Origin of the sequence: Streptomyces sp. NPDC006655 (assembly GCF_040703965.1) — a bacterium.
In the GTDB taxonomy this organism is placed as follows: domain Bacteria; phylum Actinomycetota; class Actinomycetes; order Streptomycetales; family Streptomycetaceae; genus Streptomyces.
The window spans coordinates 166,647-223,587 of record NZ_JBEYJU010000001.1; the positions used below are offsets into that span (position 1 = coordinate 166,647).

Below are 56,941 nucleotides of genomic sequence, written 5' to 3' on the forward strand. Positions count from 1 at the left end.
CGGGCGGCGGGGATCTGCTGACCCGGGTGGTGGCGCGGGACAACGCGCATCTGGAGGACGTGATCCAGAAGCTGATCAGCCTGCCGGGCGTGGTGCGCACCCGGACCGAGGTGGCGCTGCGCGAACGCGTCCCGCACCGGCTGCTGCCCCTGGTGGAGTCGATCGGCCGGGCGGCGCGGGGATGACGGCATCCTGACCCCATGAGCGACCTCGGCACCCTCTCGGTCATCTTCGATCTCGACGGCACACTCGTGGACAGCGAGCCGAACTACTTCGAGGCGACCCGGCAGACGCTGGCCGCGCACGGCGTCCTGGACTTCACCTGGGCCGAGCACGAGAAGCTCGTGGGCATCAGCACGCTGGAGACGGTGGACCTGCTGCGGGAACGCCACGGGCTGCGGCCTCCGGTGTCCGAGTTGCTCGCGGAGACGAACCGGCGCTACCTGGAGCTGGCCAGGACCCGCACCCGCGCGTACCCGCAGATGCGGCGGTTGGTGGAGCTGCTGGCGGCCGCGGGCGTCCCGCTGGCGGTGGCCTCGGGCTCCTCCCCCGAGGCGATCGGGGCGATCCTGGCCGGCACCGGTCTGGACGCCCATCTGCGTACGGCCGTCTCGGCCGACGAGGTCCCGCGCGGCAAACCGGCCCCGGACGTCTTCCTGGAGGCGGCCCGCCGGCTCGGGGCCGCCCCGGCCGACTGCGTGGTCCTGGAGGACGCGGCCCCGGGCGCGGCGGCGGCCCACGCCGCCGGGATGCGCTGCATCGCGATCCCGTACGTCGCCGCCCACGCCGACCGGTTCACAACGGCCGACCTGCTGCTGCGCGGCGGGCAGGCGGACTTCACGGCCGACGCGGTCTACGACTGGCTGACCACGCCCTCGACGCGCCTCCCCGGCGCGTCCGCCTGAGCCGTCCCCCTGACGCCTCCCGGCTGGGGCGAGCCGACGGACGGTCACCCGGAAGGATCCATACCGCCCCCGTTCGCTCCGCCGGTCGTGCGATGACCCGAATGACTGCATAGCGTGTCCGCATGACCACGACCTGGGCAGAACCACAGCCGCCGGCCACCGAAGACCGGCGCTGGAAGGCGCTCGGGGTCTGTCTGACGGCGGGCTTCATCTCGCTGCTCGACACCTCGATCGTGAACGTCGCGCTGCCCTCCATGGAACACGGGCTGGGTGCCACGGAGGCCGCCCAGGCCTGGGTGGTCTCCGGATACTCCCTCACCTTCGGGCTGGCCCTCGTCCCGGCGGGCCGGCTCGGTGACATGCGCGGCCGCCGCCAGGCGTTCCTCGTCGGCCTCGCGGTCTTCACCGTGGCGTCGGCGGCCTGCGGACTCGCGGCGAGCCCGGACTGGCTGGTGGTGTTCCGGCTGATCCAGGGCGCGGCGGCGGGTATGGTCGCCCCGCAGACCTCGGGGCTGATCCAGCAGATGTTCCAGGGCGGCGAAAGGGCCAGGGCCTTCGGGCTGCTCGGCAGTGTCATCGGGGTGTCGACGGCGGTGGGCCCGCTGGCCGGCGGTGTGATCATCAACGCTGTCGGCACCGGCGACGGCTGGCGCTGGGTGTTCTTCGTCAACCTGCCCATCGGGGTGGTCGCGCTGGTCGCGGGGCTGCGGCTGCTGCCGCGGTTCCCCGCCGTCGGCAAGCAGGAGGAGTTCGACCCGGTCGGGGTGCTGCTCCTCGGCTCCGGAGTACTCGCCCTGATGCTGCCGCTGGTGCAGGAGCAGCAGTGGACCGGGCGGCAGAAGTGGGCGCTGCTGCCGCTGGGCGCGCTGCTGCTGGGCCTGTTCTGGACGTGGGAGCGGCGACAGGGCCGGTTCGGCCGGGCACCGCTGGTCGATCTGAACCTGTTCTCGTTGCGGTCCTTCACCCTCGGCGCGCTGGTCAGCCTGACCTACTTCGCGGGCTTCACCACCGTCTTCTTCGTGCTCGCCCTGTACCTGCAGAACGCGGCGGGATACAGCGCGCTGGCCGCCGGCGTCACGGTGCTGCCGTTCGCGGCGTCCTCGGCGGTCGGTGCCGCGCTCGGCGGCCGGATGGTGGTACGGCACGGGCGCAAGCTGGTCGTCCTCGGCCTCACCGGGGTGGCGCTGGGGCTGCTCGGTATTCTCGCGGTGGTGCGGACCGTGCCGTCGGACAGCCTGGGGTGGGCGGCCGTGCTGCCGATGATCGTCGGCGGGATCGGCTCCGGCATCACGGTCTCCCCCAACACCACGCTCACGCTCATGCGGGTCCCGGTGCGGCGGGCCGGCGCCGCCGGCGGGGTGCTGCAGACCGGCCAGCGCGTCGGCTCGGCGGCCGGGATCGCCGTCGTGGGCTCCGTGTACTTCGCGCATCTGGCCAACCACGGGTCGGCCGTCGAGGCGCTCCAGTACGGCCTGCTGACGTCCGTGGGACTCATCCTGCTGGCGCTCTGCCTGGCGGCCGCCGACCTGCGGGAACGGACGAAGGCACCGCAGGGCCCGGAACCGCGAGACGTGGCACCGCAGAACCTGGCACCGCAGGACCTGGCACCGGTGGACCTGGGACCGGTGGAACGGACCGGGCGTGGGCCCGAGGCCCGACCCTCGTCATGACCGGCGGCGGGGCTTGGCGCGTTTCGCGGGCTTGGCGGACTGGGCGCGCTTGGCTCCGGTGCCCCGCGACCGCGGCGTACCACGGCCGGCCTGCGCCGCCTTGGCCTGCGCGGGCTTCTGCGACCGCTCGGCCCGCTCCGGCTTCTGCTGCTTCTCCGGCGCCTGCTGCCGGCCGCGGCTGCTGTTGACCGTGCGGCCGCGGACGATGCCGATGAAGTCCTCGACCAGGTCGGTGGTGGCCTCCTCCGGCCAGGACAGCGCCACGGTCGACCGGGGGCCGTCGGTGAGCGGCCGGTAGGTGAGGTCCCGGCGGTGGTACAGCCGGGCCAGGGACTGGGGTACCACGAGCAGGCCCACACCGGCGGCGACCAGTTCGACGGCGTCCTCGGTGGTCGCGGGGCGCTCGAAGGCGGGCTCCCCGGGCGGGGCGTCCCAGTCGAACACGTCGTCCAGGGGGTGGCAGAGGACCTCGTCGGCGAGGTCGGCGACGGTGACCTCCTCGGCCGCGGTGATCACGTGGTCCCTGGGGGCGACGACGACGGTGGTCTCGGTGTAGAGGGGGATCGCGCTGAAGAACGTACGGTCCACGGGGAGCCGTACGAAACCGGCGTCCGCGTCGCCCGCGCGCAGCAGGCCGGCCACCTCGGCGGCCGGGGCCTGGTGGAGCGTGAGGGGGACGTCGGGCAGGCGCTCGCTCCAGATCCGTACCCATTTGGCGGGCGTCACGCCGGGGACGTACGCGAGCCGGAACGACGGTGTTTCCTCCGAGCCTGTCACCAGGCAAGGTTAACCGGCCGCGGTCGGGGGCGGTGGACGGCCCGGCACCGGAGCGGCCGGCCACGCGTGGGCGCACTCGGGTCGGCACGCGTGGTCGGCGCTCGCATCCCCGGCCGATACCCTTGACCTCATGAGTTCGCACCAGACCGCCCAGACGATGAAGCCCGCGACCGCGGCGAAGAAGCTGGGCGTGTACCTGCCCGCCACGCCCGCCGCCTTCCAGGAGGGCGTCGTCTCGCGCGCCGAGCTGGACGAGCTCCAGGCGAACCCGCCGCAGTGGCTGCTCGACCTGCGGGCGGACGGGCCGCACCCGCGTCCGGTGGTCGCGGCCAAGCTGGGCGTGTCCATCGCGGGTCTGGCGCGCGGCGGGGTGACGGAGGCGCTGACCACCGAGCAGATCGAGGAGCTCAAGCGCGAGCTGCCCGAGTGGCTGCGCAAGGAGCGCGCCACGCAGGCCGAGGTCCGCAAGGAGGGCGCCCGGCTGAAGAACCTGAAGCGCGAGAAGGAGGCGGGGCGGGGCTGACCTCGGCCGCCCGTTCGGCTCTTCCACGGCCCCGTCCGAGGCGCACCCGCCTCGGACGGGGCCGTTGCCGTGCGGACCTGCGTTTTCCGGTCCGTCGTGGACCGCGGAGCGCGTTGTCAGTGGTGCCCTTTACAGTTCCCAGCACTTGATCACTGCGGTGCGGGGAGGCACGCATGGGGTGGGTGACGGCCGGGGACTACGAGGTGGCCCTGGACGACGGGAAGGTGGTCTGCCGCAACGCGGCGGGGCGGCGGCTGAAGTCCGTGCCGGCGAAGCTGGCGGACGATCCGGCCGTCCTGGGGCTGCGGCAGCTCGCCGAGTGGCTGGAGCGGCACGAACGGCAGTGCCTGGCCGACGTGGAGCGGTGGATGATCCGCTCGCTGCCGGTGCCGTCGGCCGTTCTGACCCGGGTCTGGCCGGACCCCGCCTGGCGGGCGGCGCTGCGGGACCTGGTCGTCACGGGCGCCGACGGCGAGGTGGCCGGATTCCTGCGGGACGCCGACGCCGAGCGCGGGCTCGGCCTGGTCGACCTCGACGGCGACACCGTGCGCATCACCCCCGAGCTGGTGCGGCTGCCGCACCCGGTGCTGCTCGAAGACCTCGCGGAGTTGCGGGAGTTCGCCGTGGAGCTGGGCGTCGAGCAGCGGGCGCAGCAGCTGTTCCGGGAGGTCTGGCACCGCCCGGCGACGCTGGACGCGCAGGGCACCCAGGTCGAGGAGTACGCGGGCGGGGTCTTCAAGGAACTGCGGTTCCTGCACGGCAGGGCCACCCAGCTGGGGTACCGCGTGCGCGGCGGATACGCGGTGTGCTCGGTGCTGGAGGCGGGCCGCGGGGTGGAGGCCCGGGTCTGGGTCGGTGACTTCGACGGCTACTACGAGACCGAGACCGGCCCGCTGGCGTGGACGGATCCGGCGGGCCGGGCGCTGAAGCTGGGTCAGGTCGGCCCGGTCGCCTGGTCGGAGGGCATGCGGATGGCGGCGGCGCTGTACGCGGGACGGGACGTCGAGGACGAGGAGCGGGCGGCATGAGCACGTACGACGACACCACCACGGCCGCGTTGCTCGACGCCGGCGCGATCCTGCCCGCGGGCACGACCCGGCGCGAGGACGCCGACGTCCTGACCGCCCGCACGTACACCCATCCCGCGCTGGACGACCGCGCGGTGGTGCGGCTGGTGCCGGGCACCCTCGGCGAGGCCGAGGACCTGGCCCTGGAGTTCCTCGGGCTGGCCCGGGAGCCGGAGGCGCCCGAGGTGGGCCAGGTGCGCCGGGAGACCCTCGGCTTCCCGGCCTGGGCGCTGGTCCACGACCCCGCCAACGGCCATCACGCCCTCGCCCTCGTCAAGGACGTGGAGCGGCTGGCCCGGCAGGCCAAGTCCAAGCCGGGCAACGCGAAGGAGGGCTTCGAGGCGCTCGGCGAGCGCCTGGGCCGTGCGGTCCCGCACTTCCTGCCCACGTTCTACGAGCAGGCCGCGCGGGTCTTCCTCCAGCACGAGAACACCACCTACGCGGCCGCCTTCTTCGGCAAGGCCCGGGAGGCGGAGCGGGTGCACGCCCTCGCGGTGGACGAGGAGCGGCAGCGGGCGGTGTTCCTGGAGTTCGCGTTCGCCGGGGCGCTCACCGTGAAGGCCCTCAAGGAGTACGTGCGGGACCTGGCCCGGCGGCTCGAACCGGCCGTCGCCTGGGCCCAGTTCCGGCAGCTGACGGTGGAGCGCTGCGCGGCCGGGATGCCGCCGTACGCCTCGCTGCCGCAGGACGCGCGGGGGCTGATCAGGGCGGCCGGGCTGGACCGGGTCACCGAGGAGTGCGCGCTCGTCGCCGACCTGCTGGTGTCCCCGGCCGCCGTGCGGGCGCCCGCCTCGTTCTGGAACGCCTACCGCGCCGTGCTGCCGGTCCTGGCGGAGCGGCGGCCCGAGATCCGGGTACGGCTGCTGGAGATCATGCCGGCCGGGCTGGGCGGCGAGGTGGCGGACGACGAGTTCTGGCTGGCGCTGCTCGCGGAGTGCGGGGCCGACCTGCTGCTCACCGAGGAGGGCGGGGAAGCCGACGCGGCGGACTGGCTGACCCGGTGGGCGCAGCACCGCAAGCACGGGGCGGCGTACGCGCACCGCTCCCCGGCGACACTGGCGCTGGTCGAGCGGATGGCGCCGCGACTGCGTGCGGCCGGCCGGCCCGTCGACCTGTTCACCGGGCGCTGGCGGGCCGGCGCCGACCTCGATCTGCTGGACCTGTGCGTGGCGGAGGGCATCGCGCTGACCGTGCCCGACGCCGGCGAGGAGGTGTACCTGCCGCTCGGCTTCTGGCTGGGCGACGAGCGGCCCGGCCGGCGCGACCTGAAGGCCGTCGCGGCCGAACCCGGGCTTCGCCTGTTGCTGGCCGGGGCCGTCGAGGGGCTCAGCCGCGGCCAGGGCAAGGACCTGGCCAAGGCCGCCGCGCATCCGGTGCTCGGCGGCATACTGCGCCAGTGGCTGCACGAGGCCACCGCGGAGTTCGCCTCCTCGGCCGGACTGCCGGCCGTCGAGACCAGGCTGGAGCGACTGCGCCCCTTCCGGACCGTGATGCAGGAGAGCCCGCCCGCCGTCCGCCTGCTCACCGGGTACGACATCGTCCCGGTCCTCGGCCGCACGCTGCGCGCCGGCATCCTGGACGAGCTGGGCTGGTCCGCCCTGGACGAGGCGCTGGAGCTGCTGGACGCCGAGATCCGCAAGGACCGGGACAACTCCCTGGCGGTGACCGAGGCCTGGCCCGCGCTGATCCTGGCGCGCGGGCACCGGGCGGTCGTGGTCGGGCCCGAGGGGGTGCTGCTCACCCACGAACTGCGGCTGCCCACCGACCTGGACCGCTGGCAGCGGCCCCGGTTCCGGTACGCCGACGGCGAGTTGCTGGTGCTGTGGCGCGACGGCTCGAAGCAGTACGGCTACTGGTCGAACCGCCCGGCCGACGTGTTCCCGGTCGGCGGCGAGCAGCTCCCCGGCTGGTGGTCCGGCATGGACGCGGCCAACGCGTCGATCCCGCTGCCCGGAGGCGGCCGGGCGACGGGCGGCCGGACCCTGCACGCCGGGGACACCGTCCTGCCGCCGGGCCGCCCGGTGATCGGCGACGGCGTCACCTACTGGCGCCAGGGCCGGCAGGGCCGGCAGTCGGTGTGGCTGGAATACGACCCGGCGACCGGCGAGCACGGCCGGGCCTCGCTGCCCGCGCTGCTGGCGTCCGCAGTCCGGGAGGACGCCTCGCTGCGACACGGCTCCTGCGAGGTGCTGCCGCTGCAACCCGGCCTCGAGCACAGCCCGTTCGGCACCGACGGCACGGTGCTCGGGCGGTGGGTGCGCACCCAGGGCGAGGGCGCCGAGGCCCGCACGACCGCCGGTACGCCGGACGGGCGAACGGCGACCCTGCGCGCGGGGCGCGACGGCCGGGTGCCGTTGGGGGCGCTGCGACTGCCGGGCGGGGCGGAGCCGATCGCCGCGCAGACGTACCAGAGCGTCTCCCTGCACGCGGACGACGGCACCGAGCTGGGCCGGGTGTCCTTCGGGGAGTCCGGCGGGGCGTACGCGGCCGGGAGCCGGCTGGTGCCGCCGGTCCCGTTCTGGCACGCGCTGCGTCCCCGCGACGAACGCGGCTCCGCCGTGCTGCGCGCCCTGTCCGACGACTCGGCGGGCGAGCTGATGCGGACGACGGCGACCGCACTGGCCGAACGGCAGGAGGCGCTGACCCGGGCCGGCCAGGACGAGAAGGCCAGGGCCGCGGTGCCCGCCGCCGACGAGGTCGCCCTGACCGCGGTGGCGGCGGCACTGCCCGAACTGACCGACCGGCGGCTGCTGACCGGGGTCGCCTCCCTCGTCCGAACGGCACTGCGGGCCCGCGAGACGGCCACGAAGCTCGCCACGCCGCCGCAGGAGGTGGCGAGGCAGCCGCGGCAGCGGACCGAGGGCATGTTCGCCGACTACAGCCCCGAGCACGGCGGGGACCGCGCGCTGCACGACGCCGCCGCCGGACTCGTGACCCTGCAGAACGCGTGGTACGCCGGTTTCGCCACGCTGCGCCAGATCCGCTCGGTGAACCACGTGCTGTCCGGGAAGCCCGCCGACGGCACACCGCTCGCGCACCGCGACCGGCACGCCGTCGGGGACGGCTGGCGGAGCGACGAGCACACCGTCCCCCGCATCGGCGCGGTGTGGCCGCCGGTCCTGGGCGCCCTGCGGCCGCTCGCCTACCGGGCCGCCTCGCCCGCGCTCTCCGACGTCCAGCGCGAGCCGCTGCTCCTGCTGTTCGAGGCGCTGACCGAGGGGCCGCTCGCCGGGCTCGGGACCACACTGCGCGAGGTCGTGCTGGGCGAACCGCACGACGAGCAGCAGCGGGCGGGCCAGGTGCTGCGCCGGGACGGCCGTACGGTGGTCGTGCTCGGCTGCCAGAGCGTGGACCCGCAGCTGGGCCGGGTCGAGTGGCTGGCCCTCGACCACGACCCGTCCGGGGTGTTCGGCGCCGTGGGTCACTTCACCCTGGTCGAGGAGACCCGGTACACCACCGGGATAGCGGCTGTGCGGCTCGCCGAACTCACCCGGCTGGTCCGGGACAAGGGCTCCGCGCCCTGGCGGCCAGAGGCTCCGGGGGAACTGGTGGCCGCGACGGACGGCGGCCTCGGGCCCCTCCAGGCCACCGTGCTGGTGGCCGGCCAGCCGCAGGCGCCCGCCGCCGAGGAGCTCGCCGTCATCGGCCTCAAGCCCCGGCAACGGGCCTTCGGCGCCGAACTGCTCAACTCGCTGGGCCAGGACGAACAGCGGGCATTGCTCGGCGCACTGCTTCCCGAGGACCCCGCCGAACTGTGGACGACCGGCCCGTCCACGGCTGTCGCGGGCCGGCTGTGGGCCGAGCGGCTCGGCACCCTGGTCCGCCTGCCGGAGGACCTCAGCACCGGTCTCGCCGGTATGGGAATCGCTCACGCGGAGACCGTGCTCAACCCCTCGCGGGTACCCTGGCTGGCCCGCACCACGGTGTTCCGGCCCGGCGCGGACGGCGACCTGACGCCCGCCGACCCGTCGGCGGTGCCCAGCTCGTACGCGCTGACGGGAGCCGTGGAGAGCCTGGCGGCGCTCGCGTACGTGCTGCCGTACGGACATCCGCTGCGGGCCGGGCTGCCGGCCGGGCTGGCCGCGCTGCGCCGTCGCCTGTCCGACCCCGAGCTGCTGCTCGACCTGGGCCTGGACTGGACCGAGAAGGGCGGGCCGGCCTCCGTGCAGCTGCGCAAGGTCTACGGCCTGCCCGAGACCGGCGGCGGCGACGCGCACGGGGTGACGCGGGCCGGCGAGGCGCTGGTGCTGCGCCCCTGGTACGCGCAGACGGAGCACGTACAGCTCCGGCCGGCCGCGCTGAGCGGCCCGGACGACGCCGTCCTCGGGCTCCTGGAGGGCCTGGTCGGCGCCGGGCGCGGGTCCGGCCTGCGGGCCGTCCGCATGCTCCTCGGCGGCGAACTCGCCCGTGCCGTCGCGGCGGAGGGGACCGCGGGACACCCGCAGGACCCCACGGTCAGTGTGCCCGCGCTGGTGGCCGAGGTCGCCGCGGCCCACGGCCTGGGCGAGGACGCGGCGGCGCTCTACCTCCAACTGCTGGCGCTGCCCGACCCGACCGACCGCAACTGCGTGCGCTGGAGCGGCTGGCGGCCCGCGCGGGCGAAGAAGGCACGGGCCGAGCTCGCGACGACCGATCTGGTGGTCGAGGCGAAGCGGCCCCGCGCCGGCCGCACCCTGTTCCTGCCCTGCGGCTGGCGTGACCTCAGAGCCCCGGCCCTGCCGGTGGAGACCTGGAAGGAGGCCCTCTACCCGGTCTCCGACGGCCACCGCACCCTGCCGCTGGTCCCGGTGCCGGAGCTGTTCGCCCACGCCTGGGAACGCGTACGGGCCGGGGACGCGCCCGCGTACGAGCAGCTGACGACCCGGGCGCCCCGCAGAGGCCGCCGCCGATGACCACGATCCGCTCCACCGCCGAGGACGCCCCGCAGATGACCGCCACCACCGCTCCCCTCCGCCAGATCGTCCCGCCCGAGGACCGGTACGCCACCGAACTGGCCTTCCTCGCCGCGTACGACTCCGGGCCGCGCCCGCCCGCGTGGCGGCTCACGCCCCGGGCCGTCGTCACCTTCGTCATGGGCAGCGACGGCCGGGCGCTGCAGCTGCCCGACGACGCCGAGGTGCCGCAGGGGGTGCCGCGCCGACTGGTCGTGGCGGACAAGTTCGTCGGCGACCGCGCCCTCGTCGAACGTTGTGTGGTGACCCTCGCCGGTGAGCGGGGGCTGCTGCTGGTCGGCGAGCCGGGCACCGCCAAGTCGATGCTGTCCGAGCTGCTGTCGGCCGCGGTGTGCGGCACCAGCGGTCTGGTCGTGCAGGGCACCGCGGGCACGACCGAGGACCAGCTCAAGTACGGCTGGAACTACGCCCTGCTGCTCGCGCAGGGGCCCAGCAGGCAAGCCCTCGTCCCGTCCCCGGTGCTCACCGCGATGTCCAGGGGTGCCGTCGCGCGCGTGGAGGAGGTCACGCGGTGTCTGCCGGAAGTCCAGGACTCCCTGGTGTCGTTGCTGTCCGAACGGCGCATCGCGATACCCGAACTCGCCGGCACGGAGGACGCGTTGGCGCACGCGGCACCGGGCTTCACCCTCATCGCCACGGCCAACCTGCGGGACCGGGGCGTCTCGGAGATGTCGGCCGCGCTCAAGCGGCGCTTCAACTTCGAGACCGTGGGCCCCATCCCGGACCTGGACGCCGAGACCGCGCTGGTGCGCGGTCAGGCCAAGGCGTCCGTGGAGCGGGCCGGGGCACCCTTCCAGGTCGACGACGCGGTCCTGGAGGCCCTGGTCACCGCGTTCCGTGACCTGCGCGAGGGACGGTCGGCCGAGGGGTGGGAGGTGGAACGCCCGTCCACGGTGATGAGCACGGCGGAGGCGGTGTCGGTGGCGGGCGCGCTGGCCCTGGCCGCGGCCTACTTCCCCGGCGACCGGGACGTCCTCGGCCTGCTGCCGGGTCATCTCCTGGGCGTCGTGCGCAAGGACGACCCCGCCGACGCGGCCCGGCTGCGCGGCTACTGGGACGGCCCGGTCCGACGACGCGCGGAACAGGGCTCGGCGACCTGGCGCACCCTGTGGGACCTGCGCACGGTCCTGGAGGCGTGACGCCGTGTCCGAATCGCCCGAGGACGTCGCGTCCGGCTCACACGAGGACGTCGTGCCCGGCTCACACGAGGACATCGTGCCCGGCTCACACGAGGACATCGTGCCCGGCTCACACGAGGACGTCATGTCCGGCTCCCCGGAAAGGGCCCTCGCGGCCCTCACCGATCCCGCGGGGCCCTACCTGATCGGTGTACGGCACCACGCGCCGTCGCTGGCCGCGGCCGTACCGGCGCTGCTGGGCGACGCGAAGCCGGACGTCCTGCTCGTGGAGCTGCCCGCCGAGTTGCAGGACTGGCTGCACTGGCTCGCCCACGAGGAGACCCGGGCCCCGGTGGCGCTCGCCGCGGCACCGGCCGACGGCAGCGGCGGCCCGGCCTTCTACCCGTTCGCGGACTTCTCTCCGGAGCTGGTGGCGGTGCGGTGGGCCGCGCGGAACGCGGTACCGGTGGTGGCCTGCGACCTTCCGCTGGCGGACCGCGGTTGGCTGGGAGGGGGGTCCGCGGCGGCGCAGGGGCCGGGGGGCCTGTCGGCCGCCCTGCGTTCGAGGCTCACGGGCCGCGCGGGGGACGACCTCTGGGACCGGCTGGTGGAGACGTCCGCGCCCGGTTCGACACCGGAGGCACTGCGCAGGGCGGCGCTGCTGACGGGGTGGGCGCTGCGCGCGGAGTCGGCCGTGTCGGAGGTGGACCTGCGGCGGGAGGAGTGGATGCGCGCACGGCTGGCGGAGGCGACGAAGGACGGCGAGCGGGCAGCTCTGGTGGTCGGCGCCTTCCATACTCCGGCACTTGCGTGCCCCCGAAGGGGCGCGGGGAACGGCGCGACCAGCCCCCACTCACCCGCACGCGAATGGACCACCTCTCTCATCCCCTACACCTACGCCCTCCTGGACGAACGCTCCGGCTACCCCGCCGGTATCCGCGACCCGGAGTGGCAGCACATGGTCCTCCGAGCGGGCGGTGAACCGGCCCTGCTGGAGGACGCGTTGACCCGCGCCGCGGTCCAGATCTGCGCCGCCCTCCGCGACCAGGGCCACCCCTCGGGCCCAGCGGACGCGAGAGAGATCACCCGTCTTGCCGGAGACCTCGCCCGCCTGCGCAACCTCCCCGCCGCGGGCCGCGGCGAGCTGGTCGAGGCGGTCCAGACGGTGCTGGCCCAGGGCGAACCGTACGGCCGGGGCCGAGCCGTCGCGCGAGCGATGGAGGCGATACTGATCGGCGACCGCGCCGGCCGCCCCGCGCCCGCCGCGCCGCGCAGCGGCCTCGTCCCGGCGGTGGAGGCCGAGATCGACGTCCTCGGTCTGCCCGGCCCGGCCGACGGCGCCCCCGGATCACCCCGGGACCTCCGCCTCGACCCGCTCCGCTCGGACCTCGACCGCCGCCGTGAACTGCTCCTGCGCCGAATGACGTTGTGCTCCGTGCCGTACGCCGAGCAACGGTCGGTGACCGGTACCGGCGGCGCCGACGCCCTGACCTCCCGCTGGGAGGTCCGCTGGACGCCGGCCACTGCCGCGATGCTGGCCGCCGCCGGGACCCGCGGGGTCACCCTCGCCCAGGCCGCCGAGGGCCTGTTGCGCGAGCGCGCCCGCACGGAGCGGGACGCCGGCGGGCCCACGGCGGCACAGGTGCTGGACGGTCTGGAGCAGGCGGCGCACTGCGGTCTTCCCGGCCTCGTGGCGGAGCGGCTCGGTGACACCGCCGACGTGCTGCCCGGCTCCGGTACCCTCCCCGAACTCCTCACCGGGCTGGCCCTGCTGGACCGGCTGCGGACCGGCCACGTCGCCGGTCTCGACGCGGACCGGGACCGTGCGGAAAGGGCCGCCGCGGTGGCCGACCTGCTGACCGCCGCGGCGGTGCGCCAGGTGGACGGACTCACCGGTTCCGAGGATCCGGCCGACGCCCACGCCCTGCTCGAACTCGCGCAGCGCGCCGACGCGTTCGGCGGCGTCCGGCTCACCGATGCGCTGGCCCGGCTGGCCGCCGACGGTTCCCCGTTGATGCGGGGCGCCGCCGGGGCCGTCCGGGTACTGCTCGGCCAGGAGGAGCCGCAGGCGTTCGGCGGTCGGGTCGCCTCCTGGGTCGACGGCGCGGTCGACACCGGCTCCCGGGCCGCGCTCACCGCCCGGTTGACAGGGCTGCTGACGGCGGCCGGGCGGCTGCTGGAGGCGGCGGCACCGACTTTGGAGCCCCTGGTCGACCGGGTGTCCCAGCTGTCCGACCGGGACTTCCTCGACCGGCTTCCGGCGCTGCGCGGCGGTTTTGACACCCTGAGCCCGGCCGACCGGGAGCGCCTGCTGAGCGGTGTGGAGGAGCGCCTCGGCACCGACCGCGTCGCCGACACCGGGGCGCTCGATCCCGTCGCCCTGGCCACCTGGACCCGCGCTGACCTCGCGGCCCGCGACACCCTGCGGGTGCTCGGCCTGCTCCCCTCGCCCCGGGGTCACGCGGAGCCGGCGGCCGACGGCTCCACCACCCCCCTGGTCACGGCGGACCACCGGCTGTCTCCCGCCGATCGCTGGCGCCTGCTCCTGGGCCGCCGAACCGATCGACTTGCCCCGTCGGCCGGGGCGCTGGCCACCGCACTCGACGAGCTGTACGGCAACGGGCGCGGGGAGGGCAGCCGGGGTGGGCTCGGCGGCGGGGGCGGTGGGCGTGAGGCGCCGTATCCCAGGGTGCGGGAGTGGTCGCAGGAGCTGGCGGCGCTGTTCGGGCCCGGCATCAGGGAGGAGGTGCTGGCCGCGGCCGCGGCGACGGGACGTCAGGACGTGCTGGCCGAGCTGGATCCGGACACCGTGCGGCCCTCCGTGGACCTGCTCCGCTCCGTGCTGCGGCATGCCGGCGGGCTGCCCGAGGCCCGGCTCGCGGCACTGCGTCCGCTGGTGCGGCGGCTGGTGGACGCGCTGACCCAGGAACTGGCGACGCGCCTGCGCCCGGCGTTGCACGGCACCGCCCTGCCGCGTCCCAGCCGGCGCCCAGGCGGGGGCCTCGACCTGCCGCGCACCCTGCGCGCCAACCTGGCCACCGCCCGCCGGGCCCCGGACGGCACGGTCCGGGTGATCCCGGAGCACCCCGTGTTCAGGACCCGGGCCCGACGGGCCGCCGACTGGCGGCTGATCCTGGTCACCGATGTGTCGGGGTCCATGGAGGCCTCGACGGTCTGGGCCGCGCTCACCGCCTCGGTGCTGGCCGGTGTGCCGACGCTGTCCACCCACTTCCTGGCGTTCTCCACGGAGGTCGTCGACCTCACCGACCATGTCGCCGACCCGCTGTCGCTGCTGCTGGAGGTCAGCGTCGGCGGCGGCACCCACATCGCGGCCGGTCTGCGGCACGCGCGGGAGCTGGTGACGGTGCCGTCCCGCACGCTCGTGGTCGTGGTCAGCGACTTCGAGGAGGGCCATCCGGTCGGTGGACTGCTCGCGGAGGTGCGGGCGCTGGTCGGCGCGGGCTGTCAGGTGCTGGGGTGCGCGAGCCTCGACGACTCGGGCCGTCCGCGCTACTCCACCGGGGTCGCGGGGCAGCTGGTCGCCGCGGGGATGCCGGTGGCCGCTCTCAGCCCGCTCGAACTCGCCCGCTGGGTAGGGGAGAAGATCGCATGACTACCGAACTGCCTGCGGTGGCGCCGGTCGTGACCGCGGAACTGGTCGCGGCCCTTTCGCCCCGGCTGCGCAAGCGGCTGGACGCGGGCGTCGCCAAGCTGGCGGGCCGCCCCGTGGTCCGGGACGGCGACACCGTGCGCATCACCGTCGACGACGAGGGCTCCGTGCTCGAACTGCACGCACCGGGTGGTGTCGTGACCGACGCGGCGGCCGTGCGTTGCGGCTGTCTGCTGGCCCCGGACTGCCTGCACCGGGCGGCGGCGGCCTCCGCGGCACCGGTGGGCGATGCGGCCGGGCCCGTGGAGACGTCGGCCGACGAGTCCGGTGGGAGACAGGCATCCGGGCCGACCGCTTCGGAGGCTCCCGATCCGGCTCCCGATCCGGCTCCCGATCCGGCTCCCGATCCGGCTCCCGATCCTGTCCCGGAAGACTTCGCCCTGGAAGAAGCCGCCACCCCGTCTCAACTCACCGCCGTCCAGGCCCTTCTCTCCGCCGCCGCTGCCGTGCTCGACGCCGGTACGGACGGTTCCGGTGCCGTGGTGCAGGCGGAGTTGTTGCGTGCCGCCCACACCGCGCGGCTCGCCGGTCTGCCTCGGGCGGCCTCGGCCGCGGTCTTCGTGGTCACCGCGTTGCGCGCCGCGCGGGCGGCCGACCCGGCGTTTCGGCTCGCCGACCTGGTCACCGCCCTGTCGGAGACCCTGTACGTGGCCCACCGGGTGCCGTCCGCGACCGGCGCGGAACTGACGGAACTGCGCGGCACCGTACGCCTGCCGTACACCCCGGAAGGTTCGCTGCGCCTGTTCGGCCTGTTCTCCGAACCGGTGCTGACCGCGAGCGGTTACGCCGGGGCCGTGACCTGGACCGCGGACGCCGAGGGCCGGCTGTGCAGCGTCTCGGACGTGGCACCGGGCGGCGCGGGGCGGGCGGTGGGCGCCGCCGACCGTACCGTGCGGGTCGGTGACACGGCGTTGACGCACCGCGCGTTGTCACGGGCGGGACTCGCGGTCTCCGGGGCGACCCTGTCACCGACCGGTCGGCTGGGCACGGGCAAGGGGGTTCGGGCCGTGCGTGCGTCCGGCGTGGGCTGGCGGGCCGAGCCGCTGGACCGGTTGTGGGCGGTACCGGTGGCCGAGCAGGTCGGGCACGCCCTCGGCGGCGGGCACGATCTGCTGTTCCTGGAGGTGACACTGGTCGGTCCGGTGCGGGAGAGCACGGGTGACTGTCTGCTGGCGGACTGCGGCGGGGTGCCGCTGCGGCTGACGGTGGCACACGACCATCCGGCGCTCCCGTACCGCGACAACCTGCGGTTGCTGGCCGCCGCCCGCGGCAGCCGGCTCCGGGTGATCGCACGGCTCGCACCGGCTCCGCACGCCCGCGCCCAGTTGCTCGCGTGCGAACACCCCACGCTCGCCGGACAGCGGGTCGACCTGGGTCTTGACCGGCTCCAACAGGCGGACGTGCCCGCTCCGGTACCGGCCGGCACCGCGTCCCCGCCCGAGGAGGCGCCCCTCCATCTGCTGCGCCGCAGGGTCGAGCAGGCGGCCTCGGGAGGCCGGCGCGTGCTGGCCTTCCCCGGGAACTCCGCGGCGGACTCCCGCCGTCTGCGGCGGCACGGGCTCGCCACGGCCGGCGACGTCCTCGACGAACTGCTCGCATCGGCGGCGGAACGCTCGCGTGATGTCTTCGGCCGCCTGCTTCCGGCGGACACCGGCCGCTTCGGGCGGACCTGGCTCGCCGCGGCGCGCTACACCGACGAGGTGGAGCGTGTGCTGTGCGCCGCCGCCTGGGGCGGTTGACCGGGCGCTGCGACCGGCCACGGACCGCCGCTCCCCCGTGCCGACGGCCCGCTCGACCGGAGTCGCCGCTCCGGCGTCGGCGTCGCCGTCGGCGACCGTAGGAGGGGTCAGGTTCCGGACCGCACCGGCCGGAAGTCCGACAGGAGGCCGGTGATCACCACGACGGAGACGAGCGCGCCGGAGGCGGCCCGGCCCAGCCAGACCGGCCAGGCGCCGTCGCCGTCGGTGTGGAAGCTCACCAGGTCGCCGCCCGTCATGTCGTCCGCGATGCGCAGGCTGCCGGTCCTGACGTCCTGTACTCCGTCGTCCGTTCCCTCGTCGAAGCAGCGGCGGAACGCGTCGGCCAGTGTCTTCCAGGCGGTGGCGTCGGCGAAGGCGCCCTGGGCCGCGTCGGTCGGGAAGCCGTAGGCCTGCCGGTCCGGCAACAGCCGGGGATCCTCCTTCTCACCCAGCCCCAACTCCCAGGTGGCCGCGGGCACTTCGGAGATCAGCAGCCGTACCAGGGGTTCTTCCGTCACCGGGAAGCGTTCGCCGTCGTACTCTCCCTCACCGACGAGCACGGCCGTCTGGAGGGGGTACTCGCCGGGCGGGATCCGCTCGGTGAGTTCCCTGGGGACGCCCTGGTACAGGGGATCGGCGACCACCAGCCGACCGCTGGGCACCCGGACCGTGTGGATGTCCTCGACCCGGTCGACGGTCAGCTCGCCCCAGTTGTCGGTGTCGAACCGGTTGCCCGGCCGGAGGAGTTCCTGGACGTCGAACTCCGGGTGGTACGGCCGGGGCGGACGCCACAGGGCGGCCGGCGGTGCCTGTCCTTCCCCGGACGCGGCCGGTTCGGGCTCCACGGCGTCGTACCGGTCGTGCTGATCGCCGGACTCGTCGACGCCGAAGGCCTCCCGGGGTATCCACCACTGTGCCTCCGGCAGGTCGGACCGCCCGCGCCGGGCGGGACCGGCCGCACCCCGTTCCTCGACGATGTGCTCGGCGCGGCCGCCGGGGGTCAGGATCAGCGTGGTCCGCCAGGCGTCACGGGCCCGGTCCGGCTGGTCCGGCGAGGCGTATCGCCGCTCCACGACCTGCCGTACGAACAGGCGGTCGGGTTCGAGCAGCCGCAGGTCGAACTCGCGGGTGCGGCGCCCCGACTCGTCGTACATCCAGTGCCCGACATGGTGGTCGGCCCAGGCGACGAGGTACACCGAGACGGGCTCGGCGCGGCCCGGTTCCCGGTGGATCACCACGTACGGCTCCCCCGCGTCGTCCCGCAGCCGGGCCGCCGCCGCCGACAACGGCCGGTACGCGCGACGCGTCTCGGCGTCCCAGCCCTGCGCGTACGAGATGTCCACCGTGCTCATGTCCCCCACCTGATCCGCCCCGGTCCGCCCGCACGGCCGCGACCGCGCTGAAGGAAATCGGCCTCGAACCGCCTTGGAAAAACCGTACCGACCACCACTGACAACCGGCGCGGGCGGCGGATCTGCGCGACGCGCGGGCGGCGGATCTGCGCGACGGGGGTCACCGGGAATAGCCTGGAGGAGCGGCACCGGGACGGACGGGGCCTCCCGATGCCTTCCCTATGCCGAGGGGGACGTGGACGAGGGAGGCCGAGAGCCATGCCCTGGAATCTGAACGGCACCTACCTGGAGAGCTGCAACTGCGACACGGTGTGCCCCTGCACCACCTCGGGCCTCACCGCCCCGGCCGACCACGAGCGCTGCCAGGTGACCTTCGCGTTCCACGTGGACCGCGGGAACGTGGACGGTGTGGACGTCGCCGACCGCAGTGTGGCCGTCTTCATCGACGCGCCGCGGGTGATGGCCGAGGGCGGCTGGCAGGTGGCGCTGTACCTCGACGCCGCGGCCGACGAGGCTCAGGCGGAGGCGCTGGGCAAGGTCTTCTCCGGTCGGGCCGGCGGCCCGATGGCGGCGCTCACTCCGCTGATCGGCGAGGTCCTCGGCGTGGAGCGGGCGCCCATCGACTACCGCGACGACGGCCGCCGCCACGCCGCGCGGGTGGGTGACGTCATCGACATCGAGATCGAGGACCAGGTCGCCCCGCAGTTCGGCGAGGACGGGCCGGTCATGGGGCTGACCGGCGTCTTCCACCCGGTGAGCAGCACGCTGACCGTCGCCCGGTCCACCCGGGCCACGGGTGACGGCGTGTTCGGCCGCTCCTGGGACTTCTCCGGCGGGAACGGACACTCGGCGCCCTTCACGTGGTCCGCGTGACCGGCCGGCCGGCCGCCGTCCGCCCGAGGGCGAGCCCCGCCGCACTGCTGCTGGTCGCCGCGGCGGCCGCCTGGCTCTGGATGGTGGCCCGCTGGGGCGGCGGGCCGGCGATGCCCGGCACCATGGGTCTGGGCCTGCCCGCGTTCCTGGCCGTGTGGACGCTGATGACGGCCGCCATGATGCTGCCCGCCACGGCTCCCGTCGCCGCGCTGTACGCACGCACCGTCGCCGGGTACCGGGCACCGCGGATGGCCGTCTTCACGATCGCCTACCTGCTCGTCTGGGCCGCGGCCGGACTGCCGGCGTACGGGCTGGCCGCCGGCCTGGGCCGGGCGGCCGCGCTTCCCGCCGTGGCGGGGACGGCGGTGGCCGCGGCCGTGTTCGCGGTCAACGGCGTCTACCAGCTCACGCCGCTCAAGGACCGCTGCCTGGCGAAGTGCCGGTCGCCGGTCGGGCTGATGCTGCGCTACGCCTCGTACCCGGGGCGCTCACGCGATCTGCGTGCCGGAGTCCATCACGGGGCGTTCTGCCTGGGCTGCTGCTGGTCGCTGATGGTGCTGCTGGCGGCGTTCGGCGCGATGAACCTGTGGGCCATGGCGGTGCTCACCGCTGTGATCACCGCTGAGAAGCTGGCTCCGGCAGGCCACCTGGTGGCCCGTGCCGTGGGCATCGCCTCGCTCGCCCTGTCCGGCGCCGTGTTCTGGGTTCCGGCCCTGGCTCCGGGCCTCACCGGTGGCGGTACGGCCGGGATGTAGGACGCCCCTCAGCCGCTCGCCGGCGTCCACCGGATCCGCGTACTGCACAGGGAGACGAGGACGGCGGCCGTCGCGACGACCCCGAGGCCCCACACCAGGCTGCTCGAACTCGCCACGAAGCCGATGAGCGGTGGGCCGGCCAGCAGTCCCGTCGTGCCCATGGCGGCGACCAGCGACAGCGCCTCCGAACCCTGCTTCGCCGCGGCCACGTAGACGCACGGGGTCACGGCCGCGCACCCCAGTCCCACGCAGGCGAAACCGACGAGGGCGGCCGCCGCTCCCCCGGTCACCAGGGCGAAGGCGAGCCCGGCGGCGGCCAGGGCGCTGCCGACCAGCACGACGCGGCCGTCGCCCCAGCGGCTGCGCCAGCCGTCCGCGAAGAGGCGGGCCAGCACCATCATCCCGGAGAACACGGCGATGCCCATCGGCGCCAGTTCCGCCGACGCCTTGGCGACTTCTCGCAGGTAGAGGGCGGACCAGTCGTTCATGGCGCCCTCGGTCACCGTGCCGAAGGCCATGGCGCAGCACATCCAGAGCGTCATGCGGGACGGCAGGCTCCATCCGGCCCGGCTGCCGCGCGGCTTCTCCGGTGCGGGAGTCTCGTCCGGGAGCAGACCGGGCCGTGCCAGGGCCGCGAGCAGGACGAGCAGCACGGCCGCCACCGCGAAGTGCGCCATGACGGAGGAGGTGGCCGCGTTCATGCCGGAGGCGAGCAGCGCGGCGAGCAGGGAGCCGGCGCTGAAGGTCGCGTGCAGCCACGCCATGGCGTTGCGTTCGTAGCGGGTCTCCAGTGCCGTTCCCTGCGCGTTCATGGCCACGTTCAGGCATCCGACGCACACCCCGTCGGCCACCATGACCAGCAGGGCGGCCGGGTAGTCCGGCGCGAGGGCGAGTCCCAGGAGCAGCAGGGTCAGGCACAGGGCCGACAGCAGGGCCAGCCGGGCCGAGCCCAGCCGCCGCATCAGCACCGGCACCAGGGGGAAGGACGCCACGGCGCCGATGCCGGCGGCCATCAGCAGCACCCCCACCTCGGCCGCGGTCAGCCCGAGGTCCGCCTTGACCGCGGGGATCCGCGAGGCCCAGGTGGCGTACTGGAAGCCGAGGGAACAGAACAGTGCGGCGATGGCGAACCGGCTGCGCCGGAAGGGATCCTGGACAGGGAACACGCGCTTCAACTCGTTTCGTCAACTCGGGACATGTACGCGGGACATGTACACGGCGTCCGCGCCGTATCCGCCCGGAGCGATCCCCGGGTGGGCGGTGAAGCCGCGTGCCGACCAGAACCGCTCGCTGCGGCCCACGGCGATCAGCGAGATCCGCTCGAATCCGTGGGTACGGGCGGTCAGCAGCAGGTGGTCGAGGAGCCGCTGTCCCAGTCCCCTGCCGCGCAGCCGCTCCGCGACGACGATGTCGTGCAGGTGCAGGTTGGTGCCGTGCAGGTCGGTGCCATGCAGGTCGGTGGGATGCGGGTCGGTGGGATGCGGGTCGGTGCGATGCCGGTGCGCGGGGGTCGCGGGCTCTTCGGTCCGTTCGAGGTGCGGGTACGCGAAGGGCGGGTACGGCAGGGCCAGCAGGTAGCCGGCCGGCCGCGCGCGGACGTCCAGGACGAAACAGGTGTCCGGTGACGCATCCGCCCTGGACCGCAGGGCCGCGCGCCCCTCCGTGAGGCCGAGTCGCGTGTAGGCCCGGGCTTCCAGCGCGGCGATGACGTCCCAGTCGGCGTCCGCGATGGGGCGGATGCGTACGCCGTCGGCGCTCACGCGCGCGCTCCGCCGACGCAGGTGTACGGGAGGGGGGCGAAGCCGTTGAAGCCCTGGGTCGTGTAGCTGATCGCGTAGGCGCCGCTGGAGAGCACCCAGACGGGGTCGCCGGACGCCAGTTCCCGGGGGACGCGGACGAGGGCGTGTCCCTGGGGGTAGGCGTCGTCGCTGTCGCAGGTGGGGCCCGCCACCACGGCGGGGACGTATGCGCCGCCGTGGTGGGTCGGGAAGAGGAGCGGGTACTGCAGCGCGTCCATCTCGTAGAGGCCGTTGAACTTGCCGCAGCTCAGGTAGAGCCAGTACTGCTGCTCGCCGTCCGGGCCGCGCCGCTCGGCCAGGCGGGCCACGTGGGCCCGGACGGCCCCGTGGTCGGCGACGAGGTGGCGCCCCGGCTCCATCACGAACGCTAGGTGCTCGCCGTGGACCTTCCTGAGGTGCCGCATTCCCTCGCGGACGACGGCGAAGATCTTGTCCAGCGGCGGGTCCAGGGGGCGCCCGTACCGGTCGAGGTATCCCGTGGCCGGCAGACCGCCGCCGAGGTTGACGTGGTCCAGGACGATCCCGCGCCGGGCCAGGGCGGTCAGGACGTCCGCGAGACACTCGACGGCGTGGTGCCAGGCGTCCGCCGTCATCTGCTGGGAGCCGACGTGCACGGACAGTCCGGAGGGGGTCAGGCCCATCCCGCGGGCGGCCTGCAGGATCCGCACCGCGTCCGCGGGCGAGCAGCCGAACTTGTGGCTCAGTCCCCACAGGGCCCCCTCCCCGCTCGTCGCCAGCCTGCAGAACACGCGGGCGCCGGGGGCGTGGGCCGCGACGGCCGCCAGGTCCTCGAGGCTGTCGGTCACGAAGTCCCGGACGCCGAGGCGATGGGCTTCGGCGATGTCCCGGTCGGACTTGACGGTGTTGCCGTAGTGCGTCCTTTCGACCGGTACCCCGGCGCGCAGCGCCTGGCGCAGTTCGCGGGGGCTCGCCCCGTCGACCCCGGCGCCCTTCCGGGCGAGGCGGGTGAGCACCTCGTCCACCGGGCAGGTCTTCATGGCGAACCGGACGGCGACGCCGGGTAGTTCGGCCCGGAGCGTGTCGTAGCGGCTCTCGATGCCGGTCAGGTCGAAGAAGATCCGGTCCTCGGTGGCGCCCGCCAGCGCGGCGAGCAGCGGTGCGGACTCGTACGTCATCGTCGCCCTCACCGCCGCCGCGGTACGGGCGTGAGCGCGGCCGCCCGTACCAGCGACTCCCACGCCTCCGTCAGCAGGGCGAAGTCCTCGATGTCACCGCGCGCCTCGTCGAGGAGGCGTTCGCGGCGCTGCGCCAGGAGGTCGGCGAACTCGGCGTAGCGGCCGCCCAGTGCCCGGTAGGAGGCGTCGAGGACGTCGAGCCGTCGGACGTTCTCGCTCCGGTCGAGCCCCGCGCTGCGCCTGGCGAGTGCGGCCACCGCGGACGGGCGGACCTGCCCCGCACCGTCGAGCAGCGACTCGCCGGCCCTCGCCATGTGGTCGTAGACGTGGTGGAAGTAGAGCATCGAGAGCAGGAACTTGACGAAGCGCAGCTGGTACGCGGTGAACCCGGGGCCGGTGCGGCGTTCGCCGGTGTAGAAGTTGACGATGTTCCGGTTGTGCAGGACGCCCGGCAGGGCGGCGTCGTGGACCAGGTGGATCAGGAAGTAGTCGCTGCCGATCGTGTCGGTGGCGGGCGGCAGGGGCACCCGTTCGTGCACGCCGTGGAAGGCGATGTTGCACATGTCCACGCGCATGGGGTCGACCAGGGTGAGGGTGGAGTGGTCCGTGGTGAAGGCGTCCGGGCCGGCGCCCCGGAAGGACTCGTCGACGAGTCGTCCCTTCTGTTCGTCGGACCAGTGCGGCGGCGCCCACAGACCGACCATGTCGTGGTAGACGGCGGGGTCGGTGCGGAGTATCTCGCCGATGTCCACGGACAGTTCGCCGACGAACGAGCTACCGACCATCGCGACCCGCCGGTCCATGTGGTCGGCGGCCAGTGCGGTTTCGGTGACGTGGCGGGCGGCGTCGGCGGCGCGCCTGCCGAGTGTCAGCAGTTCGTGGTGGACGGGGTGGACGGTCTCGCCGTCCACCACCTGGTAGCGGCTGTCGGAGTCCCTGCGGTGGACGGACTCGCAGCCGAGCGCGGCGGCCAGGAGAAAGGCGCGGTTGGTGCAGGCGCCGTAGGAGAGGCCGGCCGGGAGCATCAGGTCCAGCAGGAGGTCGGGCTTCATGGCCCCGGACCGCTCGATCGCGCGCCGCAGGAAGTCCCGCTGCCCCGCCTCGTCGAGGTGGTGCACGACGATCCGCGGATCGGCCGGTATCCGGCGCACGGCTTCGGCGTGCCGCGCGTGAGCCGGTCCGGCGCAGGAGTCCAGGATCAGGAGGTGCACCTCGGTGTCGAAGTGCCGGACGGCGTAGGCAGCTTCACCGGCGACGGCGGTGATCGTGGCCGCGCAGGGCCTGTTGGTCGGCAGGGTCAGGCAGATGCGGCGCATGTCTCTTCTCCGGCCGGCGGTGTCGTCGCGTCGAGGTCCGCCCCGGTCCAGGACGTGAGGCCCAGCAGCCTGGCGCCGAGTTCGTCGAGCGTGGCGCGCCCGTACCGCAGGGACTCGTGCCGGGTGGCGTCGCCCAGCAGCGTCCCGTTCCAGTCGGGCGTGGCGAGGGTGCGCCAGGACTCGACGCGGGAACGCCTGAGCGTCTCGTGGGACTCCAGGGCGGGCATCATCGACAGGTACTGGACCGCGCGTACCTCCTGGTCGGCGGTGTTCGGTGCCACCCCGTGCGCCAGCAGGCCGTTGAAGATCAGCAGGTCGCCGGCCGCCATCTCCGGGCGCACCACGGGGAACTCGGAGCGGTCGATCCTGGGCCGGATCGGGTCACGGTCGGCCGGCTGGAACACCTTCCACTGGTCGAACCGCTTGAAAAGCTCCGGGCAACACTGGAAGCCGCCGAGTTCCGGCTTGGTGTCGGTGAGGGCGATGATCCCCTGGACCCGCTGCGGCAGCACGGCGAGCGTGGTGTCGACGTCCCAGTGGAGTTCGATGTCGAAGCCCTCGTCCGTGTGCGGGATCAGGGCGCGGTCACGGTTCTTGATGTTGGGCGGGTTGAGGTTGAGCCGGTCGAGGGTCACCCACAGCTCTTCGCAGTCCCAGACGTCGACGAACGCGTCGTAGACCCGCCGGGTCTGGCGGCTGTCCCAGATGAGCTGGTGGTGGTAGGCCTCGACGAAGCCGTAGATGTGCAGTTCCCGGTCGAGGTCGGAGCGGTAGGCGCGCTCCTCGTACCAGGTCTCGGGGCGCTCGGGGTCGAGTCCCTGGAACTCCCAGGCGAAGTCCAGCAGTCGGCGGGCCGCCGTGGCGGGGACGGCCTGCTTGACCACCACGTAGCCATAGGTCTGCCAGAAGGCGAAGTCCTCCTCGGACAGGACGCGCAGGGGGCGGGTCTTCTTCAGGTCCCGCAGGGGTGTCGGGGCGAGATAGGTCTCGCCGTCCGAGCTGAAGTAGGGGGTGTCCGAGGGGGCTCGATGGAGATAACGGTCAGTCGTGGACATACGGTGCTCCACACCTCGTTCTCGGGGACCGGCGACCCCAAGCGGGTCGCCGACTGCGCGGCGTGAGGGGCGGACACCGTTCCGGCAGGGTCACTGCACCACGGGCCACACCAGCCCCTCTTCGAACTCGCGTGCAACCAACTTGGACTAGACCAACTGGCCGTGTCAAACACCCCAGTTGAGGGCGCCTTTTCGCCAACACGGCGCGATGTGGGCCCACTTGACACGTGCGGCTAGCCTGAGCGGGAACCCATTGGTCTGTACCAACAGAAGGGGCATGCTCGATGGTCTCCAGCAAGCACAGCCAGGAGTTGCGCCGGCTGGCACACTCCGTCCTCCAGCCGGGCTTCGTGGGCACCGAGGCCCCGGACTGGGTGCTGCGCGAGATCGGCGACGGGCTCGCGTCGGTCGTGCTCTTCTCCCGCAACATCGTCACGCCCGAGCAGGTGGCGCGGCTCACCGGACGACTCCGCGCGGAGAACCCCGAGTTGATCATCGCCATCGACGAGGAGGCCGGCGACGTCACCCGAATCGAGTCGGCCACCGGCTCCACCCGGCCGGGCAACTTCGCACTCGGAACCGTCGACGACACCGAGTTGACCGAGGCGGTCGCCGCCGACCTGGGACGGCAGCTGCACACGGCCGGTGTCAGCCTCGACTACGCCCCCAGTGCGGACGTGAACTCCAACCCCGACAACCCGATCATCGGGGTCAGGTCCTTCGGCGTCGACGCCAAGGTGGTGGCACGGCACACCGGGGCGTGGATCCGGGGACTCCAGTCGGCCGGTGTCGCCGCCTGTGCGAAGCACTTCCCCGGCCACGGCGACGTGGCCGTCGACTCCCACCACGGCCTGCCCGTCTACGACGCCGACCGCGCGCGGATCGCCGAGCAGGCCCTGCCGCCGTTCCGCGCCGCACTCGACGCGGGCGTCCGCGCGGTGATGAGCGGCCACCTGCTGGTCCCCGCCTACGACCCCGAACTGCCCGCCACCCTGAGCCGGCGCATCCTGGACGAACTGCTGCGTCAGGAGCTCGGGTTCGACGGAGTCGTCGTCACCGACGCCATCGAGATGGGCGCCGTGGCGGGCACCTACGGGATCGGCGGAGCCACGGTCAGGGCCGTCGCCGCAGGTGCCGACGCCGTCTGCGTCGGCGGCGAGAACGCCCAGGAGGCCACCGCGGTCCAGCTCGTGGACGCCCTGGTGGACGCCGTCCGCTCGGGCGAGCTTCCGGCGGAGCGACTCGCGGAGGCGAGCGCGCGGGTCCGGGAGTTCGCGGCCTGGTCGGCGGCGCTCAGTCCGGCCGGCGCCACCGCCTGGGACGCCGATGGCATCGGCTTCACCGCGGCCCGCCGCGCCCTCCGCCTGACCGGGGCCGTGCGCCACGTCCTGCCCCTGGTCACCGCGCCGCACGTGGTGGAACTCGCCCCCAGCACCAACCTGGCCATCGGCGCGGAAACCCCGTGGGGCGTGGCCGCCCCGCTGGGCGAACGGCTGCCCGGGACCACGTCCGCCCGGGTGTGCCACGAGGACCTGCGCACCGGCGCCACCGCGCTGGAGGCGCGGGCGCTGGCACCCGCGTCGGGACGGCCGCTGGTCGTCGTGGTCCGCGACGCCGCCCGGCACGCCTGGATGGCGCGGGCCCTCACGGAGCTGGTCGCCGCCCGGCCGGACGCGATCGTGGTGGAGATGGGCCTGCCGGGCACCGTGGTCCCCTCGGCCGCCCAGATCTTCACCCATGGCGCCACGGCCGCCTCCGGGATCGCCGCCGCCGAGGTGCTGGCGGGTGCCCTTTAGTGCAGACCTGAGTGCAACTTCCCTACCCCCGAGCCGCGTTGACGCCTCCCCGGCACTTCCCTACGTTCCGAGAGCGCTCTCACCCCGCCCCTCGAAGCAGCGAGGTTCCATGCCCCCCGTACCGAGGCCGCGAGGCCGTCTCCCGCGCCGGCCGGCCGCGGCACTCGCCCTGGCGCTGTTCACCGTCCTCGTCCCGCTCACGCCCCCCGCGGCCGCCACCGGCACCTCGGCGTCGGCCACCGTCTGCAACAGGTACTGCGACGCGCGGGACCCCGCGCTCTCCCCGGACGACCGGGCACCGGTCACGGCGGACGTCTACTCGCGGTCGGTCGTCCTGCACTTCGACGACACCGACGCCATGGGCTGGGCCTCCATCGACAACGGCGACCCCGGTGACGAGGTCTGGCTCGACCGCTCCTTCGACGGCGGCCGCACCTGGAGTTCGGGCAGCAGACTGGGCGACACCGTCGTGCCCGCCGGTCGGCGCGGCCGGCGCACGCTGATGTACAACGTGGACGACTGGAACAACCTCGGCGTGGGCGCCCTGCGCGCCTGCGGAAAGGCCGGGGACCGCGCCGAGATCGCCTGCACCCCCTGGGCGCGCGCCACGTGGAACGCGGGCGAGCCGCGCACCGCCGCGGCCACCGCCCTGATGGCCTTCTACGACTACGGAACCGGCCTGTTCGACACCACCGGCTGGTGGAACTCCGCGAACGCCCTGACCGCCGTCATCGACAATATCCGTGTGACGGGCATGGACAGTTACCGCTACGCGATCGCCCGCACCTACGCCCTGAACGTCAACGCCCAGGGCGGGCGGTTCCGCAACGACTACCTCGACGACACCGGCTGGTGGGGACTGGCCTGGGTCGCCGCGTACGACCTGACCGGTGACAGCCGCTATCTGGACACGGCCCGCGCGGACGCCGATCACATGGCGGCCTACTGGGACGGCACCTGCGGCGGCGGAGTGTGGTGGAGCACGGCGAGGACGTACAAGAACGCGATCGCCAACTCCCTCTACATCCAGCTCAACGCCGCGCTGCACAACAGGATCGCGGGCGACTCCGCGTACCTCGACCGGGCCCGCAGCGGCTGGAGCTGGTTCCAGGGCACCGGCATGATCAACGGCTCGCACCTGGTCAACGACGGTGTCGACCTGTCCACCTGCGGCAACAACGGGGGCACCGTCTGGTCGTACAACCAGGGCGTCCTGCTCGGCGCGCTCGCCGAGCTGTACCGGGCCACCGGCGACGGCGGACTGCTCACCGGCGCACGGGAGATCGCCGACGCCGCCACCACGACCTCGCTGCTGAACACCTCCGGCGGCATCCTGCGGGACCCGTGCGAGAGCGCTGACTGCGGAGCCGACGGGCCGTCCTTCAAGGGCGCCGACGTGCGCGGCCTCGGCAGGCTCGACTCGGTGCTGCCGGACCATCCGTACACCGCGTACCTCGAACGCCAGGCGGCCGGCGCCCACGCGAACGACCGCAACGCCCTCGACCAGTACGGTCTGCGCTGGTACGGACCGCTCGACCAGGTGGACGCCGCACGCCAGCAGAGCGCCCTCGACCTGCTCGACGCGGCACCCTGACGGAGTCAGGAACCCGCCAGGAAGGAGATCCTCACCTTCCGCTCGGGATTGTCCTTGTTCGTGTCGACCAGGCACACCGACTGCCAGGTGCCCAGTTCCAGACGGCCGTCGATCACCGGGAGGGTGGCGTGCGGGGGCACGATCGCCGGGAGGACGTGGTCGCGGCCGTGGCCCGGACTGCCGTGCCGGTGCTGCCAGCGGTCGTCGGCGGGAAGCAGGGTGTGGAGCGCGGCCAGCAGGTCGTCGTCACTGCCGGCGCCGGTCTCCAGGACCGCGATGCCGGCCGTGGCGTGCGGGACGAAGATGTTCAGCAGTCCGTCGCGGCCGTCCGCCGCCTCGCGGAGGAAGGCCTCGCAGTCGGCGGTCAGGTCGACGACCCGCTCCCGCGATCCGGTGGCTACGTTGAGTACTCGTGTGGTGAATGCATCCGACATGTCTCCATCCTGACCCACGCGCCGGGCTCCCGGCCGAGCGGCCGTACGGGAAGATCCACGACCGCTCCTCGGTTGGCAGAGGCGTGAACAGTGAGCGCGAGGTCGAGGTGGTCGTCATCGGCGCCGGTCAGGCCGGTCTGTCCAGCGCCTATCATCTGCGGCGCACCGGCTTCGAGCCGGACCGTGACTTCGTGGTCCTGGACCGCTCCCCCGCCCCGGGCGGCGCCTGGCAGTTCCGGTGGCCGTCGCTGACGTACGGCAAGGTGCACGGGATGCACGCGCTGCCGGGCAAGGAGCTGACCGGAGCCGATCCCGCGCGGCCGTCCGCGGAGGTCGTCGGTGAGTACTTCGCCGACTACGAGCGCACCTTCGACCTGCGGGTACGACGGCCCGTCGACGTCCGTGCGGTACGCGCGGCCGAGGACGGCCGGCTGCTCGTGGAGACCGGTGCCGGGGACTGGTCCACGCGGGCGCTGATCAACGCCACCGGCACCTGGGAACGGCCGTTCTGGCCCCGCTACCCGGGCCAGGAGACCTTTCGGGGGCGCCAGTTGCACACCGCGCAGTACGCGGGGCCCGAGGAGTTCGCCGGCAAACGGGTGGTGGTCGTCGGCGGCGGCGCCTCCGGCACCCAGCACCTGCTGGAGCTGGCCCCGTACGCGGCGGCCACCACCTGGGTCACCCGGCGTCCGCCGGTGTTCCGCGAGGGGCCCTTCGACGAGGGCGCGGGCCGGGCCGCGGTGGCGCTGGTGGAGGACCGGGTACGGCAGGGGCTGCCCCCGCGGAGTGTGGTGTCGGTCACCGGGCTGCCGCTCAACGACGCGATCCGGCAGGGCCTGCGGGACGGCGTCCTCGACCGGCAGCCGATGTTCGACCGCATCACCCCCGGCGGGGTGGACTGGAACGACGGCCGTCACGTGGACGCCGATGTCATCCTCTGGGCCACCGGTTTCCGGGCCGCCCTCGACCACCTGGCGCCGTTGCGGCTGCGCGAGGCGGGCGGCGGGATCCGGGTCGAGGGGACCCGGGCGGTCGCCGACCCGCGTGTCCACCTCGTCGGTTACGGCCCGTCGGCCAGCACCATCGGCGCCAACCGCGCGGGCCGCGAGGCCGTCCGGGACATCAGGCGGCTGCTGGCCGGGGAACCGGTCGCGGCCTGACGCGCGGGCGGCCGCTCAGCGCGGCCGGCCGGCGGCGGACGGCTGCTGCGCCCCGCCGCGCAGGGCGTTGAACTCGGTGACGTTGCGCTGGTGTTCCGCGAAGTCGGCGGTGAACCTCGTGTCGCCCGGCTTGACCGTGACGAAGTACAGCCAGTCGCCCGGCGTGGGGTTCAGGGCGGCCCGCATCGCGTCCTCACCCGGGTTGTCGATCGGCGTGGGCGGCAGGCCCATGCGCTGGTAGGAGTTGTACGGGCTGTCGCTGCGGGTGTCCGCCACGGTGGTGTCGAGGGTCCTGCGGTCGAGGCCGTAGTTGAGGGTGACGTCCATCTGGAGCGGCATACCGCGTTGCAGCCGGTTGAAGACGACCCGGGCCACCTTCCCCATGTCGGCCTTGTTCGCGGCCTCGGCCTGGACGATGCTGGCGACGGTCACCGCCTGGTAGACGTTCATCGCGTCGCGCTGGGCGCCGGCCGCGAGAGGCGCTTTGTCGAACCGCTGGTGGGCGGTGCCGACCATGGACCGCAGCAGGGACTGCGGGGTCGCGTCCCGCGCCACCGGGTAAGTGGCCGGGAAGAGGTAGCCCTCCGGGTTGCCCTCCGCCTCGCCGGGCAGTTCCAGGCCCGCGCTGCCGACGGACTGCCTGGTGGTGCCGGCGGGGAGGGCGAGGGCCTTGTCGACGGCGTCGTACACCTGGGAGGCTCGCCAGCCCTCCGGGACGACCAGGGTCGTGGACCCGTCCGCCGCGCCGTGCAGGGTCAGCAGCGGCACCGCCACGGCCGCGCCGGCCACGACGAAGCCGGCCGCGACAAGGGTGAGCCTGCCCCGGGGCGTCAGCCGGATCGTGGTCCGTCGGAGCGGCTTGCGTGACGGAGAGTTCATCTGCATGCGGGAACATTAGCCCGCATACATCCACAAATCCGGCATATCTTCTGCTTGTCGGCGGAGCCCCGTCCTCACGCCGTCGGCTGCCCCGCCGTCTCCAGTCGGGCGTCCCGGCGCACCAGGGCCGCGTACCGCCCGTCGCGTTCGAGGAGTTCCTCGTGCGTGCCGCGTTCGGCCACCCTCCCGGAGTCGAGGACCACGATCTGGTCGGCGCCCCGGATCGTCGACAGCCGGTGGGCGATGGTGATCGTCGTGCGGTTGGCCGACAGTGCGTCGATGGCGTCCTGGACCGCGTGTTCGGTGCGGGTGTCCAGAGCGCTGGTCGCCTCGTCGAGGATCAGGATCGGCGGGTCGCGCAGGATGGTGCGCGCGATGGCCAGCCGCTGCTTCTCACCGCCGGAGAAGCGGTGACCGCGCTCGCCCACGATCGTGTCGTAGCCGTCGGGCAGGGCGGCTATGTGCTCGTGTATCTGCGCCGCGCGGGCCGCCGCGTGCAGTTCCTCGTCGGTGGCGTCCGGCTTGGCGAAGCGCAGGTTGTCGGCGACCGAGGCGTGGAAGAGGTACGTCTCCTGGGAGACGACGCCGACCGCGCGGGCGAGGGTGTCGAAGTCGAGGTCGCGGACGTCGACGCCGTCGAGGGTGACGCGCCCGCCGGTGACGTCGTAGAGCCGGGGAACCAGGTAGCCGAGTGTGGACTTGCCGGCGCCCGTCGGTCCGACGACGGCCAGACTGCCGCCGGCCGGGACGGTGACGTCGATGCCGTCGAGGACGGGGCCGCCCTTGTCGTCGTAACGGAACTCGACCTTCTCGAAGCGGACCTCGCCCTTCACCCGGTCGAGGTGGACGGGCTCGGCCTGCTCGGTGATGTCGATCGGCAGGTCGAGGTACTCGAAGATGCGCTGGAAGAGCGCCAGGGAGGTCTGGATCTGGACGCCGGTCGCCAGCAGGCTGACGGCCGGGCGGAACAGGCCCTGCTGGAGGGAGACGAAGGCGACGATGGTACCGAGCGAGATCTGCGGGCCGCCCGTCCGCAGGGCCATCCCCGCCGCCCAGTAGATGACGGCCGGCATCGCGGCCATCACGATCGTGATCACGGCCATCCGCCAGCGGCCTGCCATGTTCGACCGCACCTCCAGGTCGACGAGCTGCTCCGACTCGTCCGCGAAGGAGGCGGTGAGCGAGTCGGCGCGGCCCATGGTGCGGCCGAGCAGGATGCCGCTGACGGAGAGCGACTCGGTGACCGTGGCGGCCATCACGGCCATCTGCTTCTGGCGCTGGGTGGTGATCTTCTTGCGTTCGTTGCCGACCCGGCGGCTGATCCACACGAAGACCGGGAGCAGCACCAGGGAGACGACGGTGAGCCGCCAGTCGAGGGCGATCATCGCGACGACGGTGGCGACCACGCCGGTCAGGTTCGAGACCAGGGACGTGGCGGTGGAGGTGACGGTGGCCTGCATGCCGCCGATGTCGTTGGCGATGCGGGACTGCACCTCGCCGGTGCGGGTGCGGGTGAAGAAGGCGAGCGACATGCGCTGTAGCCGGCCGTACACGGCGGTGCGCAGGTCGTGCATGACGCGCTGCCCGACGGTGGTGGATATCAGCGTCTGGAGGACGCCGAAGACGCTGGTGAGAACGGCACTGAGGATCATGCCCAGCGCGAGCAGGCTGAGCAGTCCGGTGCGGCCCTGCGGGATCGCGGTGTCGAGGATCGCCTTCAGCAGGAAGGGGGTGGCGACCGACACCAGCGAGGCGGCGCCGACCAGCAGGCCGACGACGGCGAGGCGCCCGCGGTAGGGACGGAAGAGGGCGAGGATGCGGCGCACCTGGCGGGGTTGCCCGGCCGAAGCGCCGTCGGGGGTCCAGTTGATCTCGTCTCGGGGCATGGCTCCTACGGATGGGTGCGGTGAGTGCGGACTCACGGAGGATAGCTCACTGTTACCTATACTCACAATGCACATGGTCCTGATATTGTTTCCCGTATGAGCATCCCCGACCCCGACGGCCCGCTCGCCGAACAGCTGCTGCGCCTCACGCGCCGCGTGTGGCGTATCCAGAAGCGCCACCTCCAGGCGCGCGATCTGGGTGTCACGCCGGCCCAGTCCCGGCTGCTGCGCACCCTCGCGCACTACGACGCGCCCCCGCGCATGGCCGATCTCGCCGAGCGCCTCGAAGTGGTGCCGCGCGCGGTGACGACGCTGGTCGACGGTCTGGAGGCGAGCGGACAGGTGCGCCGGGTGCCGGATCCGACGAACCGCCGGGTGACCCGGATCGAGATCACGGACGCGGGGCACGCAACCCTGCGCGAGCTGCACGCGGCCCGGAAGGCCGCGGCGGCGGAGATCCTGGCACCGCTGTCGCAGGAACAGCGGGAGGCGCTGGGCGGGCTGCTGGACACGCTGGTCGACCATCCGGTGGCGGCCAGGCATTGCTGAGGCGCGCCCGGGCGGCTCCCTTCCGTAAGGTCCGGGAAGGGAGCCGCCCGGGGCGTACGGCCACCGGTCAGCTGTCGAGCACCGGTTCCTTGACCGGCACCTGCTCCGGCTCCGGCTCCGGCTCCGGCTCCGGCTCCCTGGCAGGCTCCCGCTCCGGCTCCCTGGCCGGCTCCACCTCACCACCCAGCACCTTCTTCGCCCGCTCGACGTCCAGCGCGCCCTCCCAGCGGGAGACGGCGAAAACGGCGACGCAGTTGCCGAGCAGGTTGGTGACGACACGCATCGAGTCCATGATGCGGTCGACGCCGAGCAGCAGGGCGACGGCGCCGGCCGGGATCGCGCCGAGCGAGGAGGCGGTCGCGGACAGCGCGAGGAAGGCCGAGCCGGGGATGCCGGCCATGCCCTTGCTGGTGAGCATCAGCACCAGGACGACGGTGATCTGCTGTCCCGGGCTCAGGTCGACGCCGACGGCCTGGGCGATGAACAGGGTGCCGATGGACAGGTAGAGCGAGGCGCCGTCGAGGTTGAAGGAGTAGCCGGTGGGCAGCACCAGGCCGACCGCGTCGTCCCGCGCGCCCGCCGTGCGCAGCTTCTGCATCACGCGCGGCAGCACGGACTCCGTGGAGGCGGTGCCGAGCGCGAGCAGCAGCTCGGCGCGGATGTAGCGGACGAACCGCCAGAGGCTGAGCCCGGTCAGCGCCTTGAGGGCGACGGCGAGCAGGGCGACGAAGAGCGCGGCGGCCGCGTAGCACAGGACGATCAGCTTGGCGTAGGTCTCGATCACGCCGAGCCCGTACTGGCCGATCAGGACCGCCGTCGCGCCGAAGACGGCGATCGGGGCGAGGCGCATCACGAAGCCGACGATCGCGAAGACGACCTCCTGGGCCTGCTCGACGGCCGGCAGCACCTGCGGCACCCTGGTGTGCCCGAGGTGCAGCAGGGCCGCGCCCACCAGGCAGGCCAGCACGAGCACCTGGAGCAGGGAGTTCTCGGCGAAGGCGCCTATGAAACTGGTCGGCAGGGCGTCGAGGACGAACTCCGTCGTGGAGGGCAGCGACCCGCCGCCCGTCTTCGCGTCGACCGCCTTGGCGCTCAGCGTGGCGGGATCGACGTGCATGCCGGAGCCGGGCTGGACGACGTTGGCGGCGACGAGTCCGATGACCAGCGCGAGCGTGCTCGCCACCTCGAACCAGATCAGCGCCTTGAGCCCGATCCGGCCGAAGGCCTTCAGATCACCGGCCTTGGCGATGCCGACGACGACCACGCAGAACACCAGCGGGGAGATGATCGTCTTGATGAGCCGGGTGAAACCGTCGCCGAGCGGCTGGAGGTCCGCGGCGAAGCCGGGCCACAGCCTCCCGACGACGATTCCGAGCACGAGTGCGCAGGCGACCTGCGCGAAGAGAGAGGTACGCAGCATGCGTGCGACGCGTCGCGGCGGGGACGGTACGGACTGCGGCACGGGCACTCCTTGTGGGGGTGTCGACTCGCGGAAGCCGAGCGGGACTTCTGCGATACGGAAAGCGACTTCCGTGCCGATCACTCTGCGGGCCTTCTTGCTCCCGTCCGAAACCGCGGTGTGTCAGCCAGGTAAATCCCATGCCGAGTGACGCATCGCACACCACTCTCTTCAGCAGCCGCTGTGATCCTCCGTCAGCACCCCCTGCGCGGTGGCCAGCGAGCGGTCGTAGCACCCGTCCGCCCCGTACCGCCGGTAGTGCTCACCGGACGTACCGACGGCGTGCCGCTGGTCGCGGGGCACGTCCAGGAGGTAGGAGGCGTCACCGCGGTAGGAGTCGTCCGACCACGACCAGCCGCCTCGGGGCCGGAGGACCGCGGCCCGGTCGCCGAGGGCGAGTTCGGTGCGCAGCCGGTGGTCCGCGCCGACGGTGACGGCGCCGTTCATCGTGTACGTCAGCCGGGTGCGCGTCGTCCGCGGCGCTCCGCCCGCCCGCACGGTGACGCTCTGGTCGTCCGTCCAGACGGCGTCGAGGGCGTCGGTCGTCTCGCCGTCGTTCCAGCGGTGCGCAGAGGTGTTGGCGAGCGTCCGGCCGACGGTGGTGGTCACCCGGCCGTGCGAAGTGTCGACGTATCCGGAGACGGTGAGCCGGTGCCCGGCGTCGGTGTCGACCCGGTGCTCCCCGGTACCCGGCGTGTAGAGCGAGGTGTTGACGGGTTCGGAGGCGGTGATCCCGGTGAGCCCGCCGGTCACGTGGGCGCGGTGGGCGTCCTGCCAGACCAGTACGTTCACCGAGGTGCTCCAACCGGCCTGCCCCTCGGGCACTCCGGCCACCGAGACGTCGACCCGGTGCGGGCGGCCGTCGTTCAGAAGCCCGGCGAACGGGGTCAGGTCGTATTCGATCGGCTTGACGTCGAAGGCCCGGGGGCCGGGGACGACGTACCAGAGGTAGGGGTTGGACCAGCCGCCGGTCCACACGTTCGGGAACGGCGCGGCGATTCCGGCCGGCCGGCCGTCGACCTCGATCCGCACCTCCCGGTAGGGTCCCTTGTCCGCCTTGCAGGAGTACGACGCCGGATCGGCCACCGTCAGGTACCAGAACTCCTCGCAGCCGCCGCCGGACCCGGTGGCGTACACCTCGGCGACGATGCGTTCGCTGTTGCGCGGGGTGGTGAGGGTGGCGCCGCCGTCGGTGAGGGTGAGCACCTTGTCCGGGGGCGTGACCTCGGGGCGTCCCGTGTAGAAGGTGAGGGTGACCTTGACGTCGATGACGCCGGTGTAGGTGTCGTCCACGACGTTGCCGATGAGCATCTCGACGTCCTGGGCGCCACGGAAGGTGTCGCCGTAGCGGGTGACGTCCTTCTCCACGTGCCACTCGATGCCGTCCGGGGAGGGCTCGGGGGTGGAGGTGCGCAGGACCTCGACGCCGCCGACGCGCAGGTAGCCGAGGCGGTCGTACTGACGGCCCTTCACCTTGCCGTCCAGTCGCAGCACCACCTTGCTCCAGCGGTCGCCGCACCCGCGCGGGGGCGTGTACGTGCCCCGGTACGGCGTGAAGTCACGGAACTGCGCCTCCGCCAGCGTGACCCGGCAGGACCTGGCGTGTTCGGGCACGGACACCGGCGGAGCGGCGGTGACCGGGTCGTGCCAGTCGGTGCCGAACTCGGCGGGTACGTCGGCCGCGCGGGCGGCTGGGGCGCCCGTGCCGAGCAGCGCGCCGGCCAGGAGGGTCGCTCCGACAATCATGGACATGACGATCCGGCTTCTCATGCCGGTGTTCTACGGGGAGTTGCAGGCCCACCGCAATGGGCGGACCGGCCGCGATCACACCGCCGTCGCGCACCCTGCTCGGGCGCATCCGATACGGACATATAGTGCTATGACCTGGCACTGGTGTCACAGTGCTGCCATGCAGATCACGACCGCTCGTGTCCGCCGCGCGGCCCTGGCCCTCGCCCTCGGCGGGGCCGTCGCCCTCACCTGCCACACCGTTCTCGCCGGCCTCCCGCGCGAGGGCCACCGCTCCCCCGCTCCCGGCCCCTCCGGCCTGGCCCCCGCCCCCGGCGCCCCCGGCATCGGCGACCCCCTCATGCCACTGGACGGCAACGGCGGTTACACCGTCCGGCGTTACACGCTCGACCTCGACTGGCGGGCCCCCGGGACGCCCTTCCCGGCCGGCACCACCATCGCCGCCACCGCCACCCAGGACCTGTCCCGATTCGACCTGGACTTCGCCGGCAACACCCTGCACCGGGTCACCGTCGACGGCGCACCGGCCACCGCCGTACGCGACGGGGACGAACTCGTCGTCACCCCCGCGCACCCGATCCCGCACGGCGGCGCCTTCACCGTCCGCGTCACCTACACCGCCGACCCCACCGGGCGGCGGCAGCGGACCGACGCCATCCGGGAGTACGGCTGGGTGCCCACCCCCGACGGCACCCTGATCTACGCTCAGCCCGACGGCGCCAAGCTGGTCTTCCCGGTGAACGACCACCCCAGCCTGCGCGCCCCGGTCACCTTCCACATCACCACCCCGCCCGGTCTGCGAGCGGTGGCCAACGGGCGGCTCGTCGACCGCGCCGGGCAGCCGGGCGGACGGGTGCGGTGGACGTACGACTCCGAGGAGCCGATCGCTGCCCAGCTGGTCCAGGTGGCCATCGGGAGGTTCACGTTCGCCGACGGCCGGGGCCCGCACGGGCTGCCCCTGCGGGACGTGGTGCCGGACGGCCTGGTCACGGACACCGGGGCCGCCCGCTCGCGCACCCCGGACCACCTCGCCTGGCTGGAACGGCGACTCGGCCCGTACCCGTTCCCCCGCTACGGCGTACTCGTCGGTGACACCGACCTGCCGGTGGCCCTGGAGACGCAGTCGCTGTCCGTCGTACCGAAGGACGACCTGCTGGGTGACCCGGCCGACGCCGAGCGCAACCTCGTCCACGAACTGACCCACCAGTGGACGGGTGACAGCGTCGCCATCCGGCGCTGGTCGGACCTGTGGCTGAGTGAGGGTCATGCCCGGTACTACGAACGGCTGTACGCCGCCGAGCACGGCGGGGTCGGCATGGCGGACGCCATGCGGGCCGCGTACGAGCAGCACGACCAGTGGCGTCACGACGACGGCGCGCCCGCCGAACCCACGGAGCCGACGCTCTTCAAGGTGATGCGGTACGACGGCTCGGCGCTGGTGCTGTACGCCCTGCGGGAGAAGGTCGGTGACGAGGCGTTCGACCGGATCGAGCGCACCTGGGTGACCAGGTACCGGGGCCGGGCCGCCGGCACCCGGGACTTCGTCGCGCTCGCCTCCGAGGTCGCGGGTGAGGATCTGACGCCGTTTCTGACTCCTTGGCTGTACGGCCCGGACACCCCCGAGATGCCCGGTCACCCCGACTGGCACGTGGACCCGGTCGAGGACTGACGGGACGCGCCCGGGGTCCGCCCCGTCGCGCGTCCGGATGCCGGAACGGTGCCCGCCGACCGGGTGGCCTCTGGCGCAGCACTGGTCCACCCGGTTGACGTTCGGCGCGCCGTGCCGCGCCGGGCACGGAAACGTACGAGGGGTGACATGACGGGCGACTCCGCTGCCCTGGTTGCGACGAGCGTGGTTGGAGACCCTCAGCAAGCGGTTGGAGACCCTCTGGTATGAGAAGAACTGTCGCTCCACGTGCGCCCGGCGCCCTTCGGACCTGCCGTCTGACGGCCTGCCTGATCGCGACGGCCGCGCTGCTGCCACCACTGCTGATCCTTCCGGCCTCCGGCGCCGACGACACCGAGGACCAGCGCCTGCAGAACGCCTTCACGGACGCCGCGCGCGAGTTCCACGTGCCGCGCAGTGTGCTCATGAGCGTCTCGTACATGCAGTCGCGCTGGGACGCCCACCCGGGAACCCCGAGCGCCGCGGGCGGCTACGGGCCGATGCACCTGATGGCCGCCGACCACGGCGGCGCCCCCGCTCCGGCACCGGGCCCGCAGGCGCCGGGCGGCCGGTCCGACGACCCGCTCGCGGGGACGGCGTTCACCGCCGTCGGCCACGCCGTGCAGCCCGCCAGCCTGGAACGCGCCGCACGACTGATCCGGGTCCCGGCCGGACAGCTGCGGACGGACGCCGTCGCCAACGTGCGCGGCGGCGCGGCGCTGCTGGCCGCCGCGCAACGGCATCTCGGCAAACCGCTCAGCACCCGCCCCGAGGACTGGTGGCAGGCGGTGGAACGTTTCCCCGGTACCCGTGACGTGACCTCCGCGGCCACCTACGCGGACGACGTCTTCGGCCTGATCCGCCGGGGTGCGCACCGGACCACCGCCGAGGGGCAGGAGGTCACCCTGCCCGCCTCCCCCGGCGTCAGAGCACACCCCGGCCCGCCGGCGGCACCGCGGCCGAAGAACGTCGAGTGCCCGCCCGAGCTGTCCTGCGACTGGCTCGCCGCGCCCTACGAGGAGATCGACGACGACGGCGACTACGGAAACCACGACCTCGCCGACCGGCCCCGGGACCAGCGGATCGAGTACATCGTCATCCACGACACCGAGTCGACGCTGCCGAACATGTTCAGGACCGTGCAGGATCCGACCGAGGCCTCCTGGCACTACTCCGTCCGCTCCAGCGACGGCCACATCACCCAGCACGTCAGGACGAAGGACGAGGCCTGGCACTCCGGCAGCAAGTTCGTGAACGCCCGCTCCATCGGCGTCGAGCACGAGGGGTTCCTGGCCCATCCCGGGACCTGGTACACGGAGCAGATGTACCGTTCCTCGGCGCGCCTGGTCCGCTTCCTGGCGAAGAAGTACGGCATCCCCATGGACCGGCAGCACATCTTCGGTCATGACAACGTGCCGGCGCCGACCGCCGACTCCATCCCGGAGATGCACGAGGACCCCGGTCCCTTCTGGGACTGGCGGCACTACTTCGACCTGCTCGGCGCGCCGCTGAAGGCGACGGCCCCACCGGACAGCCCGATGGTGATGATCCTGCCGGACTACGCCACCCACAAGCCCCGCTACACGGGGTGCGAGGGCGACGGCAAGCGGTGTCAGCCGCACGGCTCCAGCGCCGTGCGGCTGTACACCCGGCCGGACGAGAGCGCCCCGCTGATCCAGGACCCCGGCCGCAGGCCGGACGGCGAGGACTCCACGGAGGACGTCAGCGATCTCGGGTCACGTGTCTCCACCGGCCAGACGTTCGCCGTCGCCGACCGCAGCGGTGAGTGGACGGCGATCTGGTACCAGGGCCGCAAGGCGTGGTTCAAGAACCCCGCCGCGCACCCGACGGCCGTCGGTGCGAGCGGCCGCATGGTGACCCCGAAGGAGGGGCTGGCGGAGATCCCGGCGTTCGGGCGCGCCCTCCCGGAGGAGGACGCCTACCCGGAGGGGGTCGAGGAGGAGGAAGAGGCGCCGCTGCCCTACACCGTCCGGGCGGGCCAGCGGTACGTCACCCAGTCCGGCGTCGGCGGTTCCTACGTCGACAGGTCGACGTTCTCCGACGTACCCCAGCCGGTGGTGCTGGGCCACGAGAGGTACTACGAGATCCAGTTGGGCCACCGCCTCGCCTACGTCAGGGCGAACGACGTGGACCTGCTGGACACGCACGGCACGCCGTCCCACTAGGACGGCACCGAGGTGCAGCCGTGGGACGCCGCCCGGACCCTGCCCGGGCGACGTCCCACGGCTGTACGCGTTTCGGCCGACCGCGATAAAACCGTTTGATTTCGAGCACGCACCGGCGCGAACCTGTCACGGCTTGTCACCGCCCTTTCCCACCGATTCCCCCCTCCCCGACACGAGCCGCTGGGACGTCACCGCTCATGCAGATTCAAGATCTTCCGTATGCCGATCCGGGTGTGCCGGACGCCCGCTCGGGACCCCGGCTCCTGTGGTGGCTGGGGCGCAACCAGCTGGGCGGCCAGCTCAAGGCACTGGCCTGGGGACTGCTGCACTTCGTGTCCGTCTCCCTGCTGCCGTTCTGTGTGGGCTCCGCCGTCCAGGCCGTCGTCGACCGCTCCGGCTCCAGGCTGGCGCTGACCGGCGGTCTGCTGGTGCTGTGCGGTACGGCGATCGCGGTGGGCGACACCTTCCTGCACCGGACGGCCGTCACGAACTGGATCACCGCGGCCGCCCGCGTGCAGCAACTGCTCGCCCGCAAGGCCGCCGAGCTCGGCTCCGCGCTGACCCGGCGGGTGGCGGCCGGCGAGGTGGTGGCCGTCTCCACCGCCGACGTGGAACGGATCGGGTGGTTCGTGGAGGCCGTCTCCCGCTTCACCGCGGCCGCGGTGACCGTGGTCGGGGTCGGCGTGGGCCTGCTCCTCTACCAGCCCGCCCTCGGCTGGGTCGTCGCCGTCGGCCTGCCCCTGGTCGCGCTGGCCGTGCTGCCGCTGCTGCCCCGGGCCACCCGGCGCGCGGACCTCCAGCGCACCAAGGCCGGCCGCGCCACCGAACTGGCCTCGGACACCGTCGCCGGACTGCGCGTGCTGCGCGGCATCGGCGGCGAGGACCTCTTCCTCGACCGCTATCGCAGCGCCTCCCAGGAGGTACGGCGGGCCGCCGTGCGCAGCGCCCGGATGTGGGCGCTGATCTCCGCGATCCAGGTGCTGGTGCCCGGACTGCTGCTGATCATCGTCGTCTGGCACGGCGTCCAGCTCGCCCGCCAGGGCCGCGTCACGGTCGGCGAACTGGTCACCGTCTACAGCGCGGTCATGATCCTCAACTACCCGTTGCAGCACTTCACCGAGATCGCCATGGCCTACTCCTTCTCGCGCCCCGCGGCGAAACGCGCCGCGCGCGTGCTCCGCCTCGAACGGGCCACCGACATCGGCGGCTCCCGCGCGGACACGGTGCCGGACGGCGACCTGTACGACCCCGCCACCGGTCTGCTGGCCCCCGCGGGCCGCCTGACCGCGGTGGTCTGCGGCGACCCCGACGCGGCCGGGCGACTCGCGGAACGGCTGGGCGGCCACCCGGCCGAGGCCGGCACCTCGGTGCTGCTCGGCGGAGTACCGCTCGACGAACTGTCCCTGGCGGCCGCCCGTACCGCGGTGCTCGTCCAGGACAAGGACCCCGTGCTGCTGTCCGGTTCGCTGCGCGAGCTGCTCGACGTGCCGGCCTCCGGTGCCGTGCGGGCCGAGGACGCGCTGGCCGCCGCCCAGTGCGCGGACGTGCTGGACGCCCTGGTCCAGGGCTCGCTGGACGTCACCGACCCGCTGGACGCCCGGATCACCGAGCGCGGACGGTCCCTGTCGGGCGGGCAGCGCCAGCGGCTCGCGCTGGCCCGGTCGCTGCTCACCGACCCCGAGGTGCTGGTCCTGGACGAGCCCACCTCCGCCGTCGACTCGCACACCGAGGCACGGATCGCGGAGGGCATCCGCGAGGTGCGCTCCGGCCGCACCACGGTGGTGTTCACCTCCTCACCGCTGCTGCTCGACCGGGCCGACCGGGTGGTCCTCGTCCACGAGGGCGAGGTCACGGCGGTCGGCGTGCACCGCGAAATGCTGCACGCCGAGCCCCGGTACCGGGCCGTGGTGACCCGGGAGACCGACGAGGAAGCGGCCCTGTGCGGCGCGCTGGAAGAGATCGAGGAGAGCGCATGATCGGCGTCGCACCACCGGCCTACGACCCGGCGGCCCCGACGACGGCCGCCACCCTGCCCGTCGGCGCCGCCGCGACCGTACGCGCCTACGTGGCCGAGCTGTTCCGCAGGCACCGCCGGGCCTTCACCCTCCTCGTCGCCGTCAACGCGGTGGCCGTGGTCGCCTCCATGGTCGGCCCGTACCTGCTCGGCGCACTCGTCCAACGGGTCTCCGACGGAGCCCGTGACCTCCACCTGGGCCTGACCATCGGCCTGTTCGTGCTCGCGCTCGCCGTCCAGGCCGTGTTCGTGCGCGAGGTGCGGCTGCGCGGAGCCGTGCTCGGTGAGCGGATGCTGGCCGATCTGCGCGAGGACTTCCTGGTCCGGTCGGTCGGACTGCCGCCGGGGGTCCTGGAGCGGGCGGGCACGGGCGACCTGCTGTCCCGGATCACCACCGACATCGACCGGCTGGCCAACGCCATGCGGGAGGCCGTGCCACAGCTGTCGATCGGCGTGGTCTGGGTGGTGCTGCTGCTCGGCGGACTGGCCGTCACGGCACCCCCGCTGGCCGCCACCGTGCTGCTGGCCGTGCCGCTGCTGGTGGTCGTCTGCCGCTGGTACTTCAAGCGGGCCCCGGCCGGCTACCGCTCCGAGGCCGCCGGCTACGCGGCCGTGGCCGCCACCCTCGCGGAGTCCGTGGACGCCGGACGCACCGTCGAGGCGCACCGCCTCGGCGCCCGGCGCATCGCCCTGTCCGAACGCCGGATCACCCAGTGGACGGCGTGGGAGCGGTACACCCTGTGGCTGCGTTCGGTGCTGTTCCCCGCGGTCAACGCCACCCACACCACGGTCCTCGGCTCGGTGCTGCTGCTCGGCGGCTTCTTCGTGCTGAGGGGCTGGATCGACATCGGCCAGCTGACGACGGGCGCGCTCATCGCCCAGATGCTCGTCGAGCCGGTGAACCTGATCCTGCGCTGGTACGACGAGGTCCAGGTGGCCCAGGTGTCGCTGGCCCGGCTGGTCGGGGTGCGGGACATCGAACCCGACGCCGGTGACGGCTCGCTGGCTCCCGAGGGCCGCGAGGTGCTCGCGGACGGCGTCCGCTTCGGCTACCTGCCGGGCGTCGACGTGCTGCGCGAGGTCTCCCTGGCGGTCGCACCCGGTACCCGGCTGGCCCTGGTCGGCCCTTCGGGCGCGGGGAAGTCCACCCTGGGCCGGCTGCTGGCCGGGATCTACGCGCCCCGCGACGGCCGGGTCACCCTGGGCGGCGCGGAGCTGTCCCGGATGACCGCCGAACGGGTCCGGTCCCATGTGGCCCTCGTCAACCAGGAGCACCACGTCTTCGTGGGCTCCCTGCGCGACAACCTGCTGCTCGCCCGTACCGACGCCGAGGACGCCGAGCTGTGGGCGGCCCTGGGCGCGGTCGACGCGCACGACTGGGCGCGGGCCCTGGAGGACGGTCTGGACACCGAGGTGGGCTCCGGCGGGGTGGCGCTGACCCCGGCGCAGGCCCAGCAGGTCGCACTGGCCCGGCTGGTGCTGGCCGACCCGCACACGCTGGTGCTGGACGAGGCGACCTCGCTGCTGGATCCACGCGCGGCCCGCCATCTGGAGCGGTCCCTGGCCCGCGTCCTGGACGGCCGCACCGTGGTCGCCATCGCCCACCGGCTGCACACCGCCCATGACGCGGACGTCATCGCCGTGGTCGAGAACGGCCGGATCAGCGAGCTGGGCAGCCATGACGAGCTGGTGGCGGCCGACGGTGCGTACGCGGCGCTGTGGCGGTCGTGGCACGGCTGACCGGCCGTGCCACCGGGGCCGTACGGCGGCGGGTGTCAGGGGGGCCGTGCGGCGGCGGGTGTCACGGGGGCCCGCGGCGGCGCGGAGAGCCGCGGCACGACGGGGGTGCGCCGGGCCGTGCACGAGGTGCGTCGCAGGTCGGGCCCCGTGCCGTTGCGCGGGTGCGAGCAGGGGTGGAAGGCTGGAGAGCGGCACCGGTTCGGGGACCGACCGGGAACCGCGGGGTCCACGCCCTGTGGGACCCGCGCCGAGCGTGCCGGCGGCCCGCCCCGCGGACCGTGTCCTCACTGCCTGGAGGTAGCCGTGACCACCGCCGACGGATGGGGGGACGACGTCTACCAGCCCGACGAGTCCGAGATCCGGGAGGACTCGGGTGTCCTCGACGTCGAGGACACCCTGGACTTCGACGGCGTCACCGACCCTCTCGACCGCGGCTGGTCCCCGCCCGAGCGGCCGTGGGCGGTGGAGCACACCGGGGTGACCGCGGCCGAACGCCACCGGGGCGAGACCCTGGACCAGCGGCTGTCCGAGGAACTGCCCGATCCCGCCGCCCCGGACGGCGACGGCATCGGCGACTGCGCCGGCACGGACGGCGAGCTCCTGGACAACGAGGTCGGTGACCTGCGCTCCGGCCGGCTCGTCGCCCCGAACGAGGGGGTGCACGAGGACGACGAGAACGGCCTGGTCGCCAGCGACGTCGGCATCGACGGCGCCGGAGCCTCCGCCGAGGAGGCCGCGATGCACATCGTCGACGAGGACTCCGCGTACGGCTGAATCCGAGGAGCCGCCATGAAGCAGGACGAGCACCCCGACTACCACCCGGTGGTCTTCCGCGACCGCGCCGCCGGATACGCCTTCCTGACGCGGTCCACGGCCACCAGCGACCAGACCATCGAGTGGGACGACGGCCAGAGCTACCCGGTGGTGGACGTGGAGATCTCCTCCGAGAGCCATCCCTTCTACACCGGCAAGGCGCGCACGGTGGACTCCGAGGGCCGCGTCGCCGCGTTCGAGCGCCGTTACGGAAGTGGCTCCGGGGGAACCGGCTGACCGCGGGGTCAGATCACGTTGAGGGCGGCGGCGCCGCCTATGCCGCCGAGCACCATGAACACCGGCATGAGCACCCTCAGCTCGACCCAGCTGCCCGCGCGGAACCGCATCACCTTCGGCGGGCCCAGCGGGTACCAGCGCTTGCGGCCGATCGGGATGGGCCACAGGATCGGGCAGCCCGAGACGGTCAGCGCGTCCCCGATGTCGTGCACCAGCGCGCCCAGCACCACCGGCAGTCCCAGCCACAGGTACTCCTGGCCGGGCTGGGTGAACAGCCAGTCCGAGCCGTTGCCCGCCTTGTCCAGGATGTCCGCGAGGATCCAGGCGCTGGTCGCCGCCAACAACCACACCAGCACGTCGCTGCTGGAGCCGCGGGCGGCCCGCCACAGCAGACCCTCGATCGCCAGCACCATGTGCACGAAGAGGACCGCGAGCACCGCCCAGCGGCCGCCATAGATCGCGGCGGCCGAGCAGCCCCCGCCGATCATGACCGCCCACACCCAGGTGTGCGTGAGGGTGCGGTGGCCACCGGAGCGACGCGCGTCGCCCGGCTTGCGGGTGGCCTTGTAGACCGCGTACGACAGCTTGTCGACGATCTCGCAGATCCAGCGCGACAGCGGTCCGAAGGCCCGTGAGATGGTGGCGGCCTTGTGGTCGAGGTCGGGGGCGAGCGCGGCACCGGCGCAGATCAGCGCCCCGACCAGCAGCACCGGCCAGGGCATCGGGTGCCCGGCCGCGGCGGCCGCCGCTCCGACGCCGAGCCAGGCGGCGGCTCCCGACAGTGAGTGTGCTGGTCCCATCATGGCCGTGGCCCGCCCCATTCCTCGTGTACCGCTGTCCAGTTGACCGGGTGCGATGACGCTCCGTCGGCGACACAGCGTAGCGGTCATGATCTTCGTGCTCGAAGCCGATTCCCCCCTCGGCGGCCGGGCCAGGCAAGATGGGTGCGTGACCCTCATCGATCGACTGCCGCCGACCGCCGACCCCGACGCCCTGTACGAAGCCTTCGAGGCGTGGGCCGAGGAGCGTGGGCTCACGCTCTACCCCCACCAGGAGGAGGCGCTGATCGAGGCGGTCTCCGGGGCGAACGTGATCGTGTCGACGCCGACCGGCTCCGGCAAGAGCATGATCGCCGCGGGCGCGCACTTCGCCGCGCTGGCCCGGGACGAGGTCACCTTCTACACGGCCCCGATCAAGGCACTGGTGTCGGAGAAGTTCTTCGAGCTGTGCAAGATCTTCGGCACCGAGAACGTCGGCATGCTCACCGGCGACGCCTCCGTGAACTCCGACGCCCCCGTCATCTGCTGCACCGCCGAGGTGCTGGCCTCCATCGCCCTGCGCGACGGGAGGCAGGCGGACGTCGGCCAGGTCGTCATGGACGAGTTCCACTTCTACGCCGAGGGCGACCGCGGCTGGGCCTGGCAGATCCCGCTCCTCGAACTGCCCCAGGCACAGTTCATCCTCATGTCCGCCACCCTCGGCGACGTCTCGTTCTTCGAGAAGGACCTCACCCGCCGCACCGGCCGCCCCACCGCGGTGGTCCGCTCGGCGACCCGCCCGGTGCCGCTCTCCTACGAGTACCAGCTCACCCCGCTGACGGAAACGCTCACCGAGCTCCTGGAGAGCAAGCAGGCACCGGTGTACATCGTGCACTTCACGCAGGCGCAGGCGGTGGAGCGGGCGCAGGCGCTGATGAGCATCAACATGTGCTCGAAGGAGGAGAAGGAGCAGATCGCCGAGCTGATCGGCAACTTCCGCTTCACCACCAAGTTCGGCCGCAACCTCTCCCGTTACGTCCGGCACGGCATCGGTGTGCACCACGCCGGCATGCTCCCCAAGTACCGGCGTCTGGTGGAGAAGCTCGCGCAGGCCGGTCTGCTGAAGGTCATCTGCGGCACCGACACGCTGGGCGTGGGCGTCAACGTGCCGATCCGCACGGTCCTGTTCACCGCCCTCACCAAGTACGACGGCAACCGGGTGCGCACACTGCGCGCGCGTGAGTTCCACCAGATCGCCGGCCGGGCGGGGCGGGCGGGGTTCGACACGGCCGGTCTCGTGGTCGCGCAGGCGCCCGAGCACGTCATCGAGAACGAGAAGGCGCTGGCGAAGGCAGGTGACGATCCGAAGAAGCGGCGCAAGGTGGTGCGCAAGAAGGCGCCGGAGGGCTTCGTCGGCTGGACGGAGAACACGTTCGAGAAGCTGATCGCTTCCGAGCCGGAGCCGTTGACGTCCCGTTTCCGGGTGACGCACACGATGCTGCTGTCGGTGATCGCCCGGCCGGGCAACGCCTTCGAGGCGATGCGCCATCTGCTGGAGGACAACCACGAGCCGCGCAAGCAGCAGCTGCGGCACATCCGCCGGGCGATCGCGATCTACCGTTCGCTGGTGGACGGCGGGATCGTCGAGAAGCTCGAGACGCCGGACGCCACCGGCCGCATCGTCCGCCTCACGGTCGACCTCCAGCAGGACTTCGCGCTCAACCAGCCGCTGTCCACGTTCGCGCTCGCCGCCTTCGAACTCCTCGATCCCGAGTCGCCCTCCTACGCCCTCGACATGGTCTCCGTCGTCGAGTCCACGCTGGACGACCCGCGGCAGATCCTGGTCGCGCAGCTGAACAAGGCGAAGGGCGAGGCGGTGGCCGCCATGAAGGCGGACGGCGTCGAGTACGAGGAGCGCATGGAGCGCCTCCAGGACGTCAGCTACCCGAAGCCCCTGGAGGAGCTGCTCTTCCACGCGTACAACACCTACCGCAAGAGCCACCCCTGGGTCGGCGACCATCCGTTGTCGCCGAAGTCGGTCATCCGTGACATGTACGAACGGGCGATGTCCTTCACGGAGGTGGTGTCCTTCTACGAGCTGGCCCGCACCGAGGGCATCGTGCTGCGCTACCTCGCGAGCGCCTACAAGGCCCTCGACCACAACATCCCGGACGACCTGAAGTCCGAGGACCTCCAGGACCTGATCGAGTGGCTGGGCGAGATGGTCCGCCAGGTCGACTCCAGCCTGCTGGACGAGTGGGAGCAGCTCGCCAACCCGGAGGAGATGACCGCCGAGGAGGCCCAGGAGAAGGCCGACGAGGTCAAGCCGGTCACGGCCAACGCACGCGCGTTCCGGGTCCTGGTCCGCAACGCGATGTTCCGCCGGGTGGAACTGGCCGCACTCGACCACGTCGACGAACTGGGCGAGATGGACGCGGAGTCCGGCTGGGACGCCGACGCCTGGGGCGAGGCGATGGACAAGTACTGGGACGAGTACGAGGACCTCGGCACCGGCCCCGACGCCCGCGGTCCCAAGCTGCTGGTGATCCAGGAGGAGCCGCAGAACGCGCTGTGGCGCGTCCGCCAGATCTTCGACGACCCGAACGACGACCACGACTGGGGCATCAGCGCGGAGGTCGACCTGACGGCCTCCGACGCCGAGGGCCGCGCGGTCGTCCGCGTCACCGACGTCGGACAGCTCTGAGTACCGGTTCCAGCCCAGGAGAAGCGCACCCATGACGAACCCGGCCGAGAGACTGGTCGACCTGCTCGACCTGGAGCAGATCGAGGTCAACATCTTCCGTGGCCGCAGTCCCCAGGAGTCCCTCCAGCGGGTCTTCGGGGGGCAGGTGGCGGGCCAGGCGCTGGTCGCCGCCGGCCGCACCACGGAGGGCGACCGCCCGGTGCACTCGCTGCACGCGTACTTCCTGCGTCCGGGCAGGCCGGGCGTGCCGATCGTGTACCAGGTGGAGCGGGTCCGGGACGGGCGCTCGTTCACGACGCGCCGGGTCACGGCCGTGCAGCAGGGCCGCACGATCTTCACTCTGACCGCCTCCTTCCACAAGCCTGAGAGGGGAGCCTTCGAGCATCAGTTGCCACCGGCCCGTGAGGTGCCGCACCCGGAGTCGCTGCCGACGCTCGCCGAGGAGATCCGCAAGCATCTGGGCGAGCTGCCGGAGCAGTTGGAGCGGATGGCGCGCCGCCAGCCCTTCGACATCCGGTATGTCGACCGGCTGCGCTGGCACCCCGAGGAGGTGCAGGGCGCCGAGCCGCGCAGTGCGGTGTGGATGCGCGCGGTGGGTCCGCTGGGCGACGATCCGCTGGTGCACACGTGCGCGCTGACCTACGCCAGCGACATGACCCTCCTGGACGCGGTGCGGGTCCCCGTCGAGCCCCTGTGGGGACCGCGCAACTACGACATGGCCTCGCTGGACCACGCGATGTGGTTCCACCGGCCGTTCCGCGCGGACGAGTGGTTCCTCTACGAGCAGGAGTCCCCCATCGCCACGGGCGGTCTCGGCCTGGCCCGCGGGCGGGTCTACGACCTCGAGGGACGACTGCTGGTGTCGGTCGTCCAGGAAGGGCTCTTCAGGGCTTTGTAGAGCCAGCCGCGCAGGCCGTGCGAGCGCCTCGGCCATGCCGGGTGTCGGGGCGGTCGCGGTGCGGTGCCCGGGGTGTGCGGGACGGGGGAAAGGGTGTGCCGGACGGGGTGGGAGGTGTGCGGGACGGGGCCGGGCGCGGGGCTTGTGGTGCGGGCCGCGGCCACCTCCTGGGTGAGTTCGTTGCGGAGCCAGCCGATCTCGTCCGGGGCGTCCGCCGTCATGAGTTCCTCGGCGAGCCGCGCGGCGGGCGAGCCCGGCGCGCCGTGGGCGGGCGGGGCCGGCCGGAGCTTCTGCACGTGCGCGCGCTCGTGGGGGTCCGTGACCACCTCGTCGATCTCACCGGGGTCCAGGAAGGCCGCCACCACACCGGCCCGCTCCCACGGCCCGTCCGCCTGCCTCAACAGGAAACCCCGGTGGCGTCCGCGCCAGTTGCGCGCCCGCTGGTCGGCGCCCGCCCGCAGCCGGTCACGCAGTTCCTCCGGCGCCCGGCCGGTGAGCAGCCGGGAGTTCCCATGGTCGGAGACGAACTGCCGTAGCTCTTCGGCCAGATAGAGCCAGACCACGGCCCGGTAGCGGTTCGGGTACCACCTGACGGGAGTGATCAGACCGAGTTTGGCGAAGCGGGTGAACCTGGCCGCCGGGATCTCCATCAGGGCCGCGCCCTCGGCCGTGCCCACGACCTTCACGCTCTCGCGGAGGGTCCCGGTACGGGGGCGGAGCCGGTCGATCTCGGTCCGTGGCACCCGGCGGGCCCCGCCGCCGCCCTCGTCGGGCACTGTACGGATCCGTCCGAGGTGTACCGCGAGGTCGAACTCGCCGCGCCTGAGGCCCAGTTCCCGAGCTGCTCGGCCGGCTGCGAAGGTGAGCGGGCGGGCCTGGGCGAGGATGGTGCCGGTCATGGTCGTTCTCCCCCGTGGAGCGGGTGGCTCGCGCCGGGTGCGCTCGCCGTGGAAAAGACCGTAGCCGCTCCCGCACCATCCGTGGCGGCCCTGTGGATAACTCCAGGAGCGGAACGAAATACCAGCTCAGAGGTCTATCGCGGAGGAGCGCTCCGGCTGCCGGGCGTCCACGCCGAGGTGCTCGCCGACGCGGTTGACGAGCAGGGTCATCTCGTAGGCGATCTGGCCGATGTCGGCCTCTGCGCCGCTGAGGACGCACAGACAGCTGCCGGTTCCGGCGGCGGTGACGAACAGCACCGCCTCGTCGTACTCGATCATCGTCTGCCGGACCTGACCGGCGCCGAAGTGGCGTCCGGAGCCCTTGGCGAGGCTGTGCAGTCCGGAGGCGACGGCGGCCAGATGCTCCGCGTCCTCCCGGCGAAGGCCCGTGCTCGCGCCCGTGACCAGCCCGTCGTTCGACAGGACCAGCGCGTGCCGGACGTGTTCCACGCGCTCGGTCAGGTCGTCGAGCAGCCAGCCGAGCTTCTGGTTCTGCGCCATGTCGTAGCGTCTCCCCGTGTGCCGTCTCCCCCTGGCTGGAGGATCTCCCCGCCAGCCTTCCCCACCACCGGCGTCCGGGCAAGGAGGATGAGGGCATGGCAGAGAAGATGACCGACGAGGAATGGCGGGCGTTCGTCTCGCACGGCACCCGCACCGGCAAGCTGTCCACCGTCAACGCCGACGGCAGCCCGCACGTGGCCCCGATCTGGTTCCTGCTGGACGGGGACGAGCTGGTCTTCAACACGGGCAAGGACACCGTGAAAGGGCGCAATCTCGCCCGTGACGGGCGTGTCGCCCTGTGCGTGGACGACGACCGGCCCCCTTTCCACTTCGTGGTGCTCAACGGCCGCGCCCGGCTGTCCGAGGATCTGGGCGAGTTGCGTGATTCGGCCACCCGGATCGCGGCCCGGTACATGGGAGAGGACCGCGCGCAGGAGTTCGGCGCCCGCAACGGGGTTCCGGGCGAGCTGCTGGTCCGGGTGACCGTGGAGAAGGTGGTGGCGCTCCGGGACCTTACCGGTTGAGACTCAGCCGACCGAGTCGAGAAGCCGGGCGGTGTGCATCCGCCCGGCGTACTCGACGAGCCGGATCAGCACCTCCTTGCCGGAGTCCCGGTCGCGGGCGTCGCACAGGACCACGGGCGTGCCGTGGTCCAGGTCGAGGGCACGGCAGACGTCGGAGGCGCCGTACGTGCGGGCGCCGGTGAAGCAGTTGACGGCGACGACGAACGGGATGTGCCGGTGCTCGAAGTAGTCGACCGCCGGGAAGCAGTCCTCCAGGCGACGGGTGTCGGCGAGGACGACGGCTCCGAGGGCGCCCTGTGACAATTCGTCCCACAGGAACCAGAAGCGGTCCTGGCCCGGGGTTCCGAAGAGGTACAGGGAGAGTCCGGATCGGATGGTGATGCGTCCGAAGTCCATGGCGACGGTTGTGGTGACCTTCTGGTCCACGCCGTCCGTGTCGTCCACCGACTGCCCGGCCTCGCTGAGCATTTCCTCGGTGCGCAGCGGCCGGATCTCGCTGACGGCACCCACGAGGGTCGTCTTGCCGACGCCGAAGCCGCCGGCGACCAATATCTTGAGCGCCATGGCGGACGTGTCGTCGGCGGTGGTTTCGGAGTGCTCGGAGACCATGATCACTTCTCTCGGAGGGCGAAAGCCGCCCGGACGGGTCGCTGGGCTCGGGACGCGAAGCCAGCATCATGACAACTGCGGCGATCCTGCGGGTGCTCCGACCGGAACACGTCTCTTCTGACCGGCTCGCGCCCGGTTGGTTCCGGATGCTCATCTACAGTGCCCGCAATCCCGCGATGACTTCCCGCAGAATCCGTTCGTCGGGGAGCTGGGCCGGTGGCACCGGGCGGCTCACGGTGACGCAGCCCAGTTCCAGCAGGTCCCCGAGCAGCACCCGGACCACGCCCACGGGCAGGTCGGCACCGGCGGCGAGCTCGGCGACGGACTGGGTCTCCGTCCGGCACAGGTCGACCAGCGCCCGGTGTTCGGGGCCGAGCGCCGGCTCACCGTCCGCGCCGGAGCCCCCCGTCTCCAGTGTGACCAGGGCGATCAGGTCGAAGCGCACACCGGTGGGGCCGGGTCTGGTGCGGCCGCCGGTCATGGCGTAGGGGCGGACCAGGGGCCCGGCCTCGTTGTCGTACCACTGGCTGCCCGGCTCGCTCGGGGCGCCGGTCGTGAACTCGTTCATCCGCGGTGCTCTTCCGGCTCTGCCTGCTCATCCGGCGGCGGGCGGCCTGGCGGCGACGCGCGGCGCCGTGCGCAGGTGCTCGCCCACCCGCTTGACCAGGCGTGCCATCTCGTAGGCGACCAGACCGATGTCGGCGGTGACGGCGGTCAGCACGGCGAGGCAGGAGCCGTCGCCCGCGGCGGCCACGAAGAGGAAGGCGTCGTCCATCTCGACCATGGTCTGGCGTACCCCGCCCGCCCCGAAGTGCCGTCCGGCGCCCTTGGCGAGGCTGTTGAAGCCGGAGGCCACGGCGGCGAGGTGGTCGGCGTCCTCCCGCCTGAGGCCGGTCGAGGCGCCGACGGCGAGACCGTCGTTGGACAGCACCACGGCGTGCCGTACCTCGGTGACGCGTAGCACCAGGTCGTCCAGCAGCCAGTCAAGTTCGCCGGAACGGCGGTCCGGCGTCGTTCTCGGATCCTGGATCATGCGCGGTCTCCTTCGGTGCTGTCGGTGCCCGCTTCGGGTTCCGGGGTGGCTCCGCGGCCGGGCCGTCTGCCGCCGCCACGCGCCCAGCCGTCGCGGTAGGCCGCCATTCGGTCGCGGACCAGTTCGGGGGTGCGCTCGTGGCCGCTGCGGGCGGGCGCGGGTTCCTGGGCGCGGGGATCGCGCAGTTGGGGGGCGAGGTTCGCCTGTCGTACCCGGCGTGGGAGGTCGTCGTCGGAGAAGGGAGAGGAGCCGGAGGAGCCGGAGTGGCCGGAGGAGCCGGAGTGACCGGAGAAGACGGACGGACGGTCGGGGGATGTGGAGGCGTGGGGTGGGCGGTGCGGCCGCAACGCGGTGACTCCGGGGGGCGTCGGTTCGGGCGTGGAGCGCGGGGGTCGGGGAGCGGGGAGCGGGGGTTCGGGCGTGGGGCGCGCGGGTTCGGGGGCGGGGTGCGGGGATGTGTGGGTGGTGACGGCGCGGGCGGGCCGGTCCGCGGGGGCGTGGGCGGCGGCCTCCGGGAGGGCGGCGGGCACGCGCGCGTACGCGCGCGCCCCGGGCTGCTCGGTGCCGGCCGCCGGACGGCCGGGGTTCTCCGCCGGGCCGCTGTGCAGCAGGGCCTTCGGCAGCAGGACCACGGCGGTGGTGCCGCCGTACGGGGAGGTGCGCAGGTGCACCTTGATCCCGTGCCGGGCCGCGAGCCTGCTGACCACGAAGAGGCCGAGCCGGTCGCTGTCGAAGAGGTCGAGGGCCTCGGACTGCTCGATGCGCCGGTTGGCCTCGGCGAGCGTCTCCTGGCCCATGCCGAGGCCGCGGTCCTCGACCTCCAGGGCGTAGCCGTTGCCGACGGGTTCACCGGTGACGCGCACGCGGGTGTGCGGTGGCGAGAACTGGGCGGCGTTCTCGACGACCTCGGCCAGCAGATGCGTGAGGTCGGCCACGGCCGCGCCGACGACCGCGGCCTCGGGGACCTGGCGTACCTCCACGCGCGCGTAGTCCTCGACTTCCGAGACGGCGGCGCGCACCACGTCGGTCAGGGAGACGGGCATCCGCCAGGCCCGGCCCGGGGCGGCCCCGGAGAGGATGATCAGGCTTTCGGCGTGACGCCGCATCCGGGTGGTGAGGTGGTCGAGCCGGAAGAGGTCACTGAGTTCGTTGGGGTCGTCGGAACGGCGCTCCATGCTGTCCAGCAGACTGAGCTGGCGGTGCACCAGGATCTGGCTGCGGCGGGCGAGGTTGACGAAGACGCCCGAGATGCCGCTGGCGAGTTCGGCGCGTTCCACAGCCGCGCGCAGGGCGGCGCGGTGCACGGTGCCGAGGGCCTCGGCGACCTGGCCGGTCTCGTCCTCGGCGGGCGGCCCCGGGGGCGCCTCGGCGCGGACGTCGATCTCCTCGCCGGCCCGCAGTCTGCGCATCGCCTCAGGCAGCTTGCGCCGGGCGATCTCGAGGGCGCTGTTGCGCAGGCTCACCAGCTCGACGACGAGGCCGCGTCCGATGCGGACGGAGATGACGAGGGAGGCGCCCACGGCGAGCAGCCCCAACAGGACGGCGGCCCCGGCCGGGGTGAGCAGACCGCGGGCGAACGGATCGGCGCGACCCGCGACCGCGCGGCCCGTGTCGGCCTGGACGGCGCGCATGCCGTCCCGCACGCGCGCGTGCGCGGTGTTCCAGGCCGTCGCCCGTACCGCGTCGAGCGCTCCGGCTCCGGGGCGACTGGCGAGGATCTTGTCCTCGGCGGAGACGAGCGCGGTGTAGCCGGCGCCGTCCGCGAGCCGACGCCACGCCGCGCGCTGCGGGGTCGGCAGATCGGGGACCGCCGCGTCCACGAGGACACGGCGGGTCTCCACGGCACCGGTGAACAGCCGCAGCCGTTCGCCTCCGAGGGCGCCGGCCGACCGGGCACCGGCGAGGACCGCGTCCTCCTGGGCCAGGGCCTCGCCCGCGCGGGAGAACTCGAGCAGCACCCGCGCGTCGGCGCCCGTGTCGTCGGCCTGGATGCCGGAGAGGGCGCCGTCGACGGCGAAGCCGGTGGCGATGGTCCGCGTGTACCGCCCGTAGGTCGCGGCCCAGTCGGCGCCGCGGTCGCGCGGCGCCGTACGCAGCGTGCGCAGCTGCTCGGCGCCGGTGACGAAGGTTTTCAGACGCTGGGCGACATCGGACGGCAGTTCCTCGCTGTCGGCGACGGTGCTGCCCCGGCCGAGCCGCAGCCGGGCCACGGCCTGATCGGTGCGGGCCCCGAGACTCGCGAGGTCCGCGTCGGGTTCGGAGGCGGGGTCGGTCGCGTGCCGTACGGCGGCGGTGCGTTCGGCCTGGAGGGCGGCCACGGCGTCGGCGACCGGGGTTCGCAGCGCGGCGTCGACGCGTTGTGACTGGCGCAGCCGCGCGACGTCCTGCGTCGTGGTGACCGTGGCGTAGGCCCACAGGGCGAGCAGGGACATGACCGGCACCATGAGCAGGCAGACGACCTTGGCCCGCACGGTCCGGGGACGGAGCCGCCAGCCTCCCGGGCGCGCGGGAGGCTGGTCCGCCGGGGTGCCGTCGAGGTCGTCGACCGGTTCGTGGGCGGGTTGCCCGGCGTGCGCGCGGCGGCCGCGCGGTGGTCCTGGAGACGGGGTCTCCGCGCCCGCCGCAGGGGTCCTACGGGATGTACGCATGGCGTCCTCGCTCGGAAGGTGGGTCGTGTGCGGGGCAAGGGCCCGGTCAGCGCGTGGCGCCCGGGACGGGCCGCTGGGCGGACGCGGACGCCTCGCGCTCCCCGGCCGTGGGCGAGAGCGCGACGAAGGCGGAGGTGAGGAACAGGTAGGAGCCGAGGCCCACCGCGAGGGGGAAGATGAACTGCATCGCGGTGGCCCCGGGCAGGGGCGAGCCGGAGGGCGTCACGTGCACGCTGACCGCGAACATCCCGGTGTAGTGCATGCTGCTGACCGCCGCTCCCATGACGAGGGAGGCGAGGGTGACGGCGACGGGTGACCTGATGTTGAGCGCCGCCCACAGGGCCGCGGTCGCGGCGACCACGGCGATGAGCACGGACAGCCCGACGAGCATCGGGTCGTAGCGCACGTCACCGTGGAGCCGCACGGCCGCCATGCCGAGGTAGTGCATGCTGGCGACGCCCAGCCCGGTGGTGAGCCCGCCGAGCAGCAGCGCCCGCCCGCGGTCGCGGCTGTAGCCGACGGCGAAGACGCCGGCGCTGACCACGACGACGGCGACGACCAGGCTGAGGACGGTCAGCGGCACGTCGTAGCGGATGTCGGTGCCGCTGACCCCGAAGCCGAGCATGGCCACGAAGTGCATGGTCCAGATGCCGGTGCCGATCGCGGAGGCCGCGGTGAGCAGCCAGTTGCGGCGTGCGCGGCCGGTGCTGCCGAGCGCGCGGACGGTGCAGCGCAGCCCCAGTGCGGCGCCGGTACAGGCCATGACGTACGACAGCACGGGGGTCAGCCAGCCGAAGGTGGCGTGGTCCAGGTGTCCCATGGCCAAGGGACGCTAGGGGGCACGGGGGCGCAGAGGGAGCGCAGTTCGAAAGGTGCTGCAATATGACACAGAGATGCGCCGGAACGATCGCCTCCCGCTCGAACGTGCGCGCAGGGGCGTCCTCCGTGCCGGTGAGGGATCATGCAGAACATGAGCGAAGACCACACTCGTGTCCGGGAGTCCTTCACCGAGCGGGCGGCCGACTGGGACAGCCGGTTCCCGGACGACGGTCCCGCCTACGCGGCCGCCGTCGCGGAGTCGGGGCTGCGCGTGGGAGACCGTGTGCTCGACGCGGGCTGCGGTACCGGGCGGGCGCTGCCGCCGCTGCGCGCGGCCGTGGGGCCCTCGGGCACGGTCCTCGGGGTGGACCTGACGCCGGCGATGCTGGAGGCCGCCGTGCGGGCCGGCCGGGACCGGGCCGGGCGGCTGCTGCTCGCCGACGTCGCCGCGCTGCCGGTGCGGTCGGAGTCGCTCGACGCCGTGTTCGCCGCGGGACTCGTCGCCCACCTGCCCCACCCCGCCGAGAATCTGCGGGAGCTGGCGCGGGTGGTCCGCCCCGGCGGCGTACTCGCCCTGTTCCACCCCATCGGCCGGGCCGCTCTGGCAGCGCGCCAGGGGCGGCAGATCACGCCGGACGAC

The 56,941-nt window shown here is 73.2% G+C and carries 45 protein-coding genes (2 of these 45 only partly in view); 25 read left to right on the top strand and 20 right to left on the bottom strand.

Translation table 11 applies throughout. The annotated features are described in order from the left end of the window. The 3 genes from AB0958_RS00805 to AB0958_RS00815 form a co-directional block, all read left to right on the top strand. On the top strand, positions 1-185 hold the end of the coding sequence (locus tag AB0958_RS00805) for an Lrp/AsnC family transcriptional regulator (RefSeq protein ID WP_358973378.1). 292 nt of this gene lie to the left of the window's left edge; the window shows 185 of its 477 coding nt (coding positions 293-477); the start codon falls outside the window, past its left edge; its stop codon occupies positions 183-185. A 15-nt stretch (positions 186-200) separates the two neighbouring features. Beyond that, on the top strand, positions 201-905 hold the full coding sequence (locus AB0958_RS00810) for an HAD family phosphatase (RefSeq protein WP_366888110.1): 705 nt from the start codon (positions 201-203) through the stop codon (positions 903-905). A 122-nt stretch (positions 906-1,027) separates the two neighbouring features. Continuing rightward, positions 1,028-2,575 (top strand): MFS transporter, encoded by a 1,548-nt coding sequence (locus AB0958_RS00815; RefSeq protein WP_366888111.1) that lies wholly within the window; start codon positions 1,028-1,030, stop codon positions 2,573-2,575. Here AB0958_RS00815 and AB0958_RS00820 read toward each other — a convergent pair. Further along, positions 2,570-3,352: a LysR family substrate-binding domain-containing protein gene (locus AB0958_RS00820; protein WP_366888112.1), complete on the bottom strand. Its 783-nt coding sequence runs from the start codon at positions 3,350-3,352 to the stop codon at positions 2,570-2,572. The two genes, AB0958_RS00815 and AB0958_RS00820, sit on opposite strands and share 6 nt — an antisense overlap. A gap of 130 nt (positions 3,353-3,482) precedes the next feature. Here AB0958_RS00820 and AB0958_RS00825 point away from each other — a divergent pair, with 130 nt between their 5' ends. From AB0958_RS00825 to AB0958_RS00850, 6 genes are all read left to right on the top strand, one after another. Continuing rightward, positions 3,483-3,875, top strand: coding sequence for a DUF5997 family protein (locus AB0958_RS00825; RefSeq protein WP_360522031.1), 393 nt, complete (start codon positions 3,483-3,485; stop codon positions 3,873-3,875). 173 nt (positions 3,876-4,048) lie between these two features. Beyond that, a complete protein-coding gene (locus AB0958_RS00830; RefSeq protein WP_366888113.1) occupies positions 4,049-4,903 on the top strand; it encodes a DUF4132 domain-containing protein in 855 nt (284 codons plus the stop codon). Next, a complete protein-coding gene (locus AB0958_RS00835) occupies positions 4,900-9,834 on the top strand; it encodes a hypothetical protein (RefSeq protein WP_366888114.1) in 4,935 nt (1,644 codons plus the stop codon). The genes AB0958_RS00830 and AB0958_RS00835 overlap by 4 nt, the downstream gene beginning before the upstream one ends. A gap of 35 nt (positions 9,835-9,869) precedes the next feature. Then, positions 9,870-11,033, top strand: a complete 1,164-nt coding sequence (locus AB0958_RS00840; RefSeq protein WP_366888174.1) for an AAA family ATPase — start codon at positions 9,870-9,872, stop codon at positions 11,031-11,033. 124 nt (positions 11,034-11,157) lie between these two features. After that, on the top strand, positions 11,158-14,625 hold the full coding sequence (locus AB0958_RS00845; RefSeq protein ID WP_366888175.1) for a DUF5682 family protein: 3,468 nt from the start codon (positions 11,158-11,160) through the stop codon (positions 14,623-14,625). Beyond that, complete coding sequence (locus AB0958_RS00850) at positions 14,622-16,421, top strand: hypothetical protein (RefSeq protein ID WP_366888115.1); 1,800 nt, start codon at positions 14,622-14,624, stop codon at positions 16,419-16,421. Before AB0958_RS00845 ends, AB0958_RS00850 begins: the two co-directional genes overlap by 4 nt. 107 nt (positions 16,422-16,528) lie before the next feature. Here the strand turns inward: AB0958_RS00850 and AB0958_RS00855 are convergent, their stop codons facing one another. After that, a complete protein-coding gene (locus AB0958_RS00855) occupies positions 16,529-17,773 on the bottom strand; it encodes a DUF4241 domain-containing protein (protein ID WP_366888117.1) in 1,245 nt (414 codons plus the stop codon). 258 nt (positions 17,774-18,031) lie between these two features. Here AB0958_RS00855 and AB0958_RS00860 point away from each other — a divergent pair, with 258 nt between their 5' ends. Together AB0958_RS00860 and AB0958_RS00865 are read left to right on the top strand one after the other, a co-directional pair. Then, the gene (locus AB0958_RS00860) at positions 18,032-18,646 is read left to right on the top strand and encodes a DUF1326 domain-containing protein (protein ID WP_366888119.1); all 615 of its coding nucleotides are present in this window, start codon (positions 18,032-18,034) and stop codon (positions 18,644-18,646) included. Next, entirely contained in the window at positions 18,643-19,401 is a 759-nt protein-coding gene (locus AB0958_RS00865; RefSeq protein ID WP_366888120.1) for a DUF2182 domain-containing protein, read from the top strand. Before AB0958_RS00860 ends, AB0958_RS00865 begins: the two co-directional genes overlap by 4 nt. 8 nt (positions 19,402-19,409) lie before the next feature. Here AB0958_RS00865 and AB0958_RS00870 read toward each other — a convergent pair whose 3' ends face one another. From AB0958_RS00870 to AB0958_RS00890, 5 genes are read right to left on the bottom strand one after another with little or no spacing between them, the layout of a single operon-like run. Beyond that, positions 19,410-20,567: an MFS transporter gene (locus AB0958_RS00870; protein ID WP_366888121.1), complete on the bottom strand. Its 1,158-nt coding sequence runs from the start codon at positions 20,565-20,567 to the stop codon at positions 19,410-19,412. Between the two features lie 18 nt (positions 20,568-20,585). After that, positions 20,586-21,161, bottom strand: coding sequence for a GNAT family N-acetyltransferase (locus AB0958_RS00875; protein WP_366888122.1), 576 nt, complete (start codon positions 21,159-21,161; stop codon positions 20,586-20,588). Next, entirely contained in the window at positions 21,158-22,336 is a 1,179-nt protein-coding gene (locus tag AB0958_RS00880; RefSeq protein WP_366888123.1) for a type III PLP-dependent enzyme, read from the bottom strand. The genes AB0958_RS00875 and AB0958_RS00880 overlap by 4 nt, the downstream gene beginning before the upstream one ends. Positions 22,337-22,344: 8 nt before the next feature. Further along, positions 22,345-23,652 carry a DUF6271 family protein gene (locus tag AB0958_RS00885; RefSeq protein WP_366888124.1) on the bottom strand — a complete coding sequence of 436 codons (1,308 nt, stop codon included), beginning with the start codon at positions 23,650-23,652 and terminating at the stop codon, positions 22,345-22,347. Next, positions 23,634-24,707, bottom strand: a complete 1,074-nt coding sequence (locus AB0958_RS00890; RefSeq protein ID WP_366888125.1) for a phytanoyl-CoA dioxygenase family protein — start codon at positions 24,705-24,707, stop codon at positions 23,634-23,636. The genes AB0958_RS00885 and AB0958_RS00890 overlap by 19 nt, the downstream gene beginning before the upstream one ends. 284 nt (positions 24,708-24,991) lie before the next feature. Here AB0958_RS00890 and AB0958_RS00895 point away from each other — a divergent pair, with 284 nt between their 5' ends. Beyond that, positions 24,992-26,503: a glycoside hydrolase family 3 N-terminal domain-containing protein gene (locus tag AB0958_RS00895; RefSeq protein ID WP_366888126.1), complete on the top strand. Its 1,512-nt coding sequence runs from the start codon at positions 24,992-24,994 to the stop codon at positions 26,501-26,503. Positions 26,504-26,612: 109 nt separating this feature from the next. Beyond that, positions 26,613-28,097: a glycoside hydrolase family 76 protein gene (locus AB0958_RS00900; RefSeq protein WP_366888127.1), complete on the top strand. Its 1,485-nt coding sequence runs from the start codon at positions 26,613-26,615 to the stop codon at positions 28,095-28,097. Between the two features lie 5 nt (positions 28,098-28,102). Here the strand turns inward: AB0958_RS00900 and AB0958_RS00905 are convergent, their stop codons facing one another. Next, positions 28,103-28,531 carry a secondary thiamine-phosphate synthase enzyme YjbQ gene (locus AB0958_RS00905; RefSeq protein WP_366888128.1) on the bottom strand — a complete coding sequence of 143 codons (429 nt, stop codon included), beginning with the start codon at positions 28,529-28,531 and terminating at the stop codon, positions 28,103-28,105. 83 nt (positions 28,532-28,614) lie between these two features. Here AB0958_RS00905 and AB0958_RS00910 point away from each other — a divergent pair, with 83 nt between their 5' ends. Further along, positions 28,615-29,691: an NAD(P)-binding domain-containing protein gene (locus tag AB0958_RS00910; protein ID WP_366888129.1), complete on the top strand. Its 1,077-nt coding sequence runs from the start codon at positions 28,615-28,617 to the stop codon at positions 29,689-29,691. Positions 29,692-29,706: 15 nt separating this feature from the next. On the opposite strand, the gene mltG is transcribed toward AB0958_RS00910, so the two are convergent. Together mltG and AB0958_RS00920 are read right to left on the bottom strand one after the other, a co-directional pair. After that, complete coding sequence (gene mltG / locus AB0958_RS00915) at positions 29,707-30,576, bottom strand: endolytic transglycosylase MltG (protein ID WP_366888130.1); 870 nt, start codon at positions 30,574-30,576, stop codon at positions 29,707-29,709. Between the two features lie 68 nt (positions 30,577-30,644). Beyond that, positions 30,645-32,456, bottom strand: coding sequence for an ABC transporter ATP-binding protein (locus AB0958_RS00920; RefSeq protein WP_366888131.1), 1,812 nt, complete (start codon positions 32,454-32,456; stop codon positions 30,645-30,647). A 96-nt stretch (positions 32,457-32,552) separates the two neighbouring features. On the opposite strand from AB0958_RS00920, the gene AB0958_RS00925 reads away from it, so the two are divergent. Then, positions 32,553-33,005 (top strand): MarR family transcriptional regulator, encoded by a 453-nt coding sequence (locus AB0958_RS00925; RefSeq protein WP_366888132.1) that lies wholly within the window; start codon positions 32,553-32,555, stop codon positions 33,003-33,005. A 67-nt stretch (positions 33,006-33,072) separates the two neighbouring features. Here AB0958_RS00925 and AB0958_RS00930 read toward each other — a convergent pair whose 3' ends face one another. Further along, positions 33,073-34,467, bottom strand: coding sequence for a cation:dicarboxylase symporter family transporter (locus AB0958_RS00930; protein WP_366888133.1), 1,395 nt, complete (start codon positions 34,465-34,467; stop codon positions 33,073-33,075). 168 nt (positions 34,468-34,635) lie between these two features. Then, positions 34,636-36,234, bottom strand: a complete 1,599-nt coding sequence (locus AB0958_RS00935) for a peptide-N4-asparagine amidase (protein ID WP_366888134.1) — start codon at positions 36,232-36,234, stop codon at positions 34,636-34,638. A 139-nt stretch (positions 36,235-36,373) separates the two neighbouring features. Between AB0958_RS00935 and AB0958_RS00940 the strand changes: the two genes are divergently transcribed. From AB0958_RS00940 to AB0958_RS00965, 6 genes are all read left to right on the top strand, one after another. Further along, a complete protein-coding gene (locus AB0958_RS00940; RefSeq protein WP_366888135.1) occupies positions 36,374-37,882 on the top strand; it encodes a M1 family metallopeptidase in 1,509 nt (502 codons plus the stop codon). Between the two features lie 224 nt (positions 37,883-38,106). Next, complete coding sequence (locus tag AB0958_RS00945) at positions 38,107-40,065, top strand: peptidoglycan recognition family protein (protein ID WP_366888136.1); 1,959 nt, start codon at positions 38,107-38,109, stop codon at positions 40,063-40,065. A gap of 197 nt (positions 40,066-40,262) precedes the next feature. After that, on the top strand, positions 40,263-42,041 hold the full coding sequence (locus AB0958_RS00950; protein ID WP_366888137.1) for an ABC transporter ATP-binding protein: 1,779 nt from the start codon (positions 40,263-40,265) through the stop codon (positions 42,039-42,041). Beyond that, complete coding sequence (locus AB0958_RS00955) at positions 42,038-43,819, top strand: ABC transporter ATP-binding protein (protein WP_366888138.1); 1,782 nt, start codon at positions 42,038-42,040, stop codon at positions 43,817-43,819. The genes AB0958_RS00950 and AB0958_RS00955 overlap by 4 nt, the downstream gene beginning before the upstream one ends. A 303-nt stretch (positions 43,820-44,122) precedes the next feature. Then, positions 44,123-44,593 carry a DUF5709 domain-containing protein gene (locus AB0958_RS00960; RefSeq protein ID WP_366888139.1) on the top strand — a complete coding sequence of 157 codons (471 nt, stop codon included), beginning with the start codon at positions 44,123-44,125 and terminating at the stop codon, positions 44,591-44,593. Positions 44,594-44,608: 15 nt separating this feature from the next. Beyond that, positions 44,609-44,869, top strand: a complete 261-nt coding sequence (locus AB0958_RS00965) for a type B 50S ribosomal protein L31 (protein WP_366888140.1) — start codon at positions 44,609-44,611, stop codon at positions 44,867-44,869. Positions 44,870-44,877: 8 nt separating this feature from the next. Here the strand turns inward: AB0958_RS00965 and AB0958_RS00970 are convergent, their stop codons facing one another. After that, on the bottom strand, positions 44,878-45,672 hold the full coding sequence (locus AB0958_RS00970; RefSeq protein WP_366888141.1) for a metal-dependent hydrolase: 795 nt from the start codon (positions 45,670-45,672) through the stop codon (positions 44,878-44,880). A 145-nt stretch (positions 45,673-45,817) separates the two neighbouring features. Here AB0958_RS00970 and AB0958_RS00975 point away from each other — a divergent pair, with 145 nt between their 5' ends. After that, on the top strand, positions 45,818-48,331 hold the full coding sequence (locus AB0958_RS00975) for a DUF3516 domain-containing protein (RefSeq protein ID WP_366888142.1): 2,514 nt from the start codon (positions 45,818-45,820) through the stop codon (positions 48,329-48,331). 31 nt (positions 48,332-48,362) lie between these two features. Beyond that, positions 48,363-49,229, top strand: a complete 867-nt coding sequence (locus tag AB0958_RS00980) for an acyl-CoA thioesterase II (RefSeq protein ID WP_361341462.1) — start codon at positions 48,363-48,365, stop codon at positions 49,227-49,229. Here AB0958_RS00980 and AB0958_RS00985 read toward each other — a convergent pair. Continuing rightward, complete coding sequence (locus AB0958_RS00985) at positions 49,166-50,128, bottom strand: DUF6397 family protein (RefSeq protein WP_366888143.1); 963 nt, start codon at positions 50,126-50,128, stop codon at positions 49,166-49,168. The genes AB0958_RS00980 and AB0958_RS00985 overlap by 64 nt on opposite strands. A gap of 126 nt (positions 50,129-50,254) precedes the next feature. Continuing rightward, a complete protein-coding gene (locus AB0958_RS00990; RefSeq protein ID WP_132887377.1) occupies positions 50,255-50,668 on the bottom strand; it encodes a roadblock/LC7 domain-containing protein in 414 nt (137 codons plus the stop codon). Positions 50,669-50,763: 95 nt separating this feature from the next. Between AB0958_RS00990 and AB0958_RS00995 the strand changes: the two genes are divergently transcribed. Beyond that, positions 50,764-51,192 (top strand): PPOX class F420-dependent oxidoreductase, encoded by a 429-nt coding sequence (locus tag AB0958_RS00995; protein ID WP_366888144.1) that lies wholly within the window; start codon positions 50,764-50,766, stop codon positions 51,190-51,192. Between the two features lie 3 nt (positions 51,193-51,195). Here the strand turns inward: AB0958_RS00995 and AB0958_RS01000 are convergent, their stop codons facing one another. The 5 genes from AB0958_RS01000 to AB0958_RS01020 form a co-directional block, all read right to left on the bottom strand. Continuing rightward, positions 51,196-51,801 carry an ATP/GTP-binding protein gene (locus AB0958_RS01000; protein WP_366888145.1) on the bottom strand — a complete coding sequence of 202 codons (606 nt, stop codon included), beginning with the start codon at positions 51,799-51,801 and terminating at the stop codon, positions 51,196-51,198. Between the two features lie 154 nt (positions 51,802-51,955). Continuing rightward, positions 51,956-52,369 (bottom strand): DUF742 domain-containing protein, encoded by a 414-nt coding sequence (locus AB0958_RS01005; RefSeq protein WP_366888146.1) that lies wholly within the window; start codon positions 52,367-52,369, stop codon positions 51,956-51,958. Positions 52,370-52,396: 27 nt separating this feature from the next. Next, positions 52,397-52,834, bottom strand: a complete 438-nt coding sequence (locus AB0958_RS01010) for a roadblock/LC7 domain-containing protein (protein ID WP_132887373.1) — start codon at positions 52,832-52,834, stop codon at positions 52,397-52,399. After that, positions 52,831-55,482: a sensor histidine kinase gene (locus tag AB0958_RS01015; protein ID WP_366888147.1), complete on the bottom strand. Its 2,652-nt coding sequence runs from the start codon at positions 55,480-55,482 to the stop codon at positions 52,831-52,833. Before AB0958_RS01015 ends, AB0958_RS01010 begins: the two co-directional genes overlap by 4 nt. A 46-nt stretch (positions 55,483-55,528) precedes the next feature. After that, positions 55,529-56,302: an MHYT domain-containing protein gene (locus AB0958_RS01020; RefSeq protein ID WP_366888148.1), complete on the bottom strand. Its 774-nt coding sequence runs from the start codon at positions 56,300-56,302 to the stop codon at positions 55,529-55,531. 150 nt (positions 56,303-56,452) lie between these two features. On the opposite strand from AB0958_RS01020, the gene AB0958_RS01025 reads away from it, so the two are divergent. Continuing rightward, positions 56,453-56,941, top strand: the 5' portion of a protein-coding gene (locus tag AB0958_RS01025) for a class I SAM-dependent methyltransferase (protein ID WP_366888149.1). 111 nt of this gene lie beyond the right edge of the window; the window shows 489 of its 600 coding nt (coding positions 1-489); it begins with the start codon at positions 56,453-56,455; its stop codon lies off the right edge, out of view.

What these genes read in the sequence shown, in the direction of transcription:
- AB0958_RS00860 (WP_366888119.1), top strand. Translation starts at nt 18,032, where the DNA reads ATGCCCTGGAATCTGAACGGCACCTACCTGGAGAGCTGCAACTGCGAC.
- AB0958_RS00935 (WP_366888134.1), bottom strand. Translation starts at nt 36,234, where the DNA reads ATGAGAAGCCGGATCGTCATGTCCATGATTGTCGGAGCGACCCTCCTG.
- AB0958_RS00985 (WP_366888143.1), bottom strand. Translation starts at nt 50,128, where the DNA reads ATGACCGGCACCATCCTCGCCCAGGCCCGCCCGCTCACCTTCGCAGCC.
- AB0958_RS00920 (WP_366888131.1), bottom strand. Translation starts at nt 32,456, where the DNA reads ATGCCCCGAGACGAGATCAACTGGACCCCCGACGGCGCTTCGGCCGGG.
- AB0958_RS00835 (WP_366888114.1), top strand. Translation starts at nt 4,900, where the DNA reads ATGAGCACGTACGACGACACCACCACGGCCGCGTTGCTCGACGCCGGC.
- AB0958_RS00950 (WP_366888137.1), top strand. Translation starts at nt 40,263, where the DNA reads ATGCAGATTCAAGATCTTCCGTATGCCGATCCGGGTGTGCCGGACGCC.
- AB0958_RS00945 (WP_366888136.1), top strand. Translation starts at nt 38,107, where the DNA reads ATGAGAAGAACTGTCGCTCCACGTGCGCCCGGCGCCCTTCGGACCTGC.
- AB0958_RS00830 (WP_366888113.1), top strand. Translation starts at nt 4,049, where the DNA reads ATGGGGTGGGTGACGGCCGGGGACTACGAGGTGGCCCTGGACGACGGG.
- AB0958_RS01000 (WP_366888145.1), bottom strand. Translation starts at nt 51,801, where the DNA reads ATGGTCTCCGAGCACTCCGAAACCACCGCCGACGACACGTCCGCCATG.
- AB0958_RS00925 (WP_366888132.1), top strand. Translation starts at nt 32,553, where the DNA reads ATGAGCATCCCCGACCCCGACGGCCCGCTCGCCGAACAGCTGCTGCGC.
- AB0958_RS01005 (WP_366888146.1), bottom strand. Translation starts at nt 52,369, where the DNA reads ATGAACGAGTTCACGACCGGCGCCCCGAGCGAGCCGGGCAGCCAGTGG.
- AB0958_RS00850 (WP_366888115.1), top strand. Translation starts at nt 14,622, where the DNA reads ATGACTACCGAACTGCCTGCGGTGGCGCCGGTCGTGACCGCGGAACTG.
- AB0958_RS01015 (WP_366888147.1), bottom strand. Translation starts at nt 55,482, where the DNA reads ATGCGTACATCCCGTAGGACCCCTGCGGCGGGCGCGGAGACCCCGTCT.
- AB0958_RS00990 (WP_132887377.1), bottom strand. Translation starts at nt 50,668, where the DNA reads ATGGCGCAGAACCAGAAGCTCGGCTGGCTGCTCGACGACCTGACCGAG.
- AB0958_RS00825 (WP_360522031.1), top strand. Translation starts at nt 3,483, where the DNA reads ATGAGTTCGCACCAGACCGCCCAGACGATGAAGCCCGCGACCGCGGCG.
- AB0958_RS00845 (WP_366888175.1), top strand. Translation starts at nt 11,158, where the DNA reads ATGTCCGGCTCCCCGGAAAGGGCCCTCGCGGCCCTCACCGATCCCGCG.
- AB0958_RS00810 (WP_366888110.1), top strand. Translation starts at nt 201, where the DNA reads ATGAGCGACCTCGGCACCCTCTCGGTCATCTTCGATCTCGACGGCACA.
- AB0958_RS00905 (WP_366888128.1), bottom strand. Translation starts at nt 28,531, where the DNA reads ATGTCGGATGCATTCACCACACGAGTACTCAACGTAGCCACCGGATCG.
- AB0958_RS01010 (WP_132887373.1), bottom strand. Translation starts at nt 52,834, where the DNA reads ATGATCCAGGATCCGAGAACGACGCCGGACCGCCGTTCCGGCGAACTT.
- AB0958_RS00885 (WP_366888124.1), bottom strand. Translation starts at nt 23,652, where the DNA reads ATGCGCCGCATCTGCCTGACCCTGCCGACCAACAGGCCCTGCGCGGCC.
- AB0958_RS00970 (WP_366888141.1), bottom strand. Translation starts at nt 45,672, where the DNA reads ATGATGGGACCAGCACACTCACTGTCGGGAGCCGCCGCCTGGCTCGGC.
- AB0958_RS00980 (WP_361341462.1), top strand. Translation starts at nt 48,363, where the DNA reads ATGACGAACCCGGCCGAGAGACTGGTCGACCTGCTCGACCTGGAGCAG.
- AB0958_RS00890 (WP_366888125.1), bottom strand. Translation starts at nt 24,707, where the DNA reads ATGTCCACGACTGACCGTTATCTCCATCGAGCCCCCTCGGACACCCCC.
- AB0958_RS00940 (WP_366888135.1), top strand. Translation starts at nt 36,374, where the DNA reads ATGCAGATCACGACCGCTCGTGTCCGCCGCGCGGCCCTGGCCCTCGCC.
- AB0958_RS00955 (WP_366888138.1), top strand. Translation starts at nt 42,038, where the DNA reads ATGATCGGCGTCGCACCACCGGCCTACGACCCGGCGGCCCCGACGACG.
- AB0958_RS00840 (WP_366888174.1), top strand. Translation starts at nt 9,870, where the DNA reads ATGACCGCCACCACCGCTCCCCTCCGCCAGATCGTCCCGCCCGAGGAC.
- AB0958_RS00880 (WP_366888123.1), bottom strand. Translation starts at nt 22,336, where the DNA reads ATGACGTACGAGTCCGCACCGCTGCTCGCCGCGCTGGCGGGCGCCACC.
- AB0958_RS00855 (WP_366888117.1), bottom strand. Translation starts at nt 17,773, where the DNA reads ATGAGCACGGTGGACATCTCGTACGCGCAGGGCTGGGACGCCGAGACG.
- AB0958_RS00815 (WP_366888111.1), top strand. Translation starts at nt 1,028, where the DNA reads ATGACCACGACCTGGGCAGAACCACAGCCGCCGGCCACCGAAGACCGG.
- AB0958_RS01020 (WP_366888148.1), bottom strand. Translation starts at nt 56,302, where the DNA reads ATGGGACACCTGGACCACGCCACCTTCGGCTGGCTGACCCCCGTGCTG.
- AB0958_RS00995 (WP_366888144.1), top strand. Translation starts at nt 50,764, where the DNA reads ATGGCAGAGAAGATGACCGACGAGGAATGGCGGGCGTTCGTCTCGCAC.
- AB0958_RS00895 (WP_366888126.1), top strand. Translation starts at nt 24,992, where the DNA reads ATGGTCTCCAGCAAGCACAGCCAGGAGTTGCGCCGGCTGGCACACTCC.
- AB0958_RS00965 (WP_366888140.1), top strand. Translation starts at nt 44,609, where the DNA reads ATGAAGCAGGACGAGCACCCCGACTACCACCCGGTGGTCTTCCGCGAC.
- mltG (WP_366888130.1), bottom strand. Translation starts at nt 30,576, where the DNA reads ATGCAGATGAACTCTCCGTCACGCAAGCCGCTCCGACGGACCACGATC.
- AB0958_RS00900 (WP_366888127.1), top strand. Translation starts at nt 26,613, where the DNA reads ATGCCCCCCGTACCGAGGCCGCGAGGCCGTCTCCCGCGCCGGCCGGCC.